We start from the raw sequence: 45,151 nt of genomic DNA, 5'->3' as shown, positions 1-45,151 counted from the left end.
CACCCCGTCCAGGCGCCAGGCCGCCGCCGCCGCCACGAGAACCTGCAGGCACTGCCCGCCCAGCCGCTGCACCTGCGAAGCGTCCAGCTCCACCGCCCGGCCCCGTAACCCCGCCAACGACCCATGCAACGGCATCGCCGCACGTACATCCAAGACTGACGGTAATTCCAACGTCGCCACCTTGCGTGACGACTTGCGGGTGGTCATCTGCGCCTCCTGCCCCCAGTACAGCGGTCGAGCCCATCGTGCGAAGCAGCCGCCTTCCGCTGCCCGGCGGGGCGGCTCGTCTCGCGATGACCGAAAGCTACACTGAACTCTTTAATGGACGGTGTAGTACTGCCGTCCAGTTCGGCTCGTTTCGACTTGCCGTCGATCGCGTCCAATATAGTGAAGGCCGGCTTTACCTCGCCGAAACCGGGTTAATCCTTGTTTTCCATGATGACGAAGCCGAGTCTTCTTTCGGATATGGAGGAGCGCAGGCGGCGGCGAAGGTCTTCGAGATCGAACCAATGCCGAACAGGGCATCGGAGGCCGCCGATGCGCCGGTCGTCCCGAGGCGACGCCGGAGGCAGAAACGAAGCCGGCGTTCAGTGGCCCGGCGCCAACGGCCTGCCCAGCACGTCGCACTCCCCCAGCGCTGAACGGATCGCGGTATCCGCCGCCACTCCGACCGCAGCCTGTCCGTCCTCGCCCGGCGCTCAGTCGTTCGGCTCGCCCTTGCGGCCGATCGCCTCGACATATTCGTAACCGGCGCGCCAGGCGGCGGCGCGTCCGGCATCGTCCGGCCCGTAGGGACAGCGCGCTTCCGGCTCGGCGTTGGTCGCCGCGACCCGGCCCTCCTCGTAGGCAATCTTTTCCTCGTCGGTCATGGCGGCATCCCGTTTCCCGGCAGCAACGGCCAGGACACCGACCGGTTGCTGCGCGAAGGCACGCACCGTCAGGAAGCCTCGCCGCCGGCCACCGGCGTCCAGAGGACGTCCTCGATCCGCCGCGCGCCCGTCGCCAGCATCGCGAGGCGGTCGAAGCCGAGCGCGATGCCTGCGGCTTCCGGCATGATCCGCAAGGCGGCGAGGAAATCCTCGTCGACGGGATAGCGCTCCCCGTAGATGCGTTCCTTCTCGTCCATGTCGGCCTCGAAGCGGCGGCGCTGCTCGGCCGCGTCGGTCAGTTCGCCGAAGCCGTTGGCGAGCTCGACGCCGCAGGCATAGAGTTCGAAGCGCTCGGCGACGCGCCCGTCGCCCGGTTTCGGCCGGGCGAGCGCCGCTTCCGGCACGGGATACTCGCAGAGCACGGTCGCGCGCCCTTCGCCCAGCCGCGGCTCGATCCGCTCCACCATGACGCGGCTGAAGAGATCGCTCCACGTATCGTCCGGCGCGGTGCGGATGCCGGCCGCGGCCAGCGCCGCGCGAAGCCCGTCGCGGTCCGTGCCGCCGTCCGGGTCGACGGTGGCGAGGAGGTCGATGCCGGCGAAGCGGCGGAATGCCTCGGCGACCGTCAGTCGTTCCGGCGGGCGGTAAGGATCGGCCTCCCGGTCCCGGAAGCGAAAGGTTTTCGCGCCCGCGGTCTCGGCGGCAAGCGCGACGAGCGCGGCGCAGTCCGCCACCAGCCGCTCGTAGGGCTCGCCCGTCCGGTACCATTCCAGCATGGTGAATTCGGGATGATGCAGGACCCCCCGCTCGCGGTTGCGCCAGACGGGGCCGAGCGAGAAGATGCGCTCTTCGCCCGCCGCCAGCAGCTTCTTCGCCGCGAATTCCGGCGAGGTATGGAGGTAGAGCGGGGAGCGCGCGCCGTCCGGCCCGACGAGTTCCGTCGCGAAGGCGGCGAGATGCGTCTCGTTGCCGGGCGAGACCTGCAGGCACGCCGCCTCGATCTCCGTGAAGCCGCCGTCCTCGAACCAGCGCCGGAACGCCGTCCGGATGCGGCCGCGCTGGAGAAGCCGAGGGCGGCGGTCGGCGTGGACGGCGGGCGTCCACCAGGGCGAGGCTCTGGTCATGATCGGGGTCCGGCTCGGCGGGCGCGACGGCTGGCGGTCGCGGCGAAGATGCGCTAGGGCGGGCGCCAGCGCCGTTTTTCAGGCCCCCTCCAACGATAATTCAGGATATCCGCCCGTGGTGAAGGTGATCGCCAGTTCGCTCCGCAAAGGCAACGTCGTCGAGCGGGACGATGGCAAGCTCTATGTGATTCTGTCGGCCGAGAACATCCATCCCGGCAAGGGCACGCCGGTGACGCAACTCGACATGCGCCGCATCGTCGATGGCGTGAAGGTGTCGGACCGCTACCGCACCACCGAGCAGGTGGAGCGCGCCTTCGTGGAAGACCGCGAGCACACCTTCCTCTATTCCGACGGCGAGGGGTTCCACTTCATGAACCCCGAATCCTACGAGCAGGTGGCGGTGCCGCCGGACGTGCTCGGCGACCAGGCGGCCTATCTGCAGGAAGGTATGGCGGTCTACCTGTCGCAGCACAACGGCGTGCCGCTGTCGGTGGTGCTGCCGCAGCGCGTCACCTTCGAGGTGGTGGAGACCGAGCCGGTGACCAAGGGCCAGACCGCCTCCTCGTCCTACAAGCCGGCGATCCTGTCGAACGGCGTGCGCACCACGGTGCCGCCGCACATCTCGGCCGGCACGCGTGTCGTGATCATGACCGAGGACGGTTCCTACGTGGAGCGCGCCAAGGACTGAGTGCCGCTCGCCTTAAGCTACCGCAGAGCGCGTTCGAGTTCGGCCTTCGTCATCTTCGAGCGGCCCTCGACACCCTCTTTCGCGGCCTTCGCGTAGAGCTCGGCCTTGGTCGCGACGCCCTTGCCTCCCCCGCCGCCCGTCTCGCGGTGCGGGGCGGTCTTCTTCGCCACGTCCTCCGGCTGGGTGGAGAACTGCTTGCCCTTCTTCGTGTCCGCCCGCTTCTTGGCGGTGGTGCGGGCATATTCGTCCTTCGAGAGATGCTCGCGAGCTTCCTTCGGCAGGTAGCGCTCGCCGGTCTTCCCACTCTCCTTGCCGGACTTCGTGCCCCAGTCCTCCTCCGTCCACTGGTGGAGGTGGTTGCCGGCCGACTTCCTGCCCTCGTAGCCGCCGCCTTCCTTCTTGTATTCGGCTGTCGCGAGTTGCGCCTTCCGGGCCGACCATTGGCCGGGCTTGCCGCCCTTCGCGCCCTTCGTGACCTCGCCCTTCACTTTGTCCCAGAGCTTCAGATCGCTCTTCTCGGCCGTTCCCGCCATGCCCTTGTCTCCCGAGCGCCGTGTTTCACGTGAAACACGGCGAGGCGCGGAAGGATGCGGGCTCGCGGCTGCGGCGTTCAGTCCTTGGCGTCAAGAGATTCGAGGACGACGCTGTCGTTGGTGTAGATGCAGATTTCCGCCGCGATCTTCATCGCGCGGCGGGCCACCTCCTCGGCGGGAAAGTCGGTATCGGCGAGCGCCCGCGCCGCGGCCAGCGCGTAGTTGCCGCCCGAGCCGATCGCCATCACGCCGTGCTGCGGCTCGAGGACGTCGCCGTTGCCGGTGAGCGTCAGGGTCACGCGGGCATCGGCGACGATCATCATCGCCTCCAGCCGCCGGAGGTAGCGGTCGGTGCGCCAGTCCTTGGCAAGCTCGACGGAAGCACGCATCAACTGATCCGGATACTGCTCCAGCTTGCCCTCCAGCCGCTCCAGGAGCGTGAAGGCGTCGGCGGTCGCGCCGGCGAAACCGGCGAGCACCTGTCCATCCTTGCCGATGCGCCGGACCTTCCGGGCATTGCCCTTCATCACCGTGTTGCCGAGCGAGACCTGCCCGTCGCCCGCCACCACCACCTTGCCGCCCTTCCTCACCGTGACGATCGTGGTGCCGTAGATCGTCGCCGGGTCGTGCTTCTCGAAGTTCATCTTGGCCGGAATCCTTAGGAAGCGGCCGATGGGCCGCAGCTTCCCGATCCATGTAAGATCGGTTCGAAGCGGTTTCCACGCGGGCGCCGATGCTCTAATCCAGCGGCGGAACGGAACGCTGCGGCGAACGAGCAGGATCGAGATGGGCGAGACGGCGGGCCGGCGCGATGCCACGGTCGAACGGCAGACGAAGGAAACGAAGGTCAGCGTCCGCGTCGACCTCGACGGTGAGGGCCGCGCGACGATCGCGACCGGCGTCGGCTTCTTCGACCATATGCTGGACCAGCTCGCCCGCCATTCGCTGATCGACATGACGATCCGCACCGAAGGCGACCTCCATATCGACGACCACCATGCGGTGGAGGACACCGGCATCGCGATCGGTCAGGCGATCCGGCAGGCGCTCGGCGAGCGGCGCGGCATCCGCCGCTACGCCTCGCTCGACCTCGCGATGGACGAGTGCCTGACGCGCGCCGCCATCGACGTCTCGGGCCGGCCGTTCCTCGTGTTCAGGGCCGAGTTCCCGGCGGCGAAGATCGGCACCTTCGACACCGAGCTCGTGCGCGAGTTCTTCCAGGCGCTGGCGCAGAATGCCGGCGTTACGCTCCACATCGAGAACCTCTACGGCCTGAACTCGCACCACATCGCCGAGACCTGCTTCAAGGCGGTGGCGCGGGTGCTTGGCGACGCGGTAGCGATCGATCCGCGGCAAGCGGACCTCGTTCCCTCCACCAAGGGCATGCTGGCGTGACGCGCTTCATGGTGTTCGAGCCGCCGGGGACTGCCGGCGCGCCCCGCACGGAGGGCGCCAGCGAGGACGCCGTCTTCGTGCGCGACCGCTTCTCGGCTCCGGCCTTCCTGTTCGCGCCGCTGTGGCTCTTGCGCTACGGCCTCGTCGTGCAAGGCGTGCTCGTGCTGCTCCTCGGCGGCTGGCTCCTTTATCTCGCCCGCTCGGGGCTGGGGCTCGTCGCCGTGCCGCTCATCGTCCTGCTCGGCCTCCTCGTCGCGCTGGAAGGGCCGGAATGGCGGGCGCGGCGGCTTCTCCGCCGCCGTTATCGCGACGCCGGCGCGGTGGAGGCACAGGACGCGGCGGAAGCCGCGATCCTCTACTTCGCCGGGCATGCCGTGGCGCGCACCGCAAGCGGCCGCTCCGAGGCCGCCCTGCCGTGGGCGTTCGAGCCGGTCGCGCCGGAGCCGAAGCGCCGCCGCTGGTGGCCGTTCGCGCGGAAGGCCCACGCATGAGCGAGACGCTCGCGATCATCGACTACGGCTCGGGGAACCTCCGCTCGGCGACGAAGGCCTTCGAGCGCTCGGCGCGCGAGAGCGGCCTGGATACGCAGATCCGCCTCACCGACGACCCGGCGGTCGTGGCGGCGGCGGACCGGATCGTCCTGCCCGGCGTCGGCGCCTATGCCGACTGCCGCGCCGGTCTCGACGCCGTGCCCGGCATGACGGACGCGCTGCGCGACGCGGTGGAGCGCCGGGGCCGGCCGTTCCTCGGCATCTGCGTCGGCATGCAGCTCATGTCGACGCGCGGGCTCGAGAAGACGATCACCGAGGGCTTCGGCTGGATCGGCGGCGACGTCGGGCCGATCGTTCCGGCCGATCCGGCGCTGAAGGTTCCGCAGATCGGCTGGAACACGCTTGAGAAACGCCGCGAGCACCCGCTCCTCGCCGGCATCCCGACCGGCGACGAGGGCCTCCACGCCTATTTCGTCCATTCCTACCACTTGACGCCGGCCGACGAGGCCGATGTCGTCGCGACCTGCGACTACGGCGGCGCGGTGACGGCGATGGTGGCGCGCGAGAACCGCGCCGGCACGCAGTTCCACCCCGAGAAGAGCCAGCGCCTCGGCCTGGCGCTTCTCGCGAACTTCCTGCGCTGGAAGCCCTGATGCCGATCCTCTATCCCGCGATCGACCTGAAGAACGGCGAATGCGTGCGCCTGCGGCTCGGCGACATGGAGCAGGCCACCGTCTACAACGCCGACCCGGCGGCGCAGGCTCGCGCCTTCGAGGCTCAAGGCTTCACGCATCTCCACGTCGTCGACCTCGACGGCGCCTTCGCCGGCGCGGCGCGGAACGCTCCCGCGGTGGAGGCGATCATCGCGGCGGTCGGCGGCAACATGCGGGTGCAGCTCGGCGGCGGCATCCGCACGCTCGCCGACGTCGAGCGCTGGCTTTCCCTCGGCCTCCGGCGCGTCATCCTCGGCACGGTCGCGGTGCGGGATCCCGCCGTGGTGCGCGAGGCGGCGAAGCGCTTTCCGGGGCAAGTGGCGGTCGGCATCGACGCCCGCGGCGGGCGCGTCGCGGTGGAAGGCTGGGCGGAAGCCTCCGAACTCACCGCGCTCGATCTGGCACGACGTTTCGCGGACGCCGGCGTCGCCGCCATCGTCTACACCGACATCGACCGCGACGGCGTGCTCGCCGGCATCAACTGGGAGGCGACGGTCGAACTGGCGCATGCCGTGCCGATTCCGGTGATCGCCTCCGGCGGCCTCGCCTCCATGGACGACATCCGGCGGCTTGCCCGCCCCGATGCGGCGATCCTCGAAGGCGCGATCTCGGGCCGCGCGCTCTACGACGGGCGGATCGACAGCTCCCAGGCGCTCGCGCTCCTGAAACAAGCCGCCTGAAACGCGCACCGCCGGGTTCCGCTGGCCCGCGTCTTCCGTTAATCGGGCGGGGAATCGCCTGACCCTCACGCGCCATCCAACGGACCGCCGCCTCCCATGTCCTTCACCGAACCCTTTTCCGGCCTCTGGCCGGTCGCCCCGACGCCCTTCCTCGCCAACGGCGACCTCGATCCGGAGGGCATGAAGCGCGTCCTCGACTGCATGATCGACCAGGGCGTCGACGGCATCTGCATCCTGGCGAACTATTCCGAGCAGTTCCTCCTCGCCGACGACGAGCGCCGCCTCCTCACCCACCTGTCGCTGGAGCACGTCGCGGGCCGGGTGCCGGTGATGGTGACCTGCTCGCACTTCGCGACCCGCATCGCTGCGGCGCGCGGCCGGGAGGCCGCCGAGCTCGGCGCGGCGATGCTGATGCTGATGCCGCCCTATCACGGCTCGGGCCTCCGGGCGGGCGAAGAGCTGATGATCGAGCACTTCAAGGAAGTCGCGGACGCGGCGAACATCCCGATCATGGTGCAGGACGCGCCGCTGTCCGGCGTCGCGCTGTCCGTGCCGTTCCTGGCCAAGCTCGCGAGCGACGTGCCGCTGGTGCGCTACTTCAAGATCGAGATGCCGCAGTCGGCGGCCAAACTCCGCTCGCTGATCGCAGCGGGGGGTGAGCGAATCGTCGGCCCGTTCGACGGCGAGGAGGCGATCACCATGATGGCCGATCTCGACGCCGGCGCGACCGGCACCATGTCGAGCGCCCTTCTGCCGGACCTGCTGCGGCCCGTCTTCGACCGGCACCGGGCCGGCGACCGGGCGGGCGCGGCGGAAGCCTATGCCCGCGTCCTGCCGCTGGTGAACTACGAGAACCGCCAGTGTGGCCTCCGCGCGGCGAAGACGGTGATGATGGAAGGCGGCGTGATCGGCTCCGACCACGTCCGCCATCCGCTGGACCAGATCCATCCCGCGACGCGCGAAGGGCTCTTGGAACTCGCGCGCCCGCTGGAGCCGGTGGCGCTCCGCTGGGGCAAGTGACGGGCGACCCGCGCTTTTCGCCATCCGAACCTATATGCGGGCGCGGGAGCGCTCGAAGGAGACCATCATGACCATCCAGGGCCAGCAGTTCATCGGCGAGACGGCCGTGAAGGGCGCGAACGGCGAGATCTTCGGCTTCGACGCCGCCAGCGGCGAGAAGCTGCAGCCGAGCTTCGGCGGCGCGACCAAGGACGATCTGGAGCGCGCCTGCGCGCTCGCCGACGCCGCCTTCGACACCTACCGCGAGACCTCGCTGGAGGAGCGCGCGCTCTTCCTCGAAGCCATCGCCGACAACATCATGGCGCTCGGCGACGAACTCGTCGAGCGCTGCTGCGCCGAAAGCGGCCTGCCGCGCGCCCGGGTGGAGGGCGAGCGCGGCCGCACCGTCGGCCAGTTGAAGCTCTTCGCGGGCGTCGTGCGCGACGGCGGCTTCCTGGAGCTGCGCCTCGATCCGGCATTGCCGGACAGGAAGCCCCTGCCCCGGCCGGACCTGCGGCTGCGCAAGATCCCGCTCGGGCCCGTCGCGGTGTTCGGCGCGTCGAATTTCCCGCTCGCCTTCTCGGTCGCGGGCGGCGATACCGCTTCCGCTCTCGCCGCCGGTTGCCCGGTGATCGGCAAGGCGCATTCCGCCCATCCCGGCACGGCCGAACTCGTCGGCCGCGCCGTGCAGAAGGCGGTCAAGGACCGTGGCCTGCCGGAAGGCACCTTCTCGCTCCTGTTCGATTCCGGCCGCGAGATCGGCCAAGGCCTCGTCGCCGACCGGCGCGTCCGGGCGGTCGGCTTCACCGGTTCGCGTGGCGGCGGCACCGCGCTGATGCGGATCGCGGCGGGCCGCGAGCAGCCGATCCCGGTCTATGCCGAGATGAGCTCGATCAACCCGGTCTTCCTGTTCCCGAGCGCGGTGAAGAACCGCGGCGAGGCGATCGGCAAGGCCTTCGCTGCCTCGTTGACGCTCGGCGCCGGCCAGTTCTGCACCAATCCCGGCCTCGTGATCGCGGTCGAAAGCGAAGGCCTCGACAGCTTCGTCAAGGGCGCGGCGGAAGCGCTGTCCGGCATGCCCGCCGCCGTGATGCTGACGCGCGGCATCCTCGACGCCTACAGGAAGGGTGTCGACGCGGTCGCGGGACACGCGGCGGTCGCGGAGGTCGCGGCAGGCCAGGACGGCGGCGCCTCGCGCGGGCAGGCGAAGCTCTTCGCGGTGAAGGCCGAGGACTTCCTCGCCGCTCGCGAGTTGCAGGACGAGATCTTCGGCGCGGCCTCGCTCGTCGTGCGCTGCCGCGACGAAGCCGAGGTCGCGAAGGTGATCGAGTCGCTGGAGGGCCAACTCACCGTCTCGCTCCACATCGACGAGGCGGACCACGCGGCGGCGAAGGCGATCCTGCCGAAGCTCGAGCGCGTCGCCGGCCGGCTCCTCGTCAACAACTTCGGCACCGGCGTCGAGGTGGCGCACGCGATGGTGCATGGCGGGCCGTTCCCGTCGACCTCGGACGGGCGCTCGACCTCGGTCGGCTCGCTGGCGATCGACCGGTTCCTGCGGCCGGTCTGCTACCAGGACATGCCGGCGGCGCTGCAGCCGGAGGCGCTGCGCGACGGCAACCCGCTGAAGCTCTTCCGCCGGGTCGACGGGGTGATGGGCCAGAACTGACCGGAACGGCTATTGCGGGGCGTCGACCACGGTCGGCTCCCCGCTTCCCGTCTTCCGTTGACGGAAGGCGATGAACAGGCCGGATCCGATGATGATCGCCGCGCCGACGACGACCGCCGCGTCGGGCAACTCGCGGAAGATGATCCAGCCGAACAGAACGCCCCAGATCAGCGTCGTATACTGCATCGGCGCGACGGTCGCCGCCTCGCCGAGCTTCAGCGAGCGGTTGACGCAGGCGTGCGCGATCGTCGACACGACGCCGATGAGGCCGAGGAGGCCGTAGTCGGTCAGATCCGGCGGGGTCCAGCCGAAGAAGGGCAGCGAGACAAGGCCGAGGATCAGCGCCGCGACGAGCTGCCAGAACACCAGCGCCGTGTCGGGCGTGCCGCGAAGCTGCCGCCCGAAGATGACGGTCAGCGAGAAGACGAAGGAGCCGACGAGCGAGACGAGCGCCGCCGGCGTCAGCGCGGCGGAGGACGGGCGGAGCGCGATCGCCACTCCGACGAAGCCGACCGCGATCGCCGTCCAGCGCCGCCAGCCGACGCGCTCGCCGAGCATGAACGGCGACAGCGCCGCGACGTAGATCGGCGCCGCCAGCCAGTAGGTGATGACGTCGGACAGAGGCAGCGTGATCGTGGCGTAGTAGAAGGCGGACGACTCGAAGGCGGCGAAGACGACGCGGAGCGTCAGGATCACCGGCCGGTCAGTGCGGAAGAGTTCCCGCTTCGGCCGGCCGAGGAGCAGCGGCGTCATCACGAGAAGCGCCCCGACCGAGCGCAGCACCATGATCTGCCCGACCGAATAGGTCGCGACCAGCCACTTGCCGAGCGTGTCGTTGGCGACGAACATGAACATCGCGACGAGCATCATGAGGATGCCGAGGCGGTCGCCGGACAGCCGTCCGGTCGCCGCAGCTCGCGCGGAGGGAAGTGACAAGAAAAACTCCGGCGCGGCGGGGCGGCCGCGATCGAGGATGGGTTTCGCCGCCCGTTTAGCCGCTTCCGGCCATCGCCGGAAGCCGTGACGAAAAAGTCACCCCCGCGTCATTGAAGAAGCGTTTACCTTTCGATGAGGAAGCCCGCCTAATCTTCGCCGGAATCGGCGGGCGTGTCGCGATTCGATCGATCTTCGCTTCCGTCCGCCGCCGGACGCCACTCCCCGTTTCACGACACAGGAAGGCTTGATGCGCATCCTCTCCAAGGCCGCCAGCGCCGTTCTCGCCGCCGGCTTGGGCCTCGCCGGTCTCGCCGCAACGCCGGCCGCAGCCGCTTCCTGCGGCAACAACGCGGGCGGCTTTCCGGCCTGGCTGGAAGACTTCAAGTCCGAGGCCGCCAGCCAGGGCATCTCGCGCGGCACGATCCAGTCGGCGCTCGGCAACGTCGCCTACGATACGAAGGTCGTCAGCCTCGACCGCAACCAGAAGAGCTTCAAGCTGTCGCTCGACCAGTTCATGGCGCGCCGTGCCCCGCCTTCTTACGTGCAGAAGGGCCGGAGCGTCCTTCGCCAGAACGCCGCGCTGTTCGACCGGATCGAGCAGCGCTACGGCGTCCAGAAGGAGGTGCTGGCGGCGATCTGGGGCATGGAAACCGGCTTCGGCGCGAATTCCGGCAACATGAACGTCTTCCGGTCGCTGGCGACGCTGTCCTACGACTGCCGCCGCTCCGACTTCTTCACCGAGGAGCTCATGGCGGCGCTGCAGATCGTCGACCGCGGCGACATGGCGGCCTCGCAGATGCGCGGCGCCTGGGCGGGCGAGCTCGGCCAGACGCAGTTCCTGGCGAAGAACTACGTCAAGTACGCGGTCGACGGCGACGGCGACGGCCGGCGCGACCTGATCCGCTCGCGCGCCGACGTGCTCGCCTCCACCGCCAACCTGCTGCGCGCCGAAGGCTGGCGCGCGGGCGCCGGCTACGGGCCGGGCGAGCCGAACTACCCGGTCTTCGCGCAGTGGAACCGCGCCGTGGTCTACCAGCAGGCGCTCTCCCTCTTCGCCTCGCAGATGGCGCAGTAGGCAGAAGCCGCGGCGGCGGGGTTCAGGCCTCGCCGTCGAGCTCGGGATAGGCGCGGAAGATGCCGTCCGTCGAGAAGGCGAGACGGCGCGGGCTCCCGAGATAGGCCGCGACGCGCGGTTCCGTCGCGACCCGCCGCGCCAGTTCGGCGACGCGTGGGTAGTCGCCCTCGATCGCCGCCATGCGTTTCGGGAAGGCGTAGCGCAGGCCCTCCACGATCTGGAACAGGCCGAGATCGGCGTAGGAGAGTTCCCGGCCGACCAGAACGCCGGTCTTCGCCGGATTGCGCTCGATCAGCCGCTCGTACCATTTGAGGAATTTCGGCATCCGCTCGCCGCGAAACTCCTTCGCGCGGCGCAACGCTTCCGGCTTCTGGTCCTCGAAGTAGAGCCCGTTGCCGACCGGATGGTGGACGTCGTGCACCTCGGTCGCGAGGTCCGACGTCGTGATGGCGATCGCCCTCGCCCATTCGCGCTGGACGGCGTCTTCCGGCGCGAGCCCGAACTTTTCGCCGGCATAGGTGGCCGAGGCCGCCGACTGCGAAACGAGGATGTCGCCGTCGACGAGGAAAGGCGGCGCGAAGGGCGCGGGAAATCCCTCCACGCCCTTCAGCAACGCCATCATGCCGTCGATGCCGCCGCCCTCGACGTCGTCCAGCCGCGCCATGTCGCGGTAGTCCGCGCCGGCGGCTTCCAGGACGAGACGCGGGAATTCGCCGCGTCCCTGGATGCTCGGCCAGTAGTAGAGATCGATGGTCATGGCACGGCCTCGTTTCGCGTCGGTCGGGAGCGGCGGGTGGACAGCCGCCTTCGCATGACATAACGCGGGACCCTCACGGGTCACGACGCGGCGCTCGGCGCGGACTCGGTCTGACGGGAGGAATCGGACATGGATGGGGCATCCGTCGCGACGACGGAAGGCTCGGGGCCGCGTTCGCGCGTGGACGCCTCGTGGAGCGACCATGTGCGGGCGACGGTCGCCCTCGGCGCGCCGCTCGTCGGGGCGCAGCTCGCGCAGATGGCGATCCACGTCACCGACACGGTGATGGTCGGCCGGCTCGGTGCCGCCGAGCTCGCCGCCGCGGTCCTCTGCACGCAAGGCTTCTTCCTCGTCTGGATCTTCGGCAACGGCTTCGCGCAAGGAGCGATGCCGCTCGCCGCCGCCGCGGAAGGTCGCGGCGACCGCACTGGCGTGCGCCGCTCGACCCGCATGGGCTTCTGGGTCGTCGCCCTGTTCGGCCTCCTGTCGCTGCCGGCGCTCTGGCATTTCGAGGCGATCCTCCTCGCGCTCGGCCAGACGCCGGAGATCGCCCGCCTCGGCGGCTCGTTCATGCGCGTCCTCGAATGGGGCATGATCCCGGCGCTTCTCGTCGCGGGCGCGCGGACGCCGCTCAGCGTCCTCGGCAAGACGAGTGTTATCCTCCTCGTCACGGCGGGCGGTGCGGTGGTGAACGGCGTCCTGAACTACATCCTGATCTTCGGCCATCTCGGGCTGCCGGCGTTGGGGCTGAACGGCTCGGCGCTCGCCTCCGCCGTCACCAACGCAGGCATGGCCGGCGCGATGCTGCTCTACTGCGGCACGGCCCGCGACCTCGCCCCCTACCGCTTCTTCCAGCGCATCTGGCGGCCGGACTGGCCGGCCTTCCTGGAGATCCTGCGGCTCGGCTGGCCGATCTCCACGACGATCATCGCGGAAGTCGGCCTCTTCGCCGCCTCGTCGGTGATGATGGGATGGCTCGGAACGGTACCGCTCGCGGCGCATGGCATCGCGCTACAGCTCGCCTCGATCGCCTTCATGATCCCGCTCGGCTTTTCCCAGGCCGCGACGGTGCGCGTCGGCGTCAGCTACGGCAGCCGCGACTGGGTGGGGCTGGAGCGAGCCGCTTACGTCGCGATCGGCCTCGCCGGCGCTTCCGGCCTCCTCGGCGGCATCCTGTTCTGGCTGATGCCGGCAACGCTGGTCGGCCTCTACCTGAACCCTGCCGCGCCGACCGCCGCAGCGGTGCTGGCGACCGGCGTGCAACTGGTGATCGTCGCCGCCGCCTTCCAGATGGTGGACTGCCTGCAGGTGGTCTCGAGCGGCGTCCTGCGCGGTCTTGCCGACACGCGGACCCCGATGATCATCGCGGTGCTGAGCTATTGGGCGATCGGCATGCCGATCGCCTGGGTCCTCGCCTTCAAGCTAGGCGTCGGCGGCGTCGGCATCTGGATCGGGCTGGCCGCCGGCCTGTTCGCCGCGGCTGTGCTGATGACGGGGCGCGTCGCGCTGCGTGTCCGCCTCGGCCTGACGCCGGCCTGAAACGCGGGAGAGGGGAAGCGTCGCCGACGCTTCCCCTCGTCGCTTCGGATCAGGCGCAGTCGCCGCCGTTCGAGCCGCCGGGCGCCTCGATCTGGACGCGCGCGGTGCCCGTATGGATGAAGTCGAGCTTCTGGGCCGCGCCCTTGGACAGGTCGATCATGCGACCCTTCACGAAGGGACCGCGGTCGTTGATCGTGACGACGATCGACTTGTTGTTGCGAAGGTTGGTGACCTTCACCTTGCTTCCGAGCGGAAGGGTCTTGTGCGCGGCGGTCATGGCCGCCGGGTTCATCCGCTCGCCCGAGGCGGTGCGGGAATGGAGCGCGTACCAGGAAGCGCCCCCGCAGGTGGTCTTGATCTCGTTGACTTGAGCGTCTGCGATGCGTGGAATGGAAATCGTCGAAGCGGCGATGGCGATGGCTGTCAGAGCGGCAGCAGTCTTCAACCCCTCGGTCCTTGTCCGGTTGTCCGTCCGCGAGCGGCCGAGCTTTCCGGAACCCCTCCGGAACCCCCTCGTCGCCGCTGCGGCTCGTGAGAGAGGTTTTGCCGGCCGGGCTGGGTCGAAATGCGATGGGTTCCATCACCTCCCGTTACAAAGCGTCACGATCACGAAATATTCGGTGATGGCGAGAATGCGGCATCGCCTGCGAGGCAGGGGAGAGCGTCGCGATAGGTCGGAAACGAAAACGTGTAGCCCGCACCCTTCATGCGTGCGTTCGAGACGCGTTTGTTCTCCTCGTAGAAGCTCCGAACCATCGGAGAAAGCTCGGTTTGTGAAAATTCCGCGGCAGGCGGCGGCTCGATTCCGGCAAGCTTCGCGGCGAACTCGACGACATCCTGCGGCGGGGCGGGCTCGTCGTCGGTGACGTTGAAGACGCCGCCGAGGTTCCGGTCGGCGAGGTGGCGGATCGCGCCGGCGATGTCGGCGACGTGGATGCGGTTGAACACCTGCCCCGGTTTGAGGAGGCGCTTCGCCTTGCCCTCGCGCAGATTGACGAAAGCGTTGCGCCCCGGCCCATAGATGCCGGACAGGCGCAGCGTCGCCATCGGCACGCCGGCTTCGAGCCCGAGCGCCTCCCAGGCGCGCTCGGCGTCGACGCGCTGGCGCGAGCGCTCGGAGCGCGGGGCCACCGGCGTTTCCTCGCTGACCCAGGCGCCGCCGTGGTCGCCATAGACGCCGACGGTGGAAAGGTAGCCGATCCACCGGAGCTCCGGCATGCCGCGCGCGATGCGGTCGCGATAGAAGCGCAAGGTAGGGTCGCCGTCGCCGCCGGGCGCGATCGAGACGAGAAGGTGCGTCGTCCAGCCGAGCGCCGCGTCGATCCCCTCGCCCGGCCGAGTCCCGTCGAAAACGAACGGCTTCCAGCCCCTGGCCGCGAACTCCGCCGCCTTCTCCGCCGAGCGCGTCGTGACGCCTGCGAGTTCGCCCTCCGCCAGCGTCGCGGCGAAGGCGGCGCCGGAATAGCCGCAACCGAACACGAAGAAGCGCTTGGCTCGGGTGTCTTCAGGCATCGTCACCATGCTCCTGCCAGCGCCGGCCGGGATGCGGGCGCGTCGACGGCGTCCCATTCGTCCCGGACCGCGGCTTCCGTCTCGCCGGCGAGCCCCTCCGCCCGGCGCGCGGCGGCTTCGCCGGGCGCGAGGCGTTCGAGCGCCCAGACGGCCATCCCGCGCACGGACGACGCCTCGTCGCGAAGCAGCGCGCGCACCAGCGGCAGCAACGCGGCATCGCCGGAATTGCCGGCGGCGACGAGGCAGTTCGACACGAACTTCGCCCGGCCGACCCGCTTCACCGGCGAGCCCGAGAACAGCGCGCGGAAGGCGGTATCGTCGAGGCGAAGCAGGTCGGCCAGCGCCGGCGAGCGGAGGTCGTCGCGCGCCCGGAGCTTGGCCTCCCGGGCAACGGTCGCGAACTTGTTCCACGGGCAGACGGCGAGACAGTCGTCGCAGCCGTAGATGCGGTTGCCCATCATCGCTCGAAGCTCGCGCGGCACCGGGCGCTTCGTCTCGATCGTCAGGTACGAGATGCAGCGCCGGGCGTCCAACTGGTAGGGCGCGGGGAAGGCGTCCGTCGGGCAGGCGTCCTGGCAGCGCCGGCACGAGCCGCAGAGGTCGCGGCCGGCCTCGTCGGTCCCGAGGTCGAGCGTCGTCACAATCGAGCCGAGGAACAGCCAGGAGCCGAAATCGCGGCTGACGAGGTTGGTGTGCTTGCCCTGCCAGCCGAGCCCCGCCGCCTGGCCGAGCGGCTTCTCCATCACCGGGGCGGTGTCGACGAAGACCTTCACCGCGTGGTCGCCGCCGGCGCGGGCGAGCATCCGGCCCGCCAGCTCCTTCAGCTTGCCCTTGACGACGTCGTGGTAGTCGCGGTGGCGGGCGTAGACCGAGATCGTGCCGCGGTCGGGTCGCGCGAGGTTGGCGAGCGGTTCCTCGTCCGGCCCGTAGTTCAGGCCGAGCACGATCACCGAGCGCGCCTCCGGCCAGAGTGCGTGGAGCGAGCGGCGGCGGGCGGCGGTGTCCGGCAGCCAGCCCATCGTGCCGTGCCGACCCTTGTCGACGAACTCGTCCAGCCGGCCGGCCGCCAGCGCGTCCTTGACGGCGCGCGCGATGCCGACGGCGTCGAAGCCGAGCCGGCGGGCGTCAGCCTCGATGAAACGTCGGAGGGAGTCCGGATCGCTCATGCGCCGGATATAGGCGGTTTCCGCCCCGCTCAGAAGTCGAGGTCGGCGTAGTGCGACACGGGCGCGAGGCCCCGCACCCGCTCGGCGAGCAGCGGCCGGAACGAGGGGCGCGACTTGACGCGCAGGTACCATTCCTTGGCGAGCGGCTCCTGGTCCCAGGCGATCTCGCCGAGATAGTCGAGGATCGAGAGGGCGCCCGCCGCCGCGAGATCGGCATAGGACAGGCGGTCGCCCGACAGCCAGTTGCGGCTTTCCGCCAGCCAGCCGACATAGCGCATGTGGTGCTTCAGGTTGGCGCGCGCGGCGCGGATCGCGGAGGCGTCCGGCGGCCCGCCACCCTCCTCCGCCCGCATCTCCTGCTTGAAGACGCGCTCGCGCACGAGATAGCGCGTCACCTCGTTCTCGAGCTTGACCAGGAACCATTCGACGAGGCGGCGCACCTCGGCGCGCTCGGCCGGCTTCTCGGCGAGCAGGCGCTTGTCGCGCTGGAAGACGCCGCGCGTCTCGTCGAGATATTCGGCGATCACCGTGCCGCCCACCACCGGCGGGCCGCTGTCCTCGATCAGGACGGGCAGCGTCGCGGCCGGATTCAGCGCGATGAACTCCCGCCGCCGCTCCCAGGGGCGTTCCTCCTGGAAGTCCGGCCGCTCGCCGTACTCGCCGAGCACGAGCCGGACGAAGCGCGAGGCCGCCGACATCGGGTGATGGTGGAGCCTCAGCATGGAAGAGCGGGAAAACCCATACGCGGCAGGTCGCAAGCTCGGCGCGGGGAAACGCGCCATGGGTCAGAGGATGCCGGCGAGTCCTTGCGAAAACGCAAATCCTTGCGCAACCGCGAGCAGACGCCGGCAGGGCGTTTCGCCGTCCGGGAAGCTCGACGGCGCTTGCCGCGGAAATAGCAGGCCCTCGCCGCCGCGCAAGTCCTCGGGCGTCGGACGGGGAGCCGGAAGCGGCTTCGGCGGCCCGGCCGGGCGGTTGACGCTCGCCTTCCAAACCGGCAAAGCCCGCTCTCAGGGCGCCGACCTCAGCGCCGAAGGCGCTCGGGGAAGGTTACGCATGGACTTCGTATCGGTGTTCAACGCCGTGATCCTCGGCCTCCTCGAAGGGCTGACCGAGTTCATCCCCGTTTCCTCCACCGGCCATCTCATCCTCGCCGGGCACTTCCTCGGCTTTCATCCGGCTGGCGACGCCTTTCCGGTGCTGATCCAGCTCGGCGCGGTGCTGGCCGTCCTGTCGGTCTACGCCAAGCGCCTCGTCGAGCTCGCGCGGACCTTCCCGACCGTGCCGGAGAGCCGGCGCTTCGTCTTCGCCGTCCTCGTCGCCTTCCTGCCGGCCGCGGTGATCGGCGCGGCTCTCCACGACTTCATCAAGGGCGTCCTGTTCGAGACGCCGACGGTGATCTGCGTCGCGCTCATCGTCGGCGGGATCATCCTGCTGCTGATCGACCGCATGCCGAAGGAGCCGCGCTACACGCGCCTCATGGACTATTCGCTGCCGCTGGCGTTCAAGATCGGGCTGTTCCAGTGCCTGGCGATGATTCCCGGCACCTCGCGCTCCGGCGCGACCATCGCCGGCGCGCTGCTGATGGGCACCGACAAGCGCTCGGCGGCCGAATTCTCGTTCTTCCTCGCCATGCCGACCATGGCGGGCGCCTTCGCGCTCGACCTCTGGAAGAACCGCAACGCGCTCACCGCCTCGGATGCCGGCCTCATCGCGATCGGCTTCGTGACGAGCTTCGTCGCCGCGGTGTTCGTGGTTCGCTTCCTGCTCGAATTCGTGTCGCGCCACGGCTTCGCGCCCTTCGCCTGGTGGCGCATCTCCGTCGGCGTGGTCGGGCTCTTGGGATTGCTTCTCGTCGGCTGACGGCAGCTTTCCCCGGGATTCAGGCGGCTTCGCCCTCGCGCTTCAGCCCGCCGGCCTGCGGATCCGGCTTGGTGAACTGGCCCTGCGGCCGGAAGCGGACGAGGTAGGTCGGCAGGACCGCGCCGACGGATTCCGGGTTGATCCCGAAGGCCTGGAGCGTGCGCCCTTCCCGGACCGCCGCTTCCGACACGACGTTGTCGCGCCGGAGCTGCTTGACCTGATCGACGGTGAGCGGCGCGGCGGGCAGCCATTCGGTGAGTTCCGCCACCCGGTTCGCGAGGCCGAACGGGATCGAGAGGAAGCGCCGCCGGCGCTCCACGACGCCGAGCATGATCTCCATCATCTCGCGGAAGGTGAGGACCTCCGGGCCGCCGAGCTCGTAAGTACGCCCGCCCAGGACCGTCCCGTCGACGGTCATCGCGATCGCCTCCGCCACGTCGTTGACGTAGACCGGCTGGAAGCGCGTATGCCCGCCGCCGAGAAGCGGCAGGACCGGCGCGAGCTTCGCCATGTCGGCGAAGCGGTTGAAGAACTTGTCTTCCGGCCCGAACACGATCGAGGGCCGGAGCGTCCAGGCGCCCGGCACGTGCTCCCCGACGAGACGCTCGCCTTCGGCCTTGGAGCGCGCATAGGCCGAGTCGGACTCCGCGTCCGCGCCGATCGCCGAGACGTGCGTGAGCTTCGCGCCGGCGGCGGCCGTCGCTTCCGCGACCGCGCCCGCGCCTCTTGCCTGCAGCGCGGAGAAGGTCTGCTTGCCGGCCTCCGACAGGACGCCGACGAGATTGACGACGTGGTCCGCCCCCTCGATCGCGCGGTCGATCGTCCAGCGGTAGCGCAGGTTCGCCTGCACCGGCATGACCTGACCCATGTTGCCGGCGACCTGGACATGGTAGGCGAGGTCGGGGCGGCGGCAGGCGATGCGCACGCGGTGGCCGCGCCGGGCGAGCGCCCGCGCGACGTAGCGGCCGATGAAGCCCGAGCCGCCGAACACCGTGACCGTCTGGTTGAGATCGACCGCCATCCGCTTGCCGTCCTGCCTGCTTTCGTCCGGGAGCCGCGCCCCGGACGCTTGGAAACGTTCCAGCGGTCATAGCGTCCCGCCCTGTCTGCGGGAAGGGGCGGCGCGACGGCCTGCGGCAGTCCGGCCCGTTCGGATCGGCGTGCGAAGGGACGAGGCGGTGCTTGCGAAAGGCGCGACGGTTTCGCGATCACGGCCGATTGACAGGCCGGGCCGCAGCCCATAATGCTCCGGCCCGAGCCCAGGTGGCGGAATTGGTAGACGCGCACGGTTCAGGTCCGTGTGCCGCGAGGCGTGAAGGTTCGAGTCCTTTCCTGGGCACCAATTCTCCTGATTTGTCAGGAAAGCCATAGAGATAAGCCAAAACAGTAGCTTATGACGGCCCGAGTGGTACAACTGGGCGGTACAATTGGCTCTGAGAATGGCGCAACCCTGGCCACATCCTAAGACCGGTATGTTTTGGTTTCGGCGCGTTGTGCCGAACGACCTTCGTGCGATTGTCGGCAAGTGGGAGGAGCGGCTGACGCTGGGCACGAAGGACCCGGCCGAAGCCCGCGTTCGTTACGCGAAGGTATCCGCCGAGGTCGAGGCGCGCTGGGCGAACCTTCGAGCTGGGACGCGTGCCCTCACCGAACGAGAATGCCATGCCCTCGCTGCTCAGGCGCATGACACTTGGCTTCGTATGCACGCGGACGAGCCGAGCCAGCAGTTCGCATGGCACCCAAAGCTCTATCGGGTGCTCTGGTCGAAGCAACTGACCTCCGAAACGCCAACGATGACGGAGGTCGACGCGGACGAGGTGCTGATCCGAGCCATGCGCCGGCTTTGCTATGTCCAGGCGGATAACTGCCTCGCACACCACGGGCTGCAGATCGACGACGAAAGCCGTCTCAAGCTCGCGAAAGCTATCGCCGCCGCCTTCCAGCGGGCGAGTCAGACGCTGATCGAGCTATCCGCAGGCGTCATTGCCCCCGAACCGGTGCCGGAGATCGTCGGCGAACCGTCGTCGCGGGAGGTGGTACTGGCCGACGTTCGAGCGCAATCAGCTTCGCGCCGTGCGAACGGCCGAAGCGCTACGGCCTCGTCCGCCCTCTCCATGAACGACCTCTTCGAGGCTTGGTGGCGGGAGGCGCAGGCGTCCGGCCGCAAGCCGAGCACGCACGAAAGCTATCGCAACACGGTGCGGGGCTTCATTGCCTTCCTCAAGCACGACGAGGCGACCCGCGTGACGCCTCACGATGTCGTTGCCTTCAAGGACCATCGCCTCAGCACGCCCTCACCGCGCACCGGCAAGGTGCCAAGCGCCAAGACCGTCAAGGACAGCGACCTGTCGGCTTTGAAGACGCTCTTTGGCTGGGCGGTGATGAACCACAAGCTGCCAATGAACCCGGCGGCCGGGTTGTCGATCAAGATCGGCCGAAAACAGCAGACGCGCCCAAAAGGCTTCACCGATGCCGAAGCTCGCGCGATCCTTGCCGCCGCCCTTGCCTATGTCCCTGGACCGAAGGAACTGCCGCAGACGGCGGCAGCGAAGCGCTGTGAACCGCGCCGGGCTTTCTGGAGGCTCCAGTTTTTGAGAGAATGGAGCCATGACGAAGCGAGTCCCGCCGTATAGTCCCGAGGTCCGCGCCCGCGCGGTTCGGATGGTTTTGGATCACCAGGAAGAGCACGGCTCGCAGTATGTGGCGATCCGCTCGATCGCCTCGAAGATTGGCTGCTCGGGCGAGACGCTGCGCAATTGGGTGCGCCAGGCTGAACGCGACGACGGGATCCGAGCCGGTCCGACGAGTGCCGAGAAGGACGAACTGGCCCAGCTTCGCCGCGAGGTGCGCGAGCTTCGCCAAGCCAACGAGATCCTGAGGAAGACGTCGGCGTATTTTGCCCAGGCGGAGCTCGACCGCCCGTTCAAGCGATGAAGGCGTTCATCGACGAACACCGCGACGCCTACGGGGTCGAGCCGATCTGCCGCGTGTTGCCGATCGCCCCGTCGACCTATCACGAGCATGCCGCCCGCCAAGCCGATCCCAGCCGGCGGGCGCCTCGACAGCGTCGTGATTCTGAACTTCGTCCGCAGATCCAACGTGTCTTTGCCGAGAACTTCGGCGTCTACGGTCTTCGGAAAGTCTGGCGACAGATGCAGCGTGAGGGCTTCGCCGTCGCCTGCTGCACCGTGTCGCGTTTGATGCGGCAGTTGGGTCTGAAGGGCGTTGTCCGTGGCAAAGTCGTGCGCACCACGATCCGTGACGCTTCGGCGCCGTGCCCGCTCGACCGGGTGAACCGCGTCTTCAAGGCGCCGCGGCCGAACATGCTCTGGCTCAGCGACTTCACCTACGTCGCAACGTGGTCAGGCTTCGTCTACGTCGCTTTCGTGATCGACGCCTTCGCCCGCCGCATCGTCGGCTGGCGCGTGTCGCGCTCGCCGCGGACGGACTTCGTGTTCGACGCCCTGGAACAGGCCCTCCACCAGCGCCAGCCCTTCGCCGGCAGCGGCCTTGTTTGCCATTCGGACCGCGGAAGTCAGTATGTCAGCATCCGCTACACCGAGCGCCTCGCCGAGGCCGGCATCGAACCCTCGGTCGGCAGCGTTGGAGATTCCTACGACAATGCCCTCGCCGAAACGGTGATCGGCCTGTTCAAGACAGAGGTCATCCACCGGGGCGGACCTTGGCGCTCCTTCGAAGCCGTCGAGTTCGCCACGCTCGAATGGGTCGACTGGTTCAACAACCGACGATTGCTCGAGCCGAGCGGCAACATCCCGCCCGCCGAAGCGGAAGAAGCCTACTACGCCCAGCTTGAGACCATGCCGATCGCCGCGTAGAACCCAAACCAATCAGCCTCCGGAAAACCCGGCGCGGTTCAACCCTGCCCCATCGCCGCCGCAGCGGCTCCCGAGCGGACAACCAGCATCGCGAGGCATGCGAGCAGCGCCGAAACGGACGTCAACAACAGAGGTAGACCTGCGAAGCAGGAGGATGGTGGCATCCCGGTTGCGCCTTTCGCGCCGAGACCTCCCTGCTGGGATCCCCTCGACCAAGGACGCGTTGGATGACGGTAACGCCTACGGCAGCACGCGCCGAGCGGCTGCGCTGCAAGAGCTAGCTTCGATTGCCGGGAGAGGCAAGCCTACTTGGCTGAAACGCCGTCGACGGATCCCCTTGTGAACCCTTTCTGCAGACCGCCGCTAACTGGATGTATGGGGAAGCACAGGCGTCACTGGCGGAGCAAGAATCGAACGGCAGCTTTTTGGTATCGGATGCCCGAAAGCTGTTCGACCTCTTTCGGCCCTAAAGGGCGTGTGTCAGTGTGACAACTCTTTGAATGCCCTGAGTTCAGTGGATCAGTACGTACATTCGAACGACGCTACGTGTGCAGACAAGCGCGGGGCTTCCATTTCCCATTCACTTGTCGGCCGCGCTCGGATCATTCGCCGCTGAGCTGCTGCAGTTCCGCCAGATCAATGCGGCCGGTCAGGTAATCGGACTGCGCCCGCCGTTCAGTCGGCGACACCACACGCCCGCGCACGGTCGCCCGCACCTCGAATTCCCGCACGATGGCGCTACGGTCCGGCGCCCCGACCGCTTGCAGGAAGCCGACCTCCGAGCCATCGAACACCGCCGCCGTCAGAATGCCCGATTGGAATGCGCCGGTGTCGATGGAGATGCGGTTCGCGGTGAGAACGGGCCTATCGCCGACGATCGTGTGGCCGTGCACCACCCGGCGCGGCAACGGCCCGTCGTAGTCAAGGAACTCATGCCGGATCCACAAGAGGTCTTCTTCGGATTGGCGTTCGAGCGGTACGCCCGGCCGGATACCTGCATGCACGAAGAGATGTGTGCCGTCGTCGTGCGTCAGGGGAAGGGCCGCAAGATATCTCGCATGGCGACCGAGCGTCGGATCGAGACCGCTGGCTGTTTCGCGGTCGAGCCCGTAGCTGACGACGGTGTGCCAGTAGAGGAGCCATGCCCAGTCCGGTAGCCCATGGCCCGGCGTGACGGCTCGGACGAAAAGATCGTCGTGGTTGCCGCGCAAGCAGACGAATTGGTCCTGCGAACGTGTCGGACCTGCCATCAGCCGCTCAACAACCCCGCGAGAGTCTGCACCGCGGTCGACATAGTCACCAGTAAAGACGATCTTGGCATTTCCGCCACGGGCCTGGGCGTCGTTCTCGACCTGGGCGAGCAGATCTTCCAGGAGATCGAGGCGGCCGTGAATGTCCCCGATCGCATATGTGACAGTGCGCATGCATGCCGCTCTACCGAGGGCCTCCATGTGGTGCAACTTCGAGAGCCGCGTCCACATCGTCGCGGTCGGTCGTGAGTTGGGGCTTACTGAAGATGGGACACGCAGACCCTTGCGCGGTGGCAGTCGGAATGGTCTGAGGCGGCTCCCGCCTCGCGCCGACTTAGGTTTCCCGCATGATCCGCCTTGAGAGCATCGGCAAGCAGAACGGCAAGCAGATCATCTTCATCGAGGCGTCGGCGGCACTCCAGCGCGGCGAGAAGATCGGTCTTGTCGGCCCCAACGGTGCAGGCAAGACGACGCTATTCCGCATGATCACCGGCGAGGAACTGCCGGACGAGGGCCAGGTCTCGGTCGATCGCTGCGTGCGGGTCGGCTACTTCAGCCAGGATGTCGGCGACATGGCGGGCCGCAGCGCGGTGGCCGAGGTGATGGACGGCGTCGGACCGGTCAGCGCGCTGGCAGCCGAGATGGCGGAGCTGGAAGCGGCGATGGCCGATCCGACCCGAGCCGACGAGATGGACGAGATCATCGCCCGCTACGGCGAAGTACAGGGCCGCTTCGACGAACTCGACGGCTACGCGCTGGACGGGCGCGCCCGCGAAGTGCTGGACGGCCTCGGCTTCAGCCAAGCGATGATGGACGGCGACGTGGCCAAGCTGTCGGGCGGCTGGAAGATGCGGGTGGCGCTGGCGAAGATTCTGCTGATGCGCCCCGACCTCATGCTCCTCGATGAGCCCTCGAACCATCTCGATCTCGAAAGTCTGATCTGGCTCGAGGGCTTCCTCAAGGGCTTCGACGGCGCCGTGCTGATGACGTCGCACGATCGCGAGTTCATGAACCGCATCGTGACGAAGATCATCGAGATCGACGGCGGCGCGCTGACCTCGTACTCGGGCACTTACGAGTTCTACCGCCAGCAGCGCGCCATAGCCGAGGTGCAGCAGCAGGCGCAGTTCGAGCGCCAGCAGGCGATGCTGGCGAAGGAAGTCGCCTTCATCGAGCGCTTCAAGGCGCGCGCCAGCCATGCCGCGCAGGTGCAGAGCCGCGTAAAGAAGCTCGACAAGATCGAGCGCGTCGAGCCCCCTAAGCGCCAGCAGACGGTGCGCTTCGAGTTCCAGCCGGCGCCGCGCTCAGGCGAGGACGTGGCCACCGTCAAGGGCGTCCACAAGCGGTATGGTGACCGCACCATCTACGACGCGCTCGACTTCCAGGTGCGCCGGCGCGAACGCTGGTGCGTCATGGGTGTGAACGGCGCGGGCAAGTCGACGCTGCTGAAGCTGATCGCCGGCGCCTCGGAGCCCGACGCCGGGACGGTGACGCGGGGGCCGAGCGTCAAGATGGGCTATTTCGCCCAGCATTCGATGGAACTGCTCGACGGCGAGCGCACCGTGCTGCAGTCGCTGGAAGACAGCTTTCCGCAGGCGGGCCAAGCCTCTTTACGCGCGCTCGCCGGCTGCTTCGGCTTTTCCGGCGACGAGATCGACAAGAAGTGCCGCGTCCTGTCGGGCGGCGAGAAGGCGCGGCTGGTCATGGCCCGGATGCTGTTCGATCCGCCGAACTTCCTCGTCCTCGACGAGCCGACCAACCATCTCGACATCGCCACCAAGCAGATGCTGGTCGAGGCGCTGTCGCGGTTCGAAGGCGCCATGCTGTTCGTCAGCCACGACCGGCATTTCCTGGCGGCGCTGTCCAATCGCGTGCTGGAACTGACGCCCGAAGGCCCGCATCTTTATGGCGGCGGCTATGCCGAATATGTCGAGCGCACGGGCCAGGAAGCGCCGGGACTGCGGAACTAAGCCTCCTCACGCAAGGTCGTCGGCGACGAACGGAAACCATGGGCCCGTGGCCCAAAAGGCCAAGATGGCCATGGCTCAGGAGTGACAGCTTGGCGCGAAGTATGCGCTTGATCAGGGCGCAATACGAATGTCCGCTTTCGCTCGCCTTCTGACTACAAGCAGACCCTCTGTCGCCAATCCGGTCGCGACGGACGTTTTCGCACCACGGACGGCCTTTGCTTCGCCTTGCACCCTCCACCAACATTCCCGCCTTACGCGCCGGCTCCGGTGGTGTCGCTTCTCAGGCGGCGGTCGCCGAGCTGACAGGCTGCGCGACGTCCTCGAGACCTTTGCCTTCCGCATCGACGCCGCAGACCAGCGCGATGCCGCCGCCGAGCATCATCACCAGCGATCCGACGACGTAGCCGAGAAACAGGGGACCGCGGGCGCTGCCGTCGCCGACGAGGCTGCCGAAGATGAACGGTCCCGCCGCGCCGACAATCTGCGCGACGGCGAAGAAGTAGCTGATCGCCTGACCGCGCACCTCCAGCGGAAAGATCTCGCTGACCGTGAGGTAGGCCGAGGACGCGCCTGCGGAGGCGAAGAAGAACGCGACGCACCAAAAGGCGGTGTGCGTGCCGGCCGTCAGCGCGCCCTCTCGGAAAAGCCAGGCGGACACGAGCAGCGTCACGCCGGCGAGCATGTATGTCGCGAAGATCATTCGGCGCCGGCCGATCGTGTCGAAGAGGTGACCGAGCACGAGCGGTCCGGCGAGGTTGCCGATGGCGAAGGGAAAGAAGTAGAGGGCGGCTTGCGAGGCATCGAGCCCGTAGAAGTTCTGGAGCACCAGCGCGTAGGTGAAGAAGATCGCGTTGTAGAGAAAGGATTGCGTCACCATCATGCTGACGCCGAGAAACGTCCGCGACGGGTACTGACGGAAGAACACGTCAATCAGCTTGGCGAACGGCACCGACTCCTTCGGCTTCAGCTTGATCGCCTTGCCTGCGTCGACGGGCGGGAGATCGAAGCCCTGCCCGGCAACTTCGGCCTCGATCTCGTCGACGATCCGCTCCGCCTCCTCGCGCCGACCGTGCGTCACCATCCACCGCGGACTTTCGGGGATGTGCCGGCGGATGAAGATGATGGCGAGGCCGAGCACGGGCCCGATGAGGAAGGCGAGCCGCCAGCCGAGGTTCGTCGGCACGAGGTCGGGATCGAGCAGGAAGAAGCTGCCCACGGCGCCGATCATCGCGCCGCCCCAGTAGGTGCCGTTGACGGCGATGTCGACGCGGCCGCGGTACTTCGCCGGGATCAGCTCGTCGATCGCGGAATTGATCGCGGTGTACTCGCCGCCGATGCCGAGCCCGGCGACGAAGCGCCAGACGTAGAGGAACCAGGGCGCGAAGGCGAGGCCGGCGACACCGGAGCCGACGAGGTAGATGGCGAGCGTCACGATGAACAGCGTCCGCCGTCCCCAGCGGTCGGTCAGGCGGCCGAACACGAGGGCGCCGACGACCTGTCCGATCAGGTAGATCGTGCCGGTGAAGCCGACCTGTTCGGTCGACATGCCGAGCGTGTCCTTGAAGCCGGAGGCCGAGACGAGCTGAATCTCTATGCCGTCGAGGACCCAGCTGACCCCGAGACCGACCACCACCATCCAATGGAAGCGCGCCCACGGCAGCCGGTCCATGCGCGCCGGTATCAGGCTCTCGATGGTCTCCTCACGTGTCGCGGTGCTCGCCATGCCATTCTCCCACCTCGGCCGGGCCGAGCCTGATCCCGAACCGTGCCTACGCTAGGGTTGGAACGTTGGGCATTCAAAGGGCGTCGTGTTCCGCCCTGCGCCGATCAAAGCATTTAGAGGATGGCTAGAAAGGGACCTCCTGCATCAGCGTCCCGCTAGCCGGTCCGACTGCCGCTGCTCCTGTTCGCGAAGTTCAGGCGTCATCGCCTCGCCGAAGTCCGCCATCTCGTACAGCGGACGGATCTCGATCTCGCTCGGGCCCGGCATCGGGTTCGGGCAACGCTTCACCCACTCCACCGCCTCGGCCATGTCGCGCACCTCCCAAAGCCAGAAGCCGGCCACGAGTTCACGCGTCGCGGCGAACGGTCCGTCGATCACGGTGCGCGACGCACCATCGAAGGCGACGCGCTTGCCGGCGGAGGATGGCTTCAGCCCATCGGCGGCTAGGAGCACGCCGGCATTCACGAGCTCCTCATTAAAGCGGCCCATCGCTTCAAACATCCCAGTCTCGGGCATCGCGCCCGCTTCCGAATCAGCTGTCGCCTTCACCAAAACCATCACGCGCATCGTCATCTCCCGTCCGGTTCGCAGAAAAGAACTCATTCCTCCGTCATTACGACGAATGAGGTCGGCGAAAATCGACGGAGAAAGACAGCGGCCGGCGCGACGAGATCTGAGAGCTCCGCGACGAACAGGTAGATCCGCGTTCGGAACGTCTGTCAGACGCGCCGCAACGGCGAGGATGGAGCGCATGCAGAAGGGCAGCTTCCTGCATTCACCGCTCGATAGCAGACGGTCCGCTAACGGCCCGAATGGGAACCAGTCTGAACAGCCGGATAGGGTGGAAGGCTTCCAGTCTGCTTTCGGAGGGATCGAGCGGGAAGCGGACCTTTATCTACTGCGATCTGTCCTCGACGGTCTATTCCACCGTGACGGTCGTCCGGTGCCACGCCGTCGACAGGTACCCGGCGAAGTTCCAGCAGTCGTCTGGTCGGGCGGGCTGGGTCTGGCCGGCCGCGTCCACGGCGCGCGCGCAGATCTCGTGCCGGCCAGGCGTGAGCTCGATGTCGGCCGCCCACTGCGCCCAGCCCACGGGCCGGCCGCTGGCCGATCGATCGCCGCCGCCTGCCACGAGCGACCACCATTGATCGAGATGTCTACTCGCGCAACCGTCCGACCGTAGGCGACGGCGTAGCCGGTCAGCCGAAGCTTGCCGCTCGGCAGCGGCTTGGCGAGGTCCGGCGTCGTGATCGCCGAGTTCAGCGGCATCGCCTCGATGGGCAAGCCGGTCGACCAGTCCGCTTCCTCCTTTGCGACAAAGGGCGGAAACAGCTTGTAGTCCATCGCTTGCATCGGTGCCTCGGACGGGCGGTGCCGCACCTCGATCCGCGTCAGCCATTTGGCCGAGCGCACGCCGGCGTACCCCGGCACGACGAGGCGTAGCGGCGCACCGTGCTCGGGCAGAAGCGGCTCGCCGTTCATCGCGAAGGCGAGGAGCGTGTCGGGATGCATCGCCTTCTCGATCGCGATCGAGATCTCGAACGGCGCATGGTGTCCCTCGACCTCGACTTCGTCGGCGCCGCGGAATGCGACGAAGCGCGCCTTCGCCTCCTCAAAGCCAACGGATCGCAGTATGTCGGCGAGCCTGACGCCCGTCCATTCGGCGCAGCCGATCGCCCCGACGCCCCACGGATCGCCCGTCGTCTTCGCCACCACCTGTAACTCGGATCGGCGGTTGCCGGCGCACTGGAGGACGGCGGTGACCCGGTGCTCCGGGAACGAGGCCTTGAAGTCCGCGACGCCGATCGACCCCGGTCGCTCGACGTGGCCAGCGATCTCGACCGAATGATCGTCGTCCAGGTCCGGGATTGCGCCGTGGCAGCGGACGTAGAAGTCGCGCTGCGACGTGACGAACGCCGCCAGCCGGTCCGGTGGCGGCTCGCCGTTCAGCGGCTCGGCGGCATGAAGGCGGAGGTTTTGCTTGGCGCGCTCGACGGCGTCCATCGTTCGTTTCCCTGCTGACGAGTGCCTAACGCGCGACGCTCTCGCTTCGGCATCAATGACCCTCGAGCAGCTCCGCGTCTTCGTCGCCGTCGCCGAGCGCGAGCACATGACGGAAGCCGCGAAGGCTCTGAACCTGCCGCAGTCGGCGACGAGCGCAGCGGTCGCGGCGTCGCAGGAAGGGCACGACGTGAAGCTGTTCGACCGGGTCGTCGTCTGGGCGAGCGTTGGGTCATGATCTGCGGCATGAACACGGCACGGAAGGTTCGTACCAAGGACATCCGATCTGCCGGGCAGGGTGGTTTGCGAACCGGCAGCTTTCGGGTGATCGGATAGGGGAAGCCGACGGTTGGCAGCCGCCTCCTACACTTCCAGGCTGCGCAAGACGCGGATGAGGTCCGCCTTCCCTTCGAAGCCGATGCCCGGCAGCGACCTCCACGATGCGCACGGGCATCCTCCTTCCGTTCCGGCTATTGCGCCGCCGCGAGCCCCTCCTGCCGCAAGCGGCGTCGCTCGGCTTGCTGTTTAGGGTCGGCGTCGAGGCCGGCGGCGAGAAGCGCGCGCGTGTAGTCCTCGCGCGGGGTCTCGAACACCTGGCGCACCGTGCCCTGTTCGACGATGTGCCCGCCCTTCATCACCAGCACGTGGTCGGCGAAGTCGCGCACCAGCGCGAGATCGTGCGCGATGAACACGAAGGCGATCCCGTGCTCGCGCTGCAGGCGCTCGAGAAGCGCGATCACCTGCGCCTGCACCGACACGTCGAGCGCCGAGACCGCCTCGTCGCAGACGATGAGGTCGGGCTCCAGCGCCAGCGCCCGCGCGATCGCGATGCGCTGGCGCTGCCCGCCGGAGAACTGGTGCGGATAACGGCGCATGTGCTCGGGCGCGAGGCCGACCTCCGCCAGAAGCTCGCCCACGCGCTCGCGCCAGCGTAGCCGGGGCAGGACGGACGGATGGATCACCCAGGCCTCCGAGACGAGGTCGAAGACCGTCATGCGCGGGTTCAGGGACTGCGTCGGATCCTGGAACACCATCTGGATCTCGCGCCGGATCGAGGCGGTCTCGCGCGGGGTCATGGCCAGAAGATCGCGGCCCTTGTAGTGCGCGGTGCCGGAATTGGCCTCCTCCAGCCGCATCAGCACCTTGGCGAGCGTCGACTTGCCCGAGCCGCTTTCGCCGACGATCGCGAGCGTCTCGCCGGGCTGGAGGTCGAAGCTCGCCTCCCTCAACCCGGCGAAGTTGCCGTAGAGCTTGGAAACGTTCCGCACCTTCAGGAGCGGCTCGTTGGCGCCCTCGGGCCGCCGCATCTCGCCCTTGCCGGGCGCGGCGTCGATGAGCTTCTTCGTATAGGGGTGCTTCGGGTTGCGGTAGACCTCGCCGGCCTCGCCCTCCTCGACGATCTCGCCGCCGTTCATCACGACGACGCGGTCGGCGACTTCCGCCACGACGCCGAGATCGTGCGTGATGAGGAGGAGGCCCATGCCGGTCTCGGCCTGAAGCTCCTCCAGAAGCTGGAGGATTTCCGCCTGCACGGTGACGTCGAGCGCCGTCGTCGGCTCGTCGGCGATGAGGATGTCGGGCTTCAGCGCCAGCGCCATCGCGATCATCAGGCGCTGACGCTGCCCGCCGGAGAACTCGTGCGGATACTTGGCGAGAGCCGTCTCGGGCTCGGGGATGCCGACGCGGCGGACGAGTTCCAGCGCACGGGCCTCGGCTTCCCGCTTCGGGCGGCCGTGCGCCGTCATCGTCTCGGCGATCTGCCAGCCGACCGGATAAACGGGGTTCAGGTGGCTGAGCGGGTCCTGGAAGACCATCGCGATCTTGCGCCCGTTGATCTGCCGCCGTTCCTCGTGGTTAAGGGTCAGGAGATCGCGCCCTTCGTAGAGGATGCGCCCGCGCACGATCTCCGCCGGCGGCATGTCGAGAAGGTTCATGATGGCGGAGGCCGAGACCGACTTGCCGGAGCCGGACTCGCCGAGCACCGCCAGCGTTTCGCCCCGGCCGAGCCGGTAGCTGATGCCCTTCACCGCCTGCACGGGCCCGTTCGCCGTATGGAAGGTGACGGCGAGGTCGATCACTTCCAGAAGCGCGTCAGCCATTCTTCCTGGTTCCTTCCAGCCGCCAGCGCTGCACGGGGTCGAGCGCGATGCGCATCCAGCCGGACAGAAGGTTCAGCGACATGGTGGTGAGGATGATCGCGAGGCCCGGCCAGAACGAAAGCCACCAGGCGTTCGAGAGGTAGGGGCGCCCCTGCGCCACCATCAGGCCCCAGGTGATGTCCGGCGGCTGGATGCCGATGCCGAGAAAGGAGAGCGAGCTTTCCGCCAGCATCACGAAGGCGAAGTCGAGCGTCGCGATGGTGAGGAGCGTCGGGGCGACGACCGGCAGGATGTGGCGGAACATGATGCGCCCGTGGCTCGCGCCCATGACTTTCGCCGCCTGCACGAACATGCGCTCGCGCACTTCGAGGATCTCGGCGCGCGCGGTGCGCAGATAAACGGGGATGCGGGTGATCGCGAGGACGATCACGAGGTTCCCGACCGACGGCGACAGGACGTAGAGCACGATCACCGCGAGAAGCAGCGAGGGAAAGGACATGATCACGTCGCCGAGCCGCGCGATCGCCTCGCCGGTCCGCTTGCCGCCGTAGCCGGCAAGGAGGCCGAGCACGGTGCCGATGATGGCCGAGCAGACGACGGCCCCGGCCGCGACCAGCATCGTGCTCTGCGCGGCGACGACGATGCGCGCCAGAAGCGAGCGACCGAGCTGGTCGGCGCCGAGCACGAAGAGCCAGCCCTGGGAAAGCGAGAACGGCGCCATGTTGCGACCGCGCAAGTTCTGCTTCGTCGCGGCGGCTTCCAGGAAATGCGGCCCGAGGATCGCGCAAAGAACGACGAGAACGAGGAAGATCGCGGCGACGAGCGCCACCTTGTCGCGCCAGAGCATGGCGAGGAGGCGAAGCGCGGCGGGCTTCTCTTCAGCGACAACGGGTGCGGGCGAGGATAGAACGGACATCGGTTTCAAGCCCTGATCCGGGGATCGAGCAGGAGATAGGCGAGGTCGATCAGGAGGTTCATCACGAAGATCGCGATCGCCGTCACCATGATCGAGGCGAGGATGACGTTGAAATCGCGCTGGAGGATGGCGTCGATCATCAGCTTGCCGACGCCGGGGAAGCCGAAGATCGTTTCCACCACGACGGCGCCGTTCAGAAGCGCCGCCGCCTGGTCGCCCATCACGGTGATGACGGGCAGCATGGCGTTGCGCAGCGCGTGGACGAAGACGATGGGCCGCGCCTTCACGCCTTTCGCCCGCGCCGTCTTCACGTAAGGCGCGGCGAGCGCCGAGATCATCGAGCCGCGTACCACCTGCACGATGAGGCCGAAGGGCCGGATGAAGAGGACGGCAACGGGCAGCACCCAGAACTGCCAGCCGCCCGTGCCCGACGTCGGCAGGAGCCCGAGATGGATCGAGAAGAGGACGATCGCGACGATCGCGATCCAGAAATCCGGCGCCGACGCGCCGACCAGCGAGACGAAGGTGACGACGCGGTCGAACAGGCGCCCGACGAAGAAGGCGGTCAGCGATCCCATGACGGTCGCGAAGACCGCGACGAGCGTCATGGTGATCACGGCGAGTTGGAAGGTCCAGACGAAAGCTTCGAGTACCACGTCGATCGCCGGCCGGGCGCGGCGGATGGATTCGCCGAAATCGAGATGCAGGAGGTCCCAGACGTAGCGCCCGAACTGGACGACGAGCGGATCGTTCAGCCCGTGGATCGCGCGGAACTGGTCGCGCATCGCCTGTGTCGCGTCGATCGGCAGGAAGAGGTCGGTCGGATCGCCCGTCAGCCGCGTCAGGAAGAACACGAGCACCACGAGGCCGACGAGCGAGACGAGGCTGGCGGTGAGCCTCTTGCGCACGAAGCGGAACATCAAGTCGCCTCCCGATGATCGAGGCGCCGGGCGGCGAAACCGCCCGGCGTTTGGCATCACTTCAGGCCGATTTCGGAGAGCTGAAGCTGCGAGTTGGTGGCGATCGTCGGCTTGAAGTCGAGCCGCTCGGCGACGCGCGCGAAGCCGACCATGTGGAAGAGAAGCACGTCGGCCACCACGTCGTCGTGGACATAGGTGAAGAGCTCCGACCAGAGCTTGGCGCGCTCCTCGCCGGTGGCGGCGCTGGCGCGGGCGATGAGGTCGTCCACCTTCGGGTCCGAGATGCCTGACTGGCGGCCCTTCGAATCGTACTTGAAGAAGGCCGAGAAGACGGGATCGCCCTTGGCATTGTCGTGGAGCACGGAAAGGAGCTGCGGCGGGCGCCCTTCGAGATAGGGCTTGGAATAAAGCTTCTCCTGCTCGGCGACGTCGAGCATCTTGAGGTTCACCGTGAAGCCGGCGTCCTGGAGCTGCGCCTGGATCGCCTCGTTCACCTCCGTCGCGTTCGGATAGTTGTTGTTGCGCCCGATCAGCTCGATCGGCGTGTCCACCGGCACGCCGTCGGCTTTCGCCTCGGCCAGCAGCTTCTTCGCGCCCTCGACGTCGTAGGCCGGGACCTTAATGTCCTTGTTCCAGCCGAGCGTCGTCGGCGGCACGATGGCGACGGCCGGCTCGGTGCCTTCCGGCAGGAGCGAGCCGATGAAGGCTGTGCGGTCGATCGCCATGTTGAGAGCTTGGCGCACGCGCTTGTCGTTCATCGGCGGGATCGCCGTGTCGACGCGCAGGTACATCGTCTCGGAGTTCGGATAGGAGAAGTCGGTCTTCGGGTTCGTCGCGTCGAGCTGCGAGATCGAGGGCGCGAGATCGGCCTCGCCCGCCTGCACCATCGCGGCGCGCACGGCCGAATCGGTGCGGAAGACGTAGGTCGCCTTCGTGACCGCCGGCTTGGTTCCCCAGTAGTCGTCGCGACGGTCGAGCACGATGCTCTGACCCGGCGTCCAGTTCGACAGGACGAAGGGTCCCGTGCCGACGGGCGTGCGCGTGAACTCGATCGGCGTTTCGCTCGGCACGATCGTCAGCACCGACATCAGAAGCGGCAGGATCGGCTGCGGCGGCTCGGCCTTGACGTCGAGGGTCGTGGCGTCGACAGCGGTGGCCGTCAGCTTGGTGTCGCCGAAATAGCGCGACAGTTCGCACGAGATCTTCGGGCTCGTGGCGCGCTCCAGCGAGTGCTTCACGTCCTCGGCGTCGAAGGCGGTGCCATCGGAGAACTTGACGTTCTGGCGAAGCTTGAAGCGCCAGGTGCCGTTGCCCTGATCCGCCCAGCTTTCGGCCAGTCGCGGCGAGACCTTGCCGCCGTTCTTCGAGTCGAGTTCCGTCAGCGTCTCGGAAATGTTTTCGAGGATCACGCGGCCGATGTTGGAGCGGGTCGCCATGCAAGGCTCGACGAGATCGAGTTCCTCACCGAGAACGACCGTCACGTCGCTTTTCGCCTGCGCCAGCGCCGGGGTGGTACCGGCCGCCGCCAGCAGCGCGGCCGTCAGGAATTTCAAGCTCGTCATCCGATCCTCCCAAACCGTCGCCCTGCGAGGGCTCTCGCAGCCCTCGCTCTTGCGAGGACGACAGCGTCGCGCCGCCTGTACGCGACGCGCCGCGCCCTCGATGGGGCCAGAACATGTTCCCAGTGCAACGAGTTGTCAACATGACAAATCTGGCGGACGAACTCGCCTTGCCTCCTTGCACACTGCTTTCATATCGGTTTCCGGCGCAAAGAAGCGAGTTTTGTTGATTTACAACTTGACATCCAAGTGTCCGGCTCCTCTTCTCGGATGCTGGAGACGGAGGCTGGTGCGATGGTGCTCGAAGATATTGCGACACGGATGACCGGACGTCTCCAAGCGAACGGATCGGGAGGAGAAGCCGCTCTTCTCGCTTCGCCGATGGTCCAGAACCATGCAGCCTTCCTTCATCTCGAGCCCGACGGCACGCTCCTTTGCGCTTGGTTCGGCGGTACGCTGGAGGGCAAGTCCGATGTCTCCATCCATGTCGCGAAGCTCGATCCGGGCGCGGAACGCTGGAGCGATGCCGTGCGGCTGAGCGACGACCCGGACCGCTCGGAGCAGAACCCGGTGCTTTTCCGTGCGCCGGGCGGCGATCTTGTGCTGCTCCACACGGCCCAAGTTTCCGGCAATCAGGAGGATTGCCTCCTGCGCCGGCGCTCGGTGAACCTCGCGGGCGGCATGATCGAAGGGGGCGAGGCGGCCATCCTCGACCTGCCGCGCGGCACCTTCGTCCGGGCGCCGATCGTGGTTCGCGACGATGGCACCTGGATGCTGCCCGTGTTCCGCTGCATCGCGCCGCCGGGGCGGCGCTGGACGGGCAGCCACGACACGGCGGGCGTCGCGGTGAGCGAAGACGACGGCCGGACGTGGCGACTTTTCGAGGTGCCGGGTTCGATCGGCTGCGTCCACATGACGATCGTGCCGCTCGACGGCGAGAGGATGGCCGCGTTCTTTCGCCGCCGTCAGGCCGACTTCGTGTATCGTTCAGAAAGCCGGGACGGCGGACGCACGTGGGAGGCGCCCGAGCCGACCGACGTTCCCAACAACAACTCCTCGATCGGCGCGATCCGGTTGCGGGACGGGCGCGTCGCCCTCATCTGCAATCCGTCCTCCGCCGCGACCTCGCCCGACCGCCGCCAGTCGCTCTACGACGAGCTCGGCGAGGACGCCGCGCGCGAGGACGCCACCGGCGGCTGCGCGCCGGTGTGGGGCGTTCCCCGCGCACCGCTGGCGCTCTGCCTGTCCGCGGACGGCGGCCGCACCTTCCTAGAGCGCCACGTCATCGAGGACTCGGCCGGAACCTGCCTGTCGAACAATTCGGAGGACGGGCGCAACCAGGAGCTTTCCTATCCCGTGCTCGCGGAGGCTCCGGACGGCGCGCTGCACCTCGCCTTCACCTACAAGCGCCGGGCCATCCGCCACGTGCGCCTCTCGCCCGGCTGGCTCGATGCACAGGGCTAGCGGCGCGAGGTGGAGGGTGCGCTTCGCAAGGGCTGCCGTTCCTGTCATCGTGTTCGCGGTCGCAGCGAAGGAAAGCCCATGAAGGCAGGCGCGAACGAAACGGACATGGAGCCCTCGCGGGCGCCCGCGGCGCGCCCCGGCCCCTTGTCGGAACGGGTCTACGAGGCGCTCAAGGAGCGCATCCTCTCCGGCGCCTATGGGTCGGACGAGAAGCTGCCCGGCGAGTACGACCTCGCTGCGAATTTCGACGTGTCGCGCCCGATCGTGCGGGAAGCCCTGGAACGCCTGCGCGGCGAAGGGCTGATCTATTCCCGACGCGGCGCCGGCTCCTTCGCGCGCGTGTCCCGCCCGCCCGCGCCCGCGCAGAATCTCGGCTTCGCGCCGGTGGAGACCATCGCGGACATCCAGCGCTGCTACGAGTTCCGCCTGACCATCGAGCCGGACGCGGCGGCGCACGCCGCGCTTCGCCGCAACGACGAGGCGCTCAGTCGGATCGAGGCCGCGCTCGCGCTCCTCGACGACGCCACGCGCCAGCAGCGGCACCGCGAGGACGCCGATTTCGCCTTCCACGTCGCCGTGGCGCAGGCCGCCAACAACCACTATCACCTGTCGGCGCTGCACGCGCTGAGGGAGCACATCGCCGTCGGCATGAAGCTGCACGGCCTGGCCCTTCTCGGGCCGAGCCCTGGCCTCCAGCGCGTCTTCGAGGAGCATCGCGGCATCCTCGACGCGATCCGCGCTCGCGACTCGCAGGTCGCGGCCGCGCGCATGCGAAGCCATCTGGAAGGCTCGCTCCAGCGCCTGTTCGAAGGCCGGCTCCTCGATCTCTCACTATAGACGATCAAACGCTATTTAACATGTTGACAGGTTTTTCCGTAATCTGTTAGCTACCCGATAGGAATGGCGGTCCGGCTTCAGCAACCGCCGGTTCATCCGTAATTCATCGGGAGGTGCGGAAACCCGCATGACGGCGCTGCGGCTCATCGCGGACGACCTGACGGGCGCGCTCGACAGCGCGGCCGCCTTCGCCTCGCCGGACGCGCCGGTTCCCGTGCGCTGGTGTCATGTTCCTGCCGCTCAAGGCAGCCTCGCCTATGACAGCGGCACGCGAGAAACCGAACCCGCCGAGGCGACGGCGAGGCTGCGCGATCTCGCGCCTCTCCTCGGCTCCGCCGGAACCGCGATCCGCTACAAGAAGATCGACAGCCTCCTGCGCGGCCGAGAGGCGGAAGAGATCGGCGCGATCCTCGACGTCCTCCGGCCGGAGTTCTGCGTCCTCGCCCCCGCCTTTCCCGCACAGAACCGCGCGACGCGCGCCGGGCGGCAGATGGTCCGCGCTCCCAGCGGCGAATGGCGCCCGACCGACGCCGATCTCGGCGCCCGCCTCGAAGCCACCGGTCACCTTGTCCACCGCGCCGCACCAGGCGAGGCGCCGTGCCCCGGCATCACCCTCTTCGACGCCGAGACCGACGCCGATCTAGATCGGATCGCGTCGACGCCCGTACCCGCGGACGTCGTCTGGGTCGGGAGCGGCGGCCTGGCGGCCGCCATCGCCCGCCGGCACGCAGGAACGGCGCGTCCGTCGCCGCAGCCGCTCCCTTCCACTATCCTCGGGCTGTTCGGCACCGATCACGAGGTGATGCGCGGCCAGCTCAAGCGCGTGGTCGACTGGCACGAGATCGTCCACGACGTCGAAGCCGAGGCCGGATGCATCGAACGTCTCCTCCGCGAGCGCGGCGCGGTCTTCCTCACGGTGTCCGTGCCGCCGGGAACGGGACGCGGACCCGCCGCCGATCATATCGGCGCCGCCTTCGCCGCGCTCGCAGGGCGGCTGGCCCCGCCCGGAACGCTCCTCGTCGCGGGCGGCGAGACGCTGAGACGCCTTTGCGACGCGCTCGGCGCGGGAGGCCTCAACGTCACGGGCGAGGTCGTGCCGGGCGTGCCGCGCTCCGTCCTGAAGGGCGGGCGCTGGGACGGCACCGCCGTCGTCTCAAAATCCGGCGCCTTCGGGAGCGTCGACTTCCTGCGCGACCTTGTCGCGCCCGCCAGCCAGGGAATCCAAGCATGATGCCGCATCTCGCCATCACCATGGGCGATCCGGCGGGCGTCGGGCCGGAGATCATCGTCAAGGCCTGCGCTCGCCTGAAGGATCGGCTCGACCGCGGCGACCTCCGCCTCCTCGTGATCGGCTCGAACCCCTCGCTCCTCGCCGCGCGCGACGCGCTGAAGCTCGACGTCGAGCTTCCGGAAGTCGGGGCGGACGATCGGGAATGGCCGCATCTCGCCTGCCTCCAGGCCGGCCCCGAAGGCGAGCCGATCCGGCCGGGCGTCCTGTCGGCCGATGCCGGCCGCTTCGCCTATCTCGCCGTCAAGCGCGGCGTGCGGCTGGCCGAGGCGGGGCGCATCGGGGGCATCGTCACCGCGCCGCTCAACAAGGAAGCCCTGAATAAGGCGGGCTACCATTACGCTGGCCATACCGAGATGCTCGCCGAACTCACCGGCGCGCGCGGCTCGGTGATGATGCTCGCCCACGACAACATGCGCGTCAGCCATCTCACCACCCATGTCGCGCTCCAGGACGTGCCGGCGCGACTGACACCGGAGCGTCTGCGCTTCGTCATCGACCGCACGAACGACGCACTCGGGCGACTCGGGCTTGGGCGCCGGCGCATCGCGGTCGCGGCCCTCAACCCGCATGCCGGCGAAGGCGGACTCTTCGGGCGCCAGGACGACGAGGTGTCCGCGCCCACCATCGCCGCCGCCGTCGCCGACGGGCTCGACGTCGTCGGCCCGGTGCCGGGCGACACGGTGTTCGTGAAGCTCAGGGCTGGCCAGTACGACGCCGTGATCGCCATGTACCACGACCAGGGGCACATCCCGGTGAAGCTCCTCGGCTTCAACGTGAACCCCGCGACCGGTACCTGGGACGCGCTGTCCGGCGTCAACATCACGCTCGGCCTACCGATCGTGCGCACCTCGGTCGATCACGGCACCGCCTTTGACATCGCCGGCAAGGGCATCGCCAACGAACTCAGCCTCGTCGAGGCCATCGACTATGCCGAGCGGCTGGCGAGCGCCCGCGCGGCGGCCTGACGGGAGACCTCTCATGAACGTCCCATCCTCCCTGCTCGCGCCAAGCCTCGCGGCGCCGATCTCGATCATCCGGCCGCGCATCGTCGAGTTCGGCTCCGGCGCGCTGCGCGCCGCCGCGCGCTTCGCCAAGGCGGAGAACTGCCGGCGCATCCTCGTCGTCGCCGATGCCTTCAACGCGGGGCGGATCGACGCGCTGGGCCTGCCCGGCGAGGTCGCCGTCTTCGGCGAGGTGCGGCCCGAGCCGGACGTGCCGAACCTCGAAGCCGCGATCCGGAGGGCCGAGGAGGTCGAGCCCGATCTCGTGATCGGTTTCGGCGGCGGCTCGGCCATGGATATTGCCAAGCTCGTCGCCGCGCTCGCAGGCAGCGGTCAGCGCATCGCCGACGTCGTCGGCGCCGAGAAGGTCGCCGGCCGCCGTGCCCGGCTGATGCAGGTACCGACCACCGCCGGCACGGGCAGCGAAGCGGGCACGCGCGCGCTCGTCACCGATCCCGCCTCTCAGAACAAGCTCGCCGTCCAGAGCGTCCACATGCTGGCCGACATCGCGATCGTCGATCCCGACCTGACGCTGAGCCTGCCGCCCGCCGTCACCGCCGCCAGCGGCGTCGATGCCATGGCGCATTGCGTGGAGGCCTTCACGAGCCGGAAAGCCCATCCGCTCATCGATATGTACGCGCTCGAAGGCACGCGGCTCGTCGGCCGTTACCTCTCGCGCGCCATCCGCGACGGCTCCGACGTCGAATCGCGCGCGGGCTTGAGCCTCGCTTCGCTATACGGCGGCTTCTGCCTCGGACCGGTGAACACGACCTCCGGCCACGCCGTCGCCTATCCGCTCGGCACACGGCACCACGTCGCGCACGGCGCGGCGAACGCTCTCGTCTTCCCCCACACGCTCGCCTTCAACGCACCGGCAGCGCCGGAGAAGACCGCGGCCGTCCTCGAAGCGCTCGGCCTTCGCGCCGGGCGGAACGAGGGCGAGGTGCTGGAGGCCGCCCATCGTTACTGCGCCGACCTCGGCTGCGAGATGCGCCTGTCGGCGCTCCAGGTGCCGCGCGAGGATCTAGGCGCGATGGCGCGGGAAGCGCACGCGATCCGCCGACTCCTCGACAACAATCCACGCCCGATCAGCGAGGCCGAGATCCTCGCGATCTACGAAGCCGCCTACTGAGCGCCGAAACGGAGTTCCCGATGCCAGCCCAAGCCTTCGTCGCTCTCGTCACCTGCTTTCGCGACGACGAGACGCTCGATCTCGAAGCGACGCGGGCACAGGTACGCCGCCAGGTGGAGGCCGGCAACAACATCATGTGCGCTGGCACCAACGGCGACTTCACGGCGCTGACCTTCGCGGAAAAGGTGCGGCTCACGCAAGCCGTGGTGGACGAGGCGGCGGGACGCGCCCGCGTCATCGTCAATGCCGGCATGCCCGCGACCTTCGAGACGCTCATGCTTGCGCGCGAGTTCGACCGGATCGGCGTCGACGGCATCGCCGTCATCACGCCCTTCTTCATTCAGGCGACGCAGGACGGATTGATCCGCCATTTCTCGGCTGTCGCGGACGCGGTCCGAACGCCGGTCTACCTCTACGACATTCCGGCGCGGACCCAGAACCATATCGAGCCGGAGACCGCGAGGACGCTCAGCCGGCACGGCAACATCGCCGGCATCAAGGATTCCGGCGGTGCGCAGGATACGCTGGAGGCCTATCTCGGTGTCGGGCGCGAGAGCCCGGGCTTCGCCGTCTATTCCGGCCCCGACCATCTCGTGCACTGGTCGCTCCGGAACGGCGCGGCGGGCTGCATCTCCGGGCTCGGCAACGTGATGCCGAAAGTGCTCGCCGGCATCGTTGCCGCCTTCAACGCGAGCGACGAGGCGGAGGCGGCGCGCCAGCAGGGCATCTTCGGCGACTTCCGCAAGGACCTCTATGCGCTCGGCTATCCGCCGGCGCTCGTGAAGCGCGCCCTCTACCTCATGGACCCGACGGTCGGCGCGAGCCGCCAGCCCGCGCTTCTGCCCGACCCCGCCCAGGACGCTAGGATCCGCACGATCCTGCGAACCTATGATCTGCCCAGATGAGCGGATCAGGCATCCAGCCGATGGCTCCTCCGAGTTGAAAGGACGGCTGGTTCATCCGCTACAATGACGGCTTTTGGGATCGCCGAACATTACGTTGAATGGCCGACTCCGGTCGGGAGCTGCCGATCCGCTTCCGGGCGACAGGTGCGCCAAGTCGGCCGCTCCGTTGACGAAATGGCAGCATACGCGCCCGAAAAACCCTTTTCGTCAGGCAGCCCTTAAATCGGCTTCCGCGGCACCCACGGCATCGGCCAGCGCCGCGAAACAGAGTGGATCGAAGGCGGATCCGACGTCTCGTTGCATGATTGCCAGCGCCTCGGCGGTCGGCATGGCAGCGCGATACGGGCGGTCGGCCGTCAACGCATCGAAGACATCGGCCACCGATACGATGCGGGTATCCCGATCGATCGCGTCGCCGGCCAGCCCGAGCGGGTAGCCTTTTCCGTCGAGGCGTTCGTGGTGCGCCCCGCCGATCCTCGCCAACTCGGCGAAAGCCGGGACGCGCGATAGGATGCTTTCGCTCTTTGCCGCGTGGCTGCGGATTTCCCGCCACTCATCGTCGTCGAGGCCACCCGGTTTGTCGAGCACGGCGTTCGACACGCCGAGCTTGCCGATGTCGTGGAGAAGCGCCGCCCGGCGCAGCCAACGCCGCCGCTCCATCGTGTAGCCCAAGGCGTTCGCGATCATGTCGGCATAGGTCGCGACGCGTTCCGAGTGACCTGCCGTGAACGGGCTCTTGGAGTCGATGATCTGTGCGAAGGCGACCGCGATGTCGTCGAGATAATCCTCGTCTGGGACGATCAGGCTGCGGGCCGGCTCGAGTGCGAAGACGACATCGCCGATTTCGGGCGAGGCGAGCGTGCTCCAGAAGTCGTCCGTCGCCGCAACGGCCTCGAAGTTGGCTGTCACATTGGGATCGAACCATGTCCCGCAACGGGCGCGGATCTCGGCGATCGCGGCCTTGCGGCCGACCGCAGCGTGGAACACGTCCGCGACTTGCGCCACGAGGGCGATCCGCGCGTAGAGCGGCACCGCGGTGCCCGCGAGCCGGTCCGGGCGCCCCTCGCCGTTCCAGTGCTCGTCGAGCGACCGTATGCCTTGGCAGACGGGTTCGGGAAACCGCAGCCGGGCGGCGATGGCGGCTCCGCGATGGCAGCGCGTTTCGATCAGGTCGTCGACTATCTCGGCGCCGCTCTGGACGATGTGCAGGATAGCACGCAGCCGCTCGCCGAGCCTGGAACGCTTGCCGGTGTGCGAGACGACGAAGCCGAGCACCTTCGGCAGACTGGTGCCGAGCGTCTTGAAGTCCCGTTTGAAGCCGATATCGTCGGCGAGGTACAACTCGCAGATGCGCGCCGCGTTGCTGGAGCAACCGAGGTCCTTCAGCATCGCCGTATAATACAGCTCCCAGAGCTGCATCTCGGGCAGACCAAGACGACGCCCGATCGCCAGCGCGATCCAGGCCGTTCGCACGCAGTGGCCGAGCGGCTGGCCCTCGGTAAGGTCCAGCGCATAGCTCAGAGCGCCGAGCAACTCGGATAGGCGCAAGCTCTGCGCAGGAGGTTTTGTGCGATCAACGAGGTCGAGCATCGTGCGGCGCTCCTTCGGCACGCCGATTGCGGTAACATTCCCCACCTTGCGATCCGGCAAAAGTCGAAGACACAATCTGCCGGTCGCTCGCCATCAACCTTTAACGAACGCCGGAACGGGGCGAGGTCCAAACGTCCGCTCCCGGGTCGACCGCCGCGCCGTCTCAGCGACCGGGTCGGGTCGGTAGCCGAAGCGACTGCGTGGTTGCCGGCCGTCGGGTTTCGGCAGAGCGAGCGGGGAAGCGGACCGCGCGTGGCGATGGTTGTGCCTGCCGCGATCGCGGCTCTATGCTCCCTGTCCCTCGAACGCGGACGGGCTGCCGATCTGCCAGCGCTCCGCAAAGCGGTCGAGAACGGTGGCATCCTGTTCGGCGTTCGCCAGCGCGACGTGTCCGTCGGGTCGCACGAGGTACAGCGCGTCGCGCTTGAAGCCGCTTCGCTCTGCCGCCTCTTCCCATGGATAGGCGCGGACCACGATGTCGTGCGCCGCGGCGGCAGTCTCGACTTCCCGCGACGGCTCGCCGTAGACGTGCAGGCCCCAGTCCCTGCCGTCCAGCGAGGCGTAGTTGTCGCCGGTCCATGGCAGGCGGTCGCCGCCGGAGACGCCTCCGACTTTGCCTTCGCTGATCGCGCTGTCGCGGTAGGCGATGCGGGTCTGCGACAGGGTCGCGAACAGCGCCCGCCGGACCGCCGGCAGGTGCGTCGCGACCGGCATCAGGTGCGGCATGATCCAGTCGCGCAAGACGCGGCTCGTCCATCCCTCGCCGACCATGCCCTGAAAGGCGCGGTCAGTGGTCTCCACTAGCTTGCGGGCGAACACTATACGCTCGGCTTCGAAGGTATCGAGGATATCGGGCGAGATCCGGCCCTGCACGAGGTGCGCCAGCTTCCATGACAGGTTCACCGCGTCGCCGATGCCGGTATTCATGCCCTGGCCGCCGGCCGGACTGTGGAGATGGCCGGCGTCGCCCGCGATGAACACCCGGTTCGAGCGGAAGTGCGCGGCGACGCGGTGGTGGACGCGATAGGTCGAGAACCAGTTCACGGTCGCGACGCGGATGCCGAGCAGGTCCTCGGCATAGGGGCGCACGTCGTCGAAACCGAAATCGTTCCGTCCGCTCAGCATCGGCGGCACGACGCCGATCAGCCGCTGCATGCCGCTGGAACGGACGGGCAGCATCAGGACGAGGCTGCGCTCGCCGAGGTGCATGTGGAGGTCCGTCTGGAACGGACCGTCGATCGCGACGTCGGCGACGAAGAAGAGTTGATCGTAGGTGCCGCCCGGAAAGTCGAAGCCGAGCTCCCGGCGCGTCGCGGTATGCGCGCCGTCGCAGCCGCAGAGATACGGGACCTCGACCGCCTCCTCCCGTCCGTCGCGCCGGAGCACGACTCTGACGCGCTCGCCGTCCTGTTCGAGCGAGATCAGTTCCGTGTCCCACTCGATCGCGGCGCCGAAGCCCCGCAGCCGCTCCGCCAGGAACCGCTCGTGATCGTCCTGCGGGTAGCAGAGCACGAAGGGGTAGGGGCTCATGCCCGTGCCGACGTCCTTGAACGAGAGCATCGCGAGTTCGCGCGTTCCCTCGTGGAAACGCGCCCGCTCCATGCGGATGCCCTTCGCGACGACCTCGTCCGCGAAACCCATCTGCGCGTAAAACTCCAGAGTCCGGGCATGGACGACCATAGCACGCGATGCTTCGCCCGGACCGGCCGCCTTCGCGACGATGTGGAACGGGATGCCGTGCCGGGCGAGGCGGAGGGCCAGAACGAGGCCTGTCGGCCCGGCGCCGACGATCAAAACCTGCGGATCGGACATCGCGGCATCCTCCGTTGCCCGAATGAGCAGATGCCGCGCCACCGCCCGATCCCGGCGTCTCGGTCGACAGCGAACTCGCCAACCTCGTGCGAACGGCCTCTTTCAGGACCTCTTGGATAACGCTCGAACGACGAAGAAGGGTCGAAAACGGTACGCCAGCTTTGCGGCGCAGTTGCCGTGAAAGCCGCCGGCTCACCGTTCGAGGGTTGGAGCGCCGACGAATAATCGCCGATGCTCCAACCCTGGCAAGTCCACGACTTCATCTGCTGCACGGCCAAACCGAACAAGCGCCGATCAGTTGCGTCGCCCTGCCAGTGTCTTCGCCATCATCGCTCGCAGCGGGTTCGGGACCAAACCGGTTCGGTCCATCCGTGCCTGCAAGGTATCGTCGGCTGCCGCGGTTCGGGAATGAGCGTCGGCGCTCCTTCGCGCAGGCTGCCTCCTACAGGATGATGAAACTGTCCGCGGCGAGCTTGAGCCCGGGGGAAAGGCTTGCGAACTGGACCTGCGCGGCGCCTCCGGCCCCGTCGGCGTCGTAGAACAGCTTGCCGGTGCCGCTGTCGTAGATGACGTTCTGGTCGGCCGTCGCGGCGAGCTTGCCGATGACGAAGTCGGACGCCTTCAGGCTGCCGAGATCCAGCGCCCGGAAGATGGCGCCGTCCAGCGCGATGCGATCCTGGCCGACGGCGAAATCCGCGATCGTGTCGACGTTCTGCTTCGCGTCGAGCAGCGTATTGAAGACGAAGGTGTCCGCACCCGCGTAACCCTTGAGCGTATCGTTGCCGCCGCCGCCTGCGATGGTGTTCGCGGCGCCGTTGCCGAGGATGGTGTTGGCGAGG

Annotated in this window: 41 protein-coding genes, 1 tRNA gene, 2 pseudogenes and 1 other annotated feature; of the genes and pseudogenes, 21 read left to right on the top strand and 23 right to left on the bottom strand. The window is 68.1% G+C overall.

The window, feature by feature from the left end:
• The 3 genes from F6X38_RS22245 to epmA form a co-directional block, all read right to left on the bottom strand.
• A partial coding sequence (locus F6X38_RS22245; protein ID WP_150973747.1) for an STAS domain-containing protein occupies nucleotides 1–207 on the bottom strand: 207 nt, incomplete at its 3' end.
• Nucleotides 208–698: 491 nt separating this feature from the next.
• Nucleotides 699–869 (bottom strand): hypothetical protein, encoded by a 171-nt coding sequence (locus F6X38_RS23585; protein WP_161992885.1) that lies wholly within the window; start codon nucleotides 867–869, stop codon nucleotides 699–701.
• Nucleotides 870–937: 68 nt separating this feature from the next.
• Complete coding sequence (gene epmA / locus F6X38_RS22240; protein ID WP_150973745.1) at nucleotides 938–1,993, bottom strand: EF-P lysine aminoacylase EpmA; 1,056 nt, start codon at nucleotides 1,991–1,993, stop codon at nucleotides 938–940.
• A gap of 115 nt (nucleotides 1,994–2,108) precedes the next feature.
• Between epmA and efp the strand changes: the two genes are divergently transcribed.
• Complete coding sequence (gene efp, locus F6X38_RS22235; RefSeq protein ID WP_150973743.1) at nucleotides 2,109–2,681, top strand: elongation factor P; 573 nt, start codon at nucleotides 2,109–2,111, stop codon at nucleotides 2,679–2,681.
• Between the two features lie 17 nt (nucleotides 2,682–2,698).
• On the opposite strand, the gene F6X38_RS22230 is transcribed toward efp, so the two are convergent.
• Nucleotides 2,699–3,214 carry a hypothetical protein gene (locus F6X38_RS22230; protein WP_150973742.1) on the bottom strand — a complete coding sequence of 172 codons (516 nt, stop codon included), beginning with the start codon at nucleotides 3,212–3,214 and terminating at the stop codon, nucleotides 2,699–2,701.
• Between the two features lie 77 nt (nucleotides 3,215–3,291).
• Nucleotides 3,292–3,858, bottom strand: coding sequence for an ATP-dependent protease subunit HslV (gene hslV / locus F6X38_RS22225; protein ID WP_150973740.1), 567 nt, complete (start codon nucleotides 3,856–3,858; stop codon nucleotides 3,292–3,294).
• Nucleotides 3,859–4,000: 142 nt separating this feature from the next.
• On the opposite strand from hslV, the gene hisB reads away from it, so the two are divergent.
• The 6 genes from hisB to F6X38_RS22195 all read left to right on the top strand — a co-directional run bounded on the left by hisB (nucleotide 4,001) and on the right by F6X38_RS22195 (nucleotide 9,158).
• Nucleotides 4,001–4,609: an imidazoleglycerol-phosphate dehydratase HisB gene (gene hisB, locus F6X38_RS22220; protein WP_150973737.1), complete on the top strand. Its 609-nt coding sequence runs from the start codon at nucleotides 4,001–4,003 to the stop codon at nucleotides 4,607–4,609.
• On the top strand, nucleotides 4,606–5,100 hold the full coding sequence (locus F6X38_RS22215) for a DUF2628 domain-containing protein (protein WP_150973735.1): 495 nt from the start codon (nucleotides 4,606–4,608) through the stop codon (nucleotides 5,098–5,100). The genes hisB and F6X38_RS22215 overlap by 4 nt, the downstream gene beginning before the upstream one ends.
• Nucleotides 5,097–5,753: an imidazole glycerol phosphate synthase subunit HisH gene (hisH, locus tag F6X38_RS22210; protein WP_150973733.1), complete on the top strand. Its 657-nt coding sequence runs from the start codon at nucleotides 5,097–5,099 to the stop codon at nucleotides 5,751–5,753. Before F6X38_RS22215 ends, hisH begins: the two co-directional genes overlap by 4 nt.
• Nucleotides 5,753–6,493 (top strand): 1-(5-phosphoribosyl)-5-[(5-phosphoribosylamino)methylideneamino]imidazole-4-carboxamide isomerase, encoded by a 741-nt coding sequence (gene hisA / locus F6X38_RS22205; protein WP_150973731.1) that lies wholly within the window; start codon nucleotides 5,753–5,755, stop codon nucleotides 6,491–6,493. Before hisH ends, hisA begins: the two co-directional genes overlap by 1 nt.
• 96 nt (nucleotides 6,494–6,589) lie before the next feature.
• Complete coding sequence (locus F6X38_RS22200) at nucleotides 6,590–7,513, top strand: dihydrodipicolinate synthase family protein (RefSeq protein WP_150973729.1); 924 nt, start codon at nucleotides 6,590–6,592, stop codon at nucleotides 7,511–7,513.
• Nucleotides 7,514–7,580: 67 nt separating this feature from the next.
• Nucleotides 7,581–9,158, top strand: coding sequence for an aldehyde dehydrogenase (NADP(+)) (locus tag F6X38_RS22195; RefSeq protein ID WP_150973727.1), 1,578 nt, complete (start codon nucleotides 7,581–7,583; stop codon nucleotides 9,156–9,158).
• A gap of 9 nt (nucleotides 9,159–9,167) precedes the next feature.
• On the opposite strand, the gene F6X38_RS22190 is transcribed toward F6X38_RS22195, so the two are convergent.
• On the bottom strand, nucleotides 9,168–10,094 hold the full coding sequence (locus F6X38_RS22190; protein ID WP_161992884.1) for a DMT family transporter: 927 nt from the start codon (nucleotides 10,092–10,094) through the stop codon (nucleotides 9,168–9,170).
• 247 nt (nucleotides 10,095–10,341) lie between these two features.
• On the opposite strand from F6X38_RS22190, the gene F6X38_RS22185 reads away from it, so the two are divergent.
• Nucleotides 10,342–11,169, top strand: coding sequence for a lytic murein transglycosylase (locus tag F6X38_RS22185; protein ID WP_150973725.1), 828 nt, complete (start codon nucleotides 10,342–10,344; stop codon nucleotides 11,167–11,169).
• Nucleotides 11,170–11,191: 22 nt separating this feature from the next.
• Here F6X38_RS22185 and F6X38_RS22180 read toward each other — a convergent pair whose 3' ends face one another.
• Nucleotides 11,192–11,926, bottom strand: a complete 735-nt coding sequence (locus F6X38_RS22180; protein WP_150973723.1) for a glutathione S-transferase — start codon at nucleotides 11,924–11,926, stop codon at nucleotides 11,192–11,194.
• A gap of 129 nt (nucleotides 11,927–12,055) precedes the next feature.
• Here F6X38_RS22180 and F6X38_RS22175 point away from each other — a divergent pair, with 129 nt between their 5' ends.
• Nucleotides 12,056–13,465 carry an MATE family efflux transporter gene (locus F6X38_RS22175; RefSeq protein WP_150973721.1) on the top strand — a complete coding sequence of 470 codons (1,410 nt, stop codon included), beginning with the start codon at nucleotides 12,056–12,058 and terminating at the stop codon, nucleotides 13,463–13,465.
• A gap of 49 nt (nucleotides 13,466–13,514) precedes the next feature.
• Here F6X38_RS22175 and F6X38_RS22170 read toward each other — a convergent pair whose 3' ends face one another.
• The 4 genes from F6X38_RS22170 to F6X38_RS22155 form a co-directional block, all read right to left on the bottom strand.
• The gene (locus F6X38_RS22170; RefSeq protein ID WP_246191498.1) at nucleotides 13,515–13,862 is read right to left on the bottom strand and encodes a septal ring lytic transglycosylase RlpA family protein; all 348 of its coding nucleotides are present in this window, start codon (nucleotides 13,860–13,862) and stop codon (nucleotides 13,515–13,517) included.
• A gap of 209 nt (nucleotides 13,863–14,071) precedes the next feature.
• Complete coding sequence (locus tag F6X38_RS22165; protein ID WP_150973719.1) at nucleotides 14,072–14,977, bottom strand: SDR family oxidoreductase; 906 nt, start codon at nucleotides 14,975–14,977, stop codon at nucleotides 14,072–14,074.
• A gap of 2 nt (nucleotides 14,978–14,979) precedes the next feature.
• Nucleotides 14,980–16,143, bottom strand: coding sequence for a tRNA epoxyqueuosine(34) reductase QueG (queG, locus tag F6X38_RS22160; protein WP_150973717.1), 1,164 nt, complete (start codon nucleotides 16,141–16,143; stop codon nucleotides 14,980–14,982).
• A 29-nt stretch (nucleotides 16,144–16,172) separates the two neighbouring features.
• A complete protein-coding gene (locus F6X38_RS22155) occupies nucleotides 16,173–16,865 on the bottom strand; it encodes a glutathione S-transferase family protein (RefSeq protein ID WP_150973715.1) in 693 nt (230 codons plus the stop codon).
• Between the two features lie 334 nt (nucleotides 16,866–17,199).
• Between F6X38_RS22155 and F6X38_RS22150 the strand changes: the two genes are divergently transcribed.
• Nucleotides 17,200–18,006 carry an undecaprenyl-diphosphate phosphatase gene (locus F6X38_RS22150; protein ID WP_150973713.1) on the top strand — a complete coding sequence of 269 codons (807 nt, stop codon included), beginning with the start codon at nucleotides 17,200–17,202 and terminating at the stop codon, nucleotides 18,004–18,006.
• A 19-nt stretch (nucleotides 18,007–18,025) separates the two neighbouring features.
• Here the strand turns inward: F6X38_RS22150 and F6X38_RS22145 are convergent, their stop codons facing one another.
• Nucleotides 18,026–19,027 carry a complex I NDUFA9 subunit family protein gene (locus F6X38_RS22145; RefSeq protein ID WP_150973711.1) on the bottom strand — a complete coding sequence of 334 codons (1,002 nt, stop codon included), beginning with the start codon at nucleotides 19,025–19,027 and terminating at the stop codon, nucleotides 18,026–18,028.
• 236 nt (nucleotides 19,028–19,263) lie between these two features.
• On the opposite strand from F6X38_RS22145, the gene F6X38_RS22140 reads away from it, so the two are divergent.
• The 3 genes from F6X38_RS22140 (at nucleotide 19,264) to F6X38_RS22130 (ending at nucleotide 21,842) form a co-directional block, all read left to right on the top strand.
• Nucleotides 19,264–19,348, top strand: a tRNA-Leu gene (locus F6X38_RS22140).
• Nucleotides 19,349–19,445: 97 nt separating this feature from the next.
• Nucleotides 19,446–20,639, top strand: coding sequence for a DUF6538 domain-containing protein (locus F6X38_RS22135; protein ID WP_150973709.1), 1,194 nt, complete (start codon nucleotides 19,446–19,448; stop codon nucleotides 20,637–20,639).
• A protein-coding gene (locus F6X38_RS22130; RefSeq protein WP_150973707.1) for an IS3 family transposase occupies nucleotides 20,614–21,842 on the top strand; the annotation gives its coding sequence in 2 pieces (ribosomal slippage) (nucleotides 20,614–20,902 and nucleotides 20,902–21,842; 1,230 coding nt in all). The genes F6X38_RS22135 and F6X38_RS22130 overlap by 26 nt, the downstream gene beginning before the upstream one ends.
• Nucleotides 20,895–21,011 (top strand) — a sequence feature (AL1L pseudoknot). (Overlaps the previous gene by 117 nt.)
• A 602-nt stretch (nucleotides 21,843–22,444) precedes the next feature.
• Here F6X38_RS22130 and F6X38_RS22125 read toward each other — a convergent pair.
• Nucleotides 22,445–23,266 (bottom strand): metallophosphoesterase family protein, encoded by an 822-nt coding sequence (locus F6X38_RS22125; protein ID WP_150973705.1) that lies wholly within the window; start codon nucleotides 23,264–23,266, stop codon nucleotides 22,445–22,447.
• Between the two features lie 173 nt (nucleotides 23,267–23,439).
• Between F6X38_RS22125 and F6X38_RS22120 the strand changes: the two genes are divergently transcribed.
• A complete protein-coding gene (locus tag F6X38_RS22120) occupies nucleotides 23,440–25,062 on the top strand; it encodes an ABC-F family ATP-binding cassette domain-containing protein (RefSeq protein ID WP_150973702.1) in 1,623 nt (540 codons plus the stop codon).
• 280 nt (nucleotides 25,063–25,342) lie between these two features.
• Here F6X38_RS22120 and F6X38_RS22115 read toward each other — a convergent pair whose 3' ends face one another.
• The 3 genes and pseudogenes from F6X38_RS22115 to F6X38_RS22105 all read right to left on the bottom strand — a co-directional run bounded on the left by F6X38_RS22115 (nucleotide 25,343) and on the right by F6X38_RS22105 (nucleotide 28,789).
• Nucleotides 25,343–26,785, bottom strand: a complete 1,443-nt coding sequence (locus F6X38_RS22115) for an MFS transporter (RefSeq protein WP_246191496.1) — start codon at nucleotides 26,783–26,785, stop codon at nucleotides 25,343–25,345.
• Nucleotides 26,786–26,929: 144 nt separating this feature from the next.
• On the bottom strand, nucleotides 26,930–27,352 hold the full coding sequence (locus tag F6X38_RS22110) for a YciI family protein (protein ID WP_150973749.1): 423 nt from the start codon (nucleotides 27,350–27,352) through the stop codon (nucleotides 26,930–26,932).
• Nucleotides 27,353–27,704: 352 nt separating this feature from the next.
• Nucleotides 27,705–28,789, bottom strand: a pseudogene (locus F6X38_RS22105) (sulfite oxidase).
• 55 nt (nucleotides 28,790–28,844) lie between these two features.
• Between F6X38_RS22105 and F6X38_RS22100 the strand changes: the two are divergent.
• Nucleotides 28,845–28,997 (top strand): annotated as a pseudogene (locus F6X38_RS22100) (LysR family transcriptional regulator); the annotation flags it as partial.
• Nucleotides 28,998–29,256: 259 nt separating this feature from the next.
• Here the strand turns inward: F6X38_RS22100 and F6X38_RS22095 are convergent.
• The 4 genes from F6X38_RS22095 to F6X38_RS22080 are packed head-to-tail and all read right to left on the bottom strand — an operon-like array spanning nucleotide 29,257 to nucleotide 34,283.
• Nucleotides 29,257–30,885, bottom strand: coding sequence for an ABC transporter ATP-binding protein (locus F6X38_RS22095; RefSeq protein WP_150973698.1), 1,629 nt, complete (start codon nucleotides 30,883–30,885; stop codon nucleotides 29,257–29,259).
• Nucleotides 30,878–31,801 carry an ABC transporter permease gene (locus F6X38_RS22090; RefSeq protein WP_150973695.1) on the bottom strand — a complete coding sequence of 308 codons (924 nt, stop codon included), beginning with the start codon at nucleotides 31,799–31,801 and terminating at the stop codon, nucleotides 30,878–30,880. Before F6X38_RS22090 ends, F6X38_RS22095 begins: the two co-directional genes overlap by 8 nt.
• Nucleotides 31,802–31,806: 5 nt before the next feature.
• Nucleotides 31,807–32,721, bottom strand: a complete 915-nt coding sequence (locus F6X38_RS22085; protein ID WP_150973693.1) for an ABC transporter permease — start codon at nucleotides 32,719–32,721, stop codon at nucleotides 31,807–31,809.
• A gap of 56 nt (nucleotides 32,722–32,777) precedes the next feature.
• Nucleotides 32,778–34,283 (bottom strand): ABC transporter substrate-binding protein, encoded by a 1,506-nt coding sequence (locus F6X38_RS22080; RefSeq protein WP_150973691.1) that lies wholly within the window; start codon nucleotides 34,281–34,283, stop codon nucleotides 32,778–32,780.
• A 291-nt stretch (nucleotides 34,284–34,574) separates the two neighbouring features.
• Here F6X38_RS22080 and F6X38_RS22075 point away from each other — a divergent pair, with 291 nt between their 5' ends.
• The 6 genes from F6X38_RS22075 to F6X38_RS22050 all read left to right on the top strand — a co-directional run bounded on the left by F6X38_RS22075 (nucleotide 34,575) and on the right by F6X38_RS22050 (nucleotide 40,910).
• Nucleotides 34,575–35,744: a sialidase family protein gene (locus F6X38_RS22075; protein WP_150973689.1), complete on the top strand. Its 1,170-nt coding sequence runs from the start codon at nucleotides 34,575–34,577 to the stop codon at nucleotides 35,742–35,744.
• A gap of 78 nt (nucleotides 35,745–35,822) precedes the next feature.
• Nucleotides 35,823–36,581 carry a FadR/GntR family transcriptional regulator gene (locus F6X38_RS22070; protein ID WP_150973687.1) on the top strand — a complete coding sequence of 253 codons (759 nt, stop codon included), beginning with the start codon at nucleotides 35,823–35,825 and terminating at the stop codon, nucleotides 36,579–36,581.
• Between the two features lie 127 nt (nucleotides 36,582–36,708).
• Complete coding sequence (locus F6X38_RS22065; RefSeq protein ID WP_150973685.1) at nucleotides 36,709–37,812, top strand: four-carbon acid sugar kinase family protein; 1,104 nt, start codon at nucleotides 36,709–36,711, stop codon at nucleotides 37,810–37,812.
• On the top strand, nucleotides 37,809–38,837 hold the full coding sequence (gene pdxA / locus F6X38_RS22060) for a 4-hydroxythreonine-4-phosphate dehydrogenase PdxA (RefSeq protein ID WP_150973684.1): 1,029 nt from the start codon (nucleotides 37,809–37,811) through the stop codon (nucleotides 38,835–38,837). The genes F6X38_RS22065 and pdxA overlap by 4 nt, the downstream gene beginning before the upstream one ends.
• Before the next feature lie 13 nt (nucleotides 38,838–38,850).
• Nucleotides 38,851–40,005: an iron-containing alcohol dehydrogenase gene (locus F6X38_RS22055; protein WP_150973682.1), complete on the top strand. Its 1,155-nt coding sequence runs from the start codon at nucleotides 38,851–38,853 to the stop codon at nucleotides 40,003–40,005.
• A gap of 20 nt (nucleotides 40,006–40,025) precedes the next feature.
• Nucleotides 40,026–40,910: a dihydrodipicolinate synthase family protein gene (locus F6X38_RS22050; RefSeq protein ID WP_150973680.1), complete on the top strand. Its 885-nt coding sequence runs from the start codon at nucleotides 40,026–40,028 to the stop codon at nucleotides 40,908–40,910.
• 207 nt (nucleotides 40,911–41,117) lie between these two features.
• Here F6X38_RS22050 and F6X38_RS22045 read toward each other — a convergent pair whose 3' ends face one another.
• From F6X38_RS22045 to F6X38_RS22035, 3 genes are all read right to left on the bottom strand, one after another.
• Nucleotides 41,118–42,500 (bottom strand): HD-GYP domain-containing protein, encoded by a 1,383-nt coding sequence (locus tag F6X38_RS22045; RefSeq protein ID WP_150973678.1) that lies wholly within the window; start codon nucleotides 42,498–42,500, stop codon nucleotides 41,118–41,120.
• A gap of 285 nt (nucleotides 42,501–42,785) precedes the next feature.
• On the bottom strand, nucleotides 42,786–44,312 hold the full coding sequence (locus F6X38_RS22040; protein WP_150973676.1) for an FAD-dependent monooxygenase: 1,527 nt from the start codon (nucleotides 44,310–44,312) through the stop codon (nucleotides 42,786–42,788).
• Between the two features lie 442 nt (nucleotides 44,313–44,754).
• Nucleotides 44,755–45,151 (bottom strand): M10 family metallopeptidase C-terminal domain-containing protein (locus F6X38_RS22035; RefSeq protein ID WP_202618058.1); only part of this gene is annotated, 397 nt, incomplete at its 5' end.

Source organism: Plantimonas leprariae (assembly GCF_008802405.1).
Classification (GTDB): Bacteria; Pseudomonadota; Alphaproteobacteria; order Rhizobiales; family Rhizobiaceae; genus Plantimonas; species Plantimonas leprariae.
The sequence above is the reverse complement of the archived record's forward strand: the minus strand, read 5'-3'. Positions and strand labels throughout refer to the sequence as shown.

What these genes read in the sequence shown, in the direction of transcription:
- F6X38_RS23585 (WP_161992885.1), bottom strand. Translation starts at nt 869, where the DNA reads ATGACCGACGAGGAAAAGATTGCCTACGAGGAGGGCCGGGTCGCGGCG.
- epmA (WP_150973745.1), bottom strand. Translation starts at nt 1,993, where the DNA reads ATGACCAGAGCCTCGCCCTGGTGGACGCCCGCCGTCCACGCCGACCGC.
- F6X38_RS22230 (WP_150973742.1), bottom strand. Translation starts at nt 3,214, where the DNA reads ATGGCGGGAACGGCCGAGAAGAGCGATCTGAAGCTCTGGGACAAAGTG.
- hslV (WP_150973740.1), bottom strand. Translation starts at nt 3,858, where the DNA reads ATGAACTTCGAGAAGCACGACCCGGCGACGATCTACGGCACCACGATC.
- hisB (WP_150973737.1), top strand. Translation starts at nt 4,001, where the DNA reads ATGGGCGAGACGGCGGGCCGGCGCGATGCCACGGTCGAACGGCAGACG.
- hisH (WP_150973733.1), top strand. Translation starts at nt 5,097, where the DNA reads ATGAGCGAGACGCTCGCGATCATCGACTACGGCTCGGGGAACCTCCGC.
- hisA (WP_150973731.1), top strand. Translation starts at nt 5,753, where the DNA reads ATGCCGATCCTCTATCCCGCGATCGACCTGAAGAACGGCGAATGCGTG.
- F6X38_RS22200 (WP_150973729.1), top strand. Translation starts at nt 6,590, where the DNA reads ATGTCCTTCACCGAACCCTTTTCCGGCCTCTGGCCGGTCGCCCCGACG.
- F6X38_RS22195 (WP_150973727.1), top strand. Translation starts at nt 7,581, where the DNA reads ATGACCATCCAGGGCCAGCAGTTCATCGGCGAGACGGCCGTGAAGGGC.
- F6X38_RS22185 (WP_150973725.1), top strand. Translation starts at nt 10,342, where the DNA reads ATGCGCATCCTCTCCAAGGCCGCCAGCGCCGTTCTCGCCGCCGGCTTG.
- F6X38_RS22180 (WP_150973723.1), bottom strand. Translation starts at nt 11,926, where the DNA reads ATGACCATCGATCTCTACTACTGGCCGAGCATCCAGGGACGCGGCGAA.
- F6X38_RS22175 (WP_150973721.1), top strand. Translation starts at nt 12,056, where the DNA reads ATGGATGGGGCATCCGTCGCGACGACGGAAGGCTCGGGGCCGCGTTCG.
- F6X38_RS22165 (WP_150973719.1), bottom strand. Translation starts at nt 14,977, where the DNA reads ATGCCTGAAGACACCCGAGCCAAGCGCTTCTTCGTGTTCGGTTGCGGC.
- queG (WP_150973717.1), bottom strand. Translation starts at nt 16,143, where the DNA reads ATGAGCGATCCGGACTCCCTCCGACGTTTCATCGAGGCTGACGCCCGC.
- F6X38_RS22155 (WP_150973715.1), bottom strand. Translation starts at nt 16,865, where the DNA reads ATGCTGAGGCTCCACCATCACCCGATGTCGGCGGCCTCGCGCTTCGTC.
- F6X38_RS22150 (WP_150973713.1), top strand. Translation starts at nt 17,200, where the DNA reads ATGGACTTCGTATCGGTGTTCAACGCCGTGATCCTCGGCCTCCTCGAA.
- F6X38_RS22145 (WP_150973711.1), bottom strand. Translation starts at nt 19,027, where the DNA reads ATGGCGGTCGATCTCAACCAGACGGTCACGGTGTTCGGCGGCTCGGGC.
- F6X38_RS22135 (WP_150973709.1), top strand. Translation starts at nt 19,446, where the DNA reads ATGGCGCAACCCTGGCCACATCCTAAGACCGGTATGTTTTGGTTTCGG.
- F6X38_RS22125 (WP_150973705.1), bottom strand. Translation starts at nt 23,266, where the DNA reads ATGCGCACTGTCACATATGCGATCGGGGACATTCACGGCCGCCTCGAT.
- F6X38_RS22120 (WP_150973702.1), top strand. Translation starts at nt 23,440, where the DNA reads ATGATCCGCCTTGAGAGCATCGGCAAGCAGAACGGCAAGCAGATCATC.
- F6X38_RS22115 (WP_246191496.1), bottom strand. Translation starts at nt 26,785, where the DNA reads ATGGCGAGCACCGCGACACGTGAGGAGACCATCGAGAGCCTGATACCG.
- F6X38_RS22110 (WP_150973749.1), bottom strand. Translation starts at nt 27,352, where the DNA reads ATGCGCGTGATGGTTTTGGTGAAGGCGACAGCTGATTCGGAAGCGGGC.
- F6X38_RS22095 (WP_150973698.1), bottom strand. Translation starts at nt 30,885, where the DNA reads ATGGCTGACGCGCTTCTGGAAGTGATCGACCTCGCCGTCACCTTCCAT.
- F6X38_RS22090 (WP_150973695.1), bottom strand. Translation starts at nt 31,801, where the DNA reads ATGTCCGTTCTATCCTCGCCCGCACCCGTTGTCGCTGAAGAGAAGCCC.
- F6X38_RS22085 (WP_150973693.1), bottom strand. Translation starts at nt 32,721, where the DNA reads ATGTTCCGCTTCGTGCGCAAGAGGCTCACCGCCAGCCTCGTCTCGCTC.
- F6X38_RS22080 (WP_150973691.1), bottom strand. Translation starts at nt 34,283, where the DNA reads ATGACGAGCTTGAAATTCCTGACGGCCGCGCTGCTGGCGGCGGCCGGT.
- F6X38_RS22075 (WP_150973689.1), top strand. Translation starts at nt 34,575, where the DNA reads ATGGTGCTCGAAGATATTGCGACACGGATGACCGGACGTCTCCAAGCG.
- F6X38_RS22070 (WP_150973687.1), top strand. Translation starts at nt 35,823, where the DNA reads ATGAAGGCAGGCGCGAACGAAACGGACATGGAGCCCTCGCGGGCGCCC.
- F6X38_RS22065 (WP_150973685.1), top strand. Translation starts at nt 36,709, where the DNA reads ATGACGGCGCTGCGGCTCATCGCGGACGACCTGACGGGCGCGCTCGAC.
- pdxA (WP_150973684.1), top strand. Translation starts at nt 37,809, where the DNA reads ATGATGCCGCATCTCGCCATCACCATGGGCGATCCGGCGGGCGTCGGG.
- F6X38_RS22055 (WP_150973682.1), top strand. Translation starts at nt 38,851, where the DNA reads ATGAACGTCCCATCCTCCCTGCTCGCGCCAAGCCTCGCGGCGCCGATC.
- F6X38_RS22050 (WP_150973680.1), top strand. Translation starts at nt 40,026, where the DNA reads ATGCCAGCCCAAGCCTTCGTCGCTCTCGTCACCTGCTTTCGCGACGAC.
- F6X38_RS22045 (WP_150973678.1), bottom strand. Translation starts at nt 42,500, where the DNA reads ATGCTCGACCTCGTTGATCGCACAAAACCTCCTGCGCAGAGCTTGCGC.
- F6X38_RS22040 (WP_150973676.1), bottom strand. Translation starts at nt 44,312, where the DNA reads ATGTCCGATCCGCAGGTTTTGATCGTCGGCGCCGGGCCGACAGGCCTC.